At 68.1% G+C, this 56,984-nt stretch carries 56 protein-coding genes (2 of these 56 cut by a window edge); 34 read left to right on the plus strand and 22 right to left on the minus strand.

The window, feature by feature from the left end; all coding sequences use genetic code 11:
• From BLTE_RS14600 to BLTE_RS14620, 5 genes are all read right to left on the minus strand, one after another.
• A protein-coding gene (locus BLTE_RS14600) for a bifunctional diguanylate cyclase/phosphodiesterase (protein WP_126401383.1) crosses the window boundary here: on the minus strand, positions 1-1,190 show its start. 1,489 nt of this gene lie to the left of the window's left edge; the window shows 1,190 of its 2,679 coding nt (coding positions 1-1,190); its start codon is at positions 1,188-1,190; the stop codon falls past the left edge of the window.
• Between the two features lie 340 nt (positions 1,191-1,530).
• Positions 1,531-2,964 (minus strand): aldehyde dehydrogenase family protein, encoded by a 1,434-nt coding sequence (locus BLTE_RS14605; protein ID WP_126401384.1) that lies wholly within the window; start codon positions 2,962-2,964, stop codon positions 1,531-1,533.
• A 93-nt stretch (positions 2,965-3,057) separates the two neighbouring features.
• On the minus strand, positions 3,058-4,044 hold the full coding sequence (locus tag BLTE_RS14610; RefSeq protein WP_126401385.1) for an Hsp33 family molecular chaperone: 987 nt from the start codon (positions 4,042-4,044) through the stop codon (positions 3,058-3,060).
• On the minus strand, positions 4,041-4,979 hold the full coding sequence (argF, locus tag BLTE_RS14615) for an ornithine carbamoyltransferase (RefSeq protein WP_126401386.1): 939 nt from the start codon (positions 4,977-4,979) through the stop codon (positions 4,041-4,043). Before argF ends, BLTE_RS14610 begins: the two co-directional genes overlap by 4 nt.
• On the minus strand, positions 4,976-6,199 hold the full coding sequence (locus BLTE_RS14620) for an aspartate aminotransferase family protein (protein ID WP_342211496.1): 1,224 nt from the start codon (positions 6,197-6,199) through the stop codon (positions 4,976-4,978). The genes argF and BLTE_RS14620 overlap by 4 nt, the downstream gene beginning before the upstream one ends.
• A gap of 391 nt (positions 6,200-6,590) precedes the next feature.
• On the opposite strand from BLTE_RS14620, the gene BLTE_RS14625 reads away from it, so the two are divergent.
• On the plus strand, positions 6,591-7,109 hold the full coding sequence (locus BLTE_RS14625; protein ID WP_162499901.1) for a GcrA family cell cycle regulator: 519 nt from the start codon (positions 6,591-6,593) through the stop codon (positions 7,107-7,109).
• A 263-nt stretch (positions 7,110-7,372) separates the two neighbouring features.
• Here BLTE_RS14625 and phoB read toward each other — a convergent pair whose 3' ends face one another.
• The 7 genes from phoB to BLTE_RS14660 all read right to left on the minus strand — a co-directional run bounded on the left by phoB (position 7,373) and on the right by BLTE_RS14660 (position 15,574).
• Positions 7,373-8,074, minus strand: coding sequence for a phosphate regulon transcriptional regulator PhoB (gene phoB, locus BLTE_RS14630; RefSeq protein WP_126401389.1), 702 nt, complete (start codon positions 8,072-8,074; stop codon positions 7,373-7,375).
• Between the two features lie 32 nt (positions 8,075-8,106).
• Positions 8,107-8,826: a phosphate signaling complex protein PhoU gene (gene phoU / locus BLTE_RS14635; protein ID WP_126402228.1), complete on the minus strand. Its 720-nt coding sequence runs from the start codon at positions 8,824-8,826 to the stop codon at positions 8,107-8,109.
• A 16-nt stretch (positions 8,827-8,842) separates the two neighbouring features.
• Positions 8,843-9,634 carry a phosphate ABC transporter ATP-binding protein PstB gene (gene pstB, locus BLTE_RS14640; RefSeq protein ID WP_280177369.1) on the minus strand — a complete coding sequence of 264 codons (792 nt, stop codon included), beginning with the start codon at positions 9,632-9,634 and terminating at the stop codon, positions 8,843-8,845.
• Between the two features lie 55 nt (positions 9,635-9,689).
• Positions 9,690-11,522: a phosphate ABC transporter permease PstA gene (pstA, locus tag BLTE_RS18755; RefSeq protein ID WP_126401391.1), complete on the minus strand. Its 1,833-nt coding sequence runs from the start codon at positions 11,520-11,522 to the stop codon at positions 9,690-9,692.
• Positions 11,515-12,882, minus strand: a complete 1,368-nt coding sequence (gene pstC / locus BLTE_RS14650; protein ID WP_126401392.1) for a phosphate ABC transporter permease subunit PstC — start codon at positions 12,880-12,882, stop codon at positions 11,515-11,517. Before pstC ends, pstA begins: the two co-directional genes overlap by 8 nt.
• A 126-nt stretch (positions 12,883-13,008) precedes the next feature.
• Positions 13,009-14,061 carry a PstS family phosphate ABC transporter substrate-binding protein gene (locus BLTE_RS14655; protein WP_126402229.1) on the minus strand — a complete coding sequence of 351 codons (1,053 nt, stop codon included), beginning with the start codon at positions 14,059-14,061 and terminating at the stop codon, positions 13,009-13,011.
• A gap of 139 nt (positions 14,062-14,200) precedes the next feature.
• Entirely contained in the window at positions 14,201-15,574 is a 1,374-nt protein-coding gene (locus BLTE_RS14660; RefSeq protein WP_126401393.1) for an ATP-binding protein, read from the minus strand.
• Positions 15,575-15,947: 373 nt separating this feature from the next.
• Here BLTE_RS14660 and BLTE_RS14665 point away from each other — a divergent pair, with 373 nt between their 5' ends.
• Positions 15,948-16,532: a hypothetical protein gene (locus tag BLTE_RS14665; protein ID WP_126401394.1), complete on the plus strand. Its 585-nt coding sequence runs from the start codon at positions 15,948-15,950 to the stop codon at positions 16,530-16,532.
• Between the two features lie 49 nt (positions 16,533-16,581).
• Here BLTE_RS14665 and BLTE_RS14670 read toward each other — a convergent pair whose 3' ends face one another.
• On the minus strand, positions 16,582-17,688 hold the full coding sequence (locus tag BLTE_RS14670) for a putative bifunctional lysylphosphatidylglycerol flippase/synthetase (RefSeq protein ID WP_126401395.1): 1,107 nt from the start codon (positions 17,686-17,688) through the stop codon (positions 16,582-16,584).
• A gap of 419 nt (positions 17,689-18,107) precedes the next feature.
• Complete coding sequence (locus BLTE_RS14675) at positions 18,108-18,635, minus strand: septal ring lytic transglycosylase RlpA family protein (protein WP_244600006.1); 528 nt, start codon at positions 18,633-18,635, stop codon at positions 18,108-18,110.
• Between the two features lie 619 nt (positions 18,636-19,254).
• Between BLTE_RS14675 and rimP the strand changes: the two genes are divergently transcribed.
• The 12 genes from rimP (at position 19,255) to BLTE_RS14735 (ending at position 31,967) form a co-directional block, all read left to right on the plus strand.
• Positions 19,255-19,911 (plus strand): ribosome maturation factor RimP, encoded by a 657-nt coding sequence (rimP, locus tag BLTE_RS14680; protein ID WP_126401397.1) that lies wholly within the window; start codon positions 19,255-19,257, stop codon positions 19,909-19,911.
• Entirely contained in the window at positions 19,911-21,542 is a 1,632-nt protein-coding gene (gene nusA, locus BLTE_RS14685) for a transcription termination factor NusA (protein ID WP_126401398.1), read from the plus strand. Before rimP ends, nusA begins: the two co-directional genes overlap by 1 nt.
• A 12-nt stretch (positions 21,543-21,554) precedes the next feature.
• Complete coding sequence (locus BLTE_RS14690; RefSeq protein ID WP_244600007.1) at positions 21,555-22,271, plus strand: RNA-binding protein; 717 nt, start codon at positions 21,555-21,557, stop codon at positions 22,269-22,271.
• Positions 22,272-22,283: 12 nt separating this feature from the next.
• Entirely contained in the window at positions 22,284-25,025 is a 2,742-nt protein-coding gene (infB, locus tag BLTE_RS14695) for a translation initiation factor IF-2 (RefSeq protein WP_126401399.1), read from the plus strand.
• A gap of 98 nt (positions 25,026-25,123) precedes the next feature.
• A complete protein-coding gene (gene rbfA / locus BLTE_RS14700; RefSeq protein WP_126402231.1) occupies positions 25,124-25,561 on the plus strand; it encodes a 30S ribosome-binding factor RbfA in 438 nt (145 codons plus the stop codon).
• Positions 25,558-26,502 (plus strand): tRNA pseudouridine(55) synthase TruB, encoded by a 945-nt coding sequence (truB, locus tag BLTE_RS14705; RefSeq protein ID WP_126401400.1) that lies wholly within the window; start codon positions 25,558-25,560, stop codon positions 26,500-26,502. The genes rbfA and truB overlap by 4 nt, the downstream gene beginning before the upstream one ends.
• 210 nt (positions 26,503-26,712) lie before the next feature.
• Positions 26,713-26,982 (plus strand): 30S ribosomal protein S15, encoded by a 270-nt coding sequence (gene rpsO, locus BLTE_RS14710; protein ID WP_126401401.1) that lies wholly within the window; start codon positions 26,713-26,715, stop codon positions 26,980-26,982.
• A gap of 348 nt (positions 26,983-27,330) precedes the next feature.
• A complete protein-coding gene (gene pnp / locus BLTE_RS14715) occupies positions 27,331-29,496 on the plus strand; it encodes a polyribonucleotide nucleotidyltransferase (RefSeq protein WP_126401402.1) in 2,166 nt (721 codons plus the stop codon).
• Between the two features lie 136 nt (positions 29,497-29,632).
• Entirely contained in the window at positions 29,633-29,956 is a 324-nt protein-coding gene (locus BLTE_RS14720) for a hypothetical protein (RefSeq protein ID WP_126401403.1), read from the plus strand.
• A 351-nt stretch (positions 29,957-30,307) separates the two neighbouring features.
• A complete protein-coding gene (gene msrA, locus BLTE_RS14725) occupies positions 30,308-30,964 on the plus strand; it encodes a peptide-methionine (S)-S-oxide reductase MsrA (RefSeq protein WP_126401404.1) in 657 nt (218 codons plus the stop codon).
• Positions 30,965-31,168: 204 nt separating this feature from the next.
• On the plus strand, positions 31,169-31,702 hold the full coding sequence (locus BLTE_RS14730) for a TIGR00645 family protein (protein ID WP_126401405.1): 534 nt from the start codon (positions 31,169-31,171) through the stop codon (positions 31,700-31,702).
• Between the two features lie 25 nt (positions 31,703-31,727).
• Positions 31,728-31,967, plus strand: a complete 240-nt coding sequence (locus tag BLTE_RS14735) for a cysteine rich repeat-containing protein (RefSeq protein WP_244600008.1) — start codon at positions 31,728-31,730, stop codon at positions 31,965-31,967.
• A 51-nt stretch (positions 31,968-32,018) separates the two neighbouring features.
• Here BLTE_RS14735 and BLTE_RS14740 read toward each other — a convergent pair whose 3' ends face one another.
• A complete protein-coding gene (locus BLTE_RS14740) occupies positions 32,019-32,534 on the minus strand; it encodes a MarR family winged helix-turn-helix transcriptional regulator (protein ID WP_126401406.1) in 516 nt (171 codons plus the stop codon).
• Between the two features lie 117 nt (positions 32,535-32,651).
• On the opposite strand from BLTE_RS14740, the gene BLTE_RS14745 reads away from it, so the two are divergent.
• The gene (locus BLTE_RS14745) at positions 32,652-33,179 is read left to right on the plus strand and encodes a hypothetical protein (RefSeq protein ID WP_342211497.1); all 528 of its coding nucleotides are present in this window, start codon (positions 32,652-32,654) and stop codon (positions 33,177-33,179) included.
• A 307-nt stretch (positions 33,180-33,486) separates the two neighbouring features.
• On the opposite strand, the gene yihA is transcribed toward BLTE_RS14745, so the two are convergent.
• The 5 genes from yihA to BLTE_RS14770 all read right to left on the minus strand — a co-directional run bounded on the left by yihA (position 33,487) and on the right by BLTE_RS14770 (position 37,470).
• Positions 33,487-34,143: a ribosome biogenesis GTP-binding protein YihA/YsxC gene (gene yihA / locus BLTE_RS14750; protein WP_126401407.1), complete on the minus strand. Its 657-nt coding sequence runs from the start codon at positions 34,141-34,143 to the stop codon at positions 33,487-33,489.
• A gap of 121 nt (positions 34,144-34,264) precedes the next feature.
• Positions 34,265-36,115: a membrane protein insertase YidC gene (gene yidC, locus BLTE_RS14755; RefSeq protein ID WP_126401408.1), complete on the minus strand. Its 1,851-nt coding sequence runs from the start codon at positions 36,113-36,115 to the stop codon at positions 34,265-34,267.
• The gene (gene rnpA, locus BLTE_RS14760) at positions 36,105-36,491 is read right to left on the minus strand and encodes a ribonuclease P protein component (protein WP_126401409.1); all 387 of its coding nucleotides are present in this window, start codon (positions 36,489-36,491) and stop codon (positions 36,105-36,107) included. The genes yidC and rnpA overlap by 11 nt, the downstream gene beginning before the upstream one ends.
• 91 nt (positions 36,492-36,582) lie before the next feature.
• Positions 36,583-36,717 carry a 50S ribosomal protein L34 gene (gene rpmH / locus BLTE_RS14765; protein ID WP_126401410.1) on the minus strand — a complete coding sequence of 45 codons (135 nt, stop codon included), beginning with the start codon at positions 36,715-36,717 and terminating at the stop codon, positions 36,583-36,585.
• Between the two features lie 345 nt (positions 36,718-37,062).
• Positions 37,063-37,470: a TIGR02300 family protein gene (locus BLTE_RS14770; RefSeq protein WP_126401411.1), complete on the minus strand. Its 408-nt coding sequence runs from the start codon at positions 37,468-37,470 to the stop codon at positions 37,063-37,065.
• A gap of 152 nt (positions 37,471-37,622) precedes the next feature.
• On the opposite strand from BLTE_RS14770, the gene aroA reads away from it, so the two are divergent.
• From aroA to BLTE_RS14860, 18 genes are all read left to right on the plus strand, one after another.
• Positions 37,623-38,978: a 3-phosphoshikimate 1-carboxyvinyltransferase gene (aroA, locus tag BLTE_RS14775; RefSeq protein ID WP_126401412.1), complete on the plus strand. Its 1,356-nt coding sequence runs from the start codon at positions 37,623-37,625 to the stop codon at positions 38,976-38,978.
• Between the two features lie 11 nt (positions 38,979-38,989).
• Positions 38,990-39,607 (plus strand): (d)CMP kinase, encoded by a 618-nt coding sequence (gene cmk / locus BLTE_RS14780; RefSeq protein ID WP_126402234.1) that lies wholly within the window; start codon positions 38,990-38,992, stop codon positions 39,605-39,607.
• A 215-nt stretch (positions 39,608-39,822) separates the two neighbouring features.
• Entirely contained in the window at positions 39,823-41,523 is a 1,701-nt protein-coding gene (rpsA, locus tag BLTE_RS14785; protein WP_126401413.1) for a 30S ribosomal protein S1, read from the plus strand.
• A 207-nt stretch (positions 41,524-41,730) separates the two neighbouring features.
• Complete coding sequence (gene sppA / locus BLTE_RS14790; RefSeq protein ID WP_126401414.1) at positions 41,731-42,702, plus strand: signal peptide peptidase SppA; 972 nt, start codon at positions 41,731-41,733, stop codon at positions 42,700-42,702.
• A gap of 145 nt (positions 42,703-42,847) precedes the next feature.
• Entirely contained in the window at positions 42,848-43,129 is a 282-nt protein-coding gene (locus BLTE_RS14795; RefSeq protein WP_126401415.1) for an integration host factor subunit beta, read from the plus strand.
• Positions 43,130-43,151: 22 nt separating this feature from the next.
• Positions 43,152-43,514, plus strand: coding sequence for a lipopolysaccharide assembly protein LapA domain-containing protein (locus tag BLTE_RS14800; protein ID WP_160140634.1), 363 nt, complete (start codon positions 43,152-43,154; stop codon positions 43,512-43,514).
• 147 nt (positions 43,515-43,661) lie between these two features.
• Entirely contained in the window at positions 43,662-43,955 is a 294-nt protein-coding gene (locus BLTE_RS14805; protein WP_126401417.1) for a hypothetical protein, read from the plus strand.
• Positions 43,952-44,296 (plus strand): HepT-like ribonuclease domain-containing protein, encoded by a 345-nt coding sequence (locus BLTE_RS14810; protein WP_126401418.1) that lies wholly within the window; start codon positions 43,952-43,954, stop codon positions 44,294-44,296. Before BLTE_RS14805 ends, BLTE_RS14810 begins: the two co-directional genes overlap by 4 nt.
• Positions 44,297-44,302: 6 nt before the next feature.
• A complete protein-coding gene (locus BLTE_RS14815; protein ID WP_126401419.1) occupies positions 44,303-44,983 on the plus strand; it encodes a phosphoribosylanthranilate isomerase in 681 nt (226 codons plus the stop codon).
• Positions 44,980-46,197: a tryptophan synthase subunit beta gene (gene trpB, locus BLTE_RS14820; protein ID WP_126401420.1), complete on the plus strand. Its 1,218-nt coding sequence runs from the start codon at positions 44,980-44,982 to the stop codon at positions 46,195-46,197. The genes BLTE_RS14815 and trpB overlap by 4 nt, the downstream gene beginning before the upstream one ends.
• Positions 46,197-47,030, plus strand: coding sequence for a tryptophan synthase subunit alpha (gene trpA, locus BLTE_RS14825; protein WP_126401421.1), 834 nt, complete (start codon positions 46,197-46,199; stop codon positions 47,028-47,030). The genes trpB and trpA overlap by 1 nt, the downstream gene beginning before the upstream one ends.
• 11 nt (positions 47,031-47,041) lie before the next feature.
• Positions 47,042-48,001: an acetyl-CoA carboxylase, carboxyltransferase subunit beta gene (accD, locus tag BLTE_RS14830; RefSeq protein WP_126401422.1), complete on the plus strand. Its 960-nt coding sequence runs from the start codon at positions 47,042-47,044 to the stop codon at positions 47,999-48,001.
• Between the two features lie 92 nt (positions 48,002-48,093).
• Positions 48,094-49,449: an AAA family ATPase gene (locus BLTE_RS14835; protein WP_126401423.1), complete on the plus strand. Its 1,356-nt coding sequence runs from the start codon at positions 48,094-48,096 to the stop codon at positions 49,447-49,449.
• A complete protein-coding gene (locus BLTE_RS14840; protein WP_126401424.1) occupies positions 49,446-49,982 on the plus strand; it encodes a hypothetical protein in 537 nt (178 codons plus the stop codon). Before BLTE_RS14835 ends, BLTE_RS14840 begins: the two co-directional genes overlap by 4 nt.
• On the plus strand, positions 49,982-51,505 hold the full coding sequence (gene radA, locus BLTE_RS14845) for a DNA repair protein RadA (protein ID WP_126401425.1): 1,524 nt from the start codon (positions 49,982-49,984) through the stop codon (positions 51,503-51,505). The genes BLTE_RS14840 and radA overlap by 1 nt, the downstream gene beginning before the upstream one ends.
• Positions 51,506-51,601: 96 nt before the next feature.
• Positions 51,602-52,162 (plus strand): CvpA family protein, encoded by a 561-nt coding sequence (locus BLTE_RS14850; RefSeq protein ID WP_126401426.1) that lies wholly within the window; start codon positions 51,602-51,604, stop codon positions 52,160-52,162.
• 121 nt (positions 52,163-52,283) lie between these two features.
• The gene (gene purF, locus BLTE_RS14855; protein WP_126401427.1) at positions 52,284-53,753 is read left to right on the plus strand and encodes an amidophosphoribosyltransferase; all 1,470 of its coding nucleotides are present in this window, start codon (positions 52,284-52,286) and stop codon (positions 53,751-53,753) included.
• A 223-nt stretch (positions 53,754-53,976) separates the two neighbouring features.
• A complete protein-coding gene (locus BLTE_RS14860; protein ID WP_126401428.1) occupies positions 53,977-54,720 on the plus strand; it encodes an SDR family NAD(P)-dependent oxidoreductase in 744 nt (247 codons plus the stop codon).
• A 46-nt stretch (positions 54,721-54,766) separates the two neighbouring features.
• On the opposite strand, the gene BLTE_RS14865 is transcribed toward BLTE_RS14860, so the two are convergent.
• Positions 54,767-55,459, minus strand: coding sequence for an orotate phosphoribosyltransferase (locus BLTE_RS14865; protein WP_126401429.1), 693 nt, complete (start codon positions 55,457-55,459; stop codon positions 54,767-54,769).
• Positions 55,460-55,578: 119 nt separating this feature from the next.
• Positions 55,579-56,661, minus strand: coding sequence for a dihydroorotase (gene pyrC, locus BLTE_RS14870; protein ID WP_126401430.1), 1,083 nt, complete (start codon positions 56,659-56,661; stop codon positions 55,579-55,581).
• Between the two features lie 176 nt (positions 56,662-56,837).
• Between pyrC and BLTE_RS14875 the strand changes: the two genes are divergently transcribed.
• Positions 56,838-56,984: the start of a hypothetical protein gene (locus tag BLTE_RS14875; protein WP_126401431.1), read on the plus strand. The gene runs 876 nt beyond the window's last position; only the first 147 of its 1,023 coding nucleotides appear in the window; its start codon is at positions 56,838-56,840; its stop codon lies beyond the right edge, outside the window.

Here is a 56,984-nt window from a genome sequence, read left to right on the forward strand (position 1 = left end):
CGGATGCGGCAGTCGAATATCGCGGCGAGCGAAGTACCGGGCGCGGCCTCGTCCGGCGACAGCCCGTAGATTTCGGCGAAGCGGGCGTTCGACACGACGATGCGCTCGTCGGCGTCGAACATGCACAGGCCCTGCGAGATGTTGTTGAGCGCCGAATCGAAGCGGATGTTCGACACGGCGAGCGCCCGGCTCTTGTCGCGCAGCTTGCGCTCGGAGCGGCGAAGCCGCTGGAACTGCCCCATCACCGCCCACAGCAGAACGGTCGCCGCCGACACCAGCAGGGCCGCGCCGATGGCGATGGCGACGGCGCGGCGATACCAGCGGGCCAGCATCTCGCGCTCCGAGATGCCGACATTGAGCACCAGCGGATAATTCTGCAGCGGCCGCACCGCGAACCAGCGCGCCACCCCGTCGAAATAGCCCGGCGAGCGGAACTCGCCGCCGCCCTTGGCCACCAGCCCGTACCAGGGCGAGGAACTCGGCAGGCTGGCGCCGGTGGCGGCGTTCGCCAGATCGGGATAGCGCAGCATCACCGTGCCGTTGCGCCGCACCAGCGTGAGCCGCATGTCGCCGAGCGACTTGATCGGCGCATAGATGGTCTCGAAATAGTCGACGGTGACGGTGATCAGCGCGACGCCGGCGAACTCGCCTGCGGCGTCGGTGATGCGGCGTGCAAACGCAATGTTGCTCACGCCGGTCATGCGGTTGGTCAAAGGCTGCGAGATGAAGAGGCCGCGCGCGGCATCGCTCTTCAGCTCGCGGAAATAGTCGCGGTCGGAAACGTCGATGGCCCACTTGATGTCGGGAAACGTGGTGACGAGGTTCCTGCCGTCGGCGCCATAGACCGAGGCGCCATAGGCCTGCGGCAGTCTCTCGACGCGCTCGCGCAGCAGGTTCTGGAAGCGGTCGCCGGTGACGAGATCGGCGAGGTCGCGCTGGTCCTTCACACCGGCCAGCGCGATGAACTCCATCAGATCGAGCAGCGTGATGTCGATCGCCTCGATCGAGCGTTCGAGCTGGCCGGACAGCACGATGGCGAGATTGCGCACATGGGCGGTGCTGTCCTCGATGTCGTCGGCCCGGAACTGCCAGGTCGCGAGCCCGACGCCGACGAAGCAGGCGACCAGGAACGCCGCGGCGACGCTCAGGATGCTGCGCACCGAGAAGCGGTTCAGAACCGACAGGGTCACGTCGCCCTCGCCCGGTTGCCGGCGGGCAACGTCCTGCCGGCCATCGGCACCCGTGCCGGCTCAGGCCGCCAATCCGACATTGCGCGCATCCGAAATGCCTCCCCGCCGGCCGGTTGAATCGGCTCAGCCGTTGCGTGTACGCATCAGCAGCCTGCACCGTAACGTTTTAATCGGCGCTAACGGTCGCCCGGCCGGGGGAGGACATTGCCGAGAGGGTGAATTTTCTGCAACCGCCGATGGGGGGCGGTTGCTGGTGTCCAAGCTGTACCCGTGGGATGGCCACGGATTGCGTTTCGGACGGCGTACGGTGGCCCCGCGGCACGTTGCGCCGGCAACCGTGTCAGGCCAGCGTGTAGGCCACCTTCACCGCGGTGTAGAATTCGCGCGCATAGGCGCCCTGCTCGCGCGGGCCGTAGGAGGAACCTTTCCGGCCGCCGAACGGCGCGTGATAGTCGATGCCGGCGGTCGGCAGATTGACCAGCACCATGCCCGCCGCCGAGCGCTTCTTGAAATCGGAGGCGTATTTCAGCGAGGTGGTGCAGATGCCCGACGACAGGCCGAACTCGGTGTCGTTGGCGACCGCCACCGCCTCCTCGTAATCGCGGACGCGGATCACCGAGGCCACCGGCCCGAACACCTCCTCGCGATTGATGCGCATGGCGTTGTCGGTGTCGGTGACCAGGGCCGGCGACATGTAATAGCCCGGCGTCTCGCGATTGAGCCGCTCGCCGCCGGTGACCACGCGCCCGCCTTCCTTGCGCGCGATCTCGACATAGGCGAGGTCCTGCTCAAGCTGGCTTTGCGACACCACCGGCCCAAGCTCGCTGCCGGGGGAGAGCGCATCGCCCACCTTCAGCGCCGCAGTCTTCTCGGTCAGCGCCGCAACGAAGCGGTCGTGAATGCCGGCGGTGACGATGAGACGCGACGACGCGGTGCAGCGCTGGCCGCACTGGAAGAAGGCGCCGTTGAGGGCGGCCGCCACCGCCACGTCGAGATCGGCGTCGTCGAGCACGACAAGCGGATTCTTGCCGCCCATCTCGAGCTGCACCTTCTTGCCGCGGCTGACGCATTCGACCGCGATCGCCCGCCCGACCTCGACCGAGCCGGTGAAACTCACCGCCCGCACCTTGGGCGACGTCACGATGGCGTTGCCGACCTCGCGGCCGGAGCCCATCACCAGATTGAACACGCCGGCCGGCACCCCGGCGCGCGAGATGATCTCGGACAGCGCCCAGGCCGAGCCCGGCACCAGATCGGCGGGCTTCAGCACCACCGTGTTGCCGAAGGCGAGCGCGGGTGCAATCTTCCAGGCGGGAATGGCTATCGGGAAATTCCAGGGTGTGATCAGCCCGACCACGCCTTCCGGCTCGCGGGTGATCTCGACATCGACGCCGGCCCTGACCGAGGGAATGCGGTCGCCGCCCGGGCGCAACGCTTCGCCGGCAAAGAACTTGAACACCCGACCGGCGCGCACCACCTCGCCGATGCCGTCGGCGAGCGGCTTGCCCTCCTCGCGCGAAAGCAGGCGGCCGAGCTCATCCTTGCGGGCCAGGATCTCGGTGCCGATGCGGTCGAGGATATCGGCGCGCTGCTCGATGGTGGTGGCCCGCCACACCGGCAGCGCCGCGAACGCGGCGTCGATCGCGGCCTCGGCCTGCGCAGCGCTGGCGCGGGCGTATTCGCCCACCACGTCGTCGAGATTGGACGGGTTGACGTTTCGGTTGAGGTCGGTGCCCTCGACCCAGTCGCCGGCGATGAAGTTCCTGTGCAGCATGCCCGATCCTTCCCGAACTCTTGCCCGAACGCTTGCCCGAAATCCTGCGCGGACGGAGCGAGCCCGCACGCGCGGGACGCGGACGGTGGCGGCTCAGCCCGGCAGACCGATGTCCTCGGGCAGAACGACGTAGCGGGTGGAGCAGAATTCGCACGTCACCGTGATCCTGCCGTCCTCGACCATGTGGGCGCGGTCATCCAGCGGGAAACGGGACAGCATGTCGCGGATGGCCTCCTGCGAGCAGCGGCAGAAATTGGTCACCGGCTGCGGTTCGAACACCCGCACGCCGCGCTCGTTGAACAGCCGCCACAGCAGCCGCTCCGACGACAGGCCGGGATCGACCAGCTCGTGGTCCTCGACGGTGGCGGCCAGCGTGCGCGCCTCCACCCAGGCGTCATCCTCCGCCACCTCGTGCGGGGCGGTGCCCTCGGGCGCATCGCCGGGGTCGAGATCGGCGCGCGCCAGCCGGGCCGGATCCTTGGGCATGAACTGCACCAGCAGGCCGCCGGCCCGCCAGCTTCGCCGCGTGCCCTGCCCGGTCGCCGACATCTCTTCGGCGACCGCCAGACGCACGAAGGTGGGGATCTGCTCCGACTGGGCGAAATACTGGTGGGCGGCAGCTTCCAGCCCCTGCCCCGACAGCTCGACCACGCCCTGATAGCGGGCCATGTCCGACCCCTGGTCGATGGTCATGGCGAGGTGGCCGCGGCCCAGCAGCGCCGCCGGCCGCACGTCCTCGGCCGCCGCCACCGCCGCGGCATCGAAGCGGGCGCAGGCGCGCACCTTGTTCGGGCTCTCGAAATCGACCACCAGCATCCGCACCGGGCCGTCGGTCTGGGTCTGGAGGATGAAGCGGCCCTCGAACTTGAGCGAGGCGCCGAGCAGCGCCCCCAGCGCCACCGCCTCGCCGAGCACGCGCGACACCGGCTCAGGGTAGCCGTGGCCGGCGATCATGGCATCGACCGCCGGACCGAGGGTGACGATGCGGCCGCGGACATCCAGCCCCTCGACCTGGAACGGCGTGATGCGGTCCTGCCCGGCGTTGTCGTCGGGCAGGCGCTCGCGAACGTCCCCGCTCATGCCGCCGTCCCGCTGTCGAGGCACCAGGCGAGGATGCTCTTCTGGGCGTGCAGCCGGTTCTCGGCCTCGTCGAACACCGCCGACTGCGGCCCGTCCATCACCTCGTCGGTGACCTCCTCGCCGCGATGGGCCGGCAGGCAGTGCATAAAGATCGCATCCGGCGCCGCCAGCGCCATCAGCTGCGCATTGACCTGGAAGGATTTCAGCATGTTGTGGCGGCGGGCGCTCTCGCGGTCGCCCATCGACACCCAGGTGTCGGTCAGCACGCAATCGACGCCGCGCACCGCGGCTTCCGGATCATGGCCGAAGCTGACGCGGGCGCCGGTGCGCTGCACGAACTCGGTCATGGCGGGGCGCGGCGCCAGCTCCGGCGGCGTCGCCACCCGCAGCGAGAAATCGAAGCGCTCGGCGGCGTGGATCCACGAGGCCAGCACATTGTTGGCGTCGCCGCTCCAGGCCACCGTGCGGTCGCGGATCGGCCCCTTGCGCTCCTCGAAGGTCATGACGTCGGCCATCACCTGGCAGGGATGCGACAGGCGGGTGAGGCCGTTGATGACCGGGATGGTGGCATAGTGCGCCAGCTCCATCACCGCCTCATGGTCGAGGGTGCGGATCATGATCGCATCGACATAGCGCGACAGCACGCGCGCGGTGTCGGCGATGCTCTCGCCGCGGCCGAGCTGCATCTCGGCGCCGGTGAGCATGATGGTTTCGCCGCCGAGCTGGCGCATCGCCACGTCGAACGACACGCGGGTGCGGGTCGACGGCTTGTCGAAGATCATCGCCAGGATGCGGCCCTCGAACGGCCCCTTGGCGCGGGCACCGGCGGCGCGGGCGCGCTTCATCTCGACGCCGTGGTCGAGAATGCGGCGCAGCTCCGAGGCCGGAAGCTGGTCGAGATCGAGAAAATGCCGGGGGGCGCCGTTGCTGCTCATGCCGCGGCTCCCGCCTGCGGGGCGGCGGCAAGCCGCACGCACGCCCGGTCGATCGCGTCGATGGCGGCGGCAATCTCGGCCTCGCCGATGATCAAAGGCGGCAGGAGCCGCACGACATTGTCGCCGGCCGCCACCGTCAACAGCTTCTCGGCGCGCAATGCCGCCTGCATCTCGGTGTTGGGGACGGTCGGGCGCAGGCCGAGCAGCAGCCCTTCGCCGCGCACCTCGTCGATGATCGCGGGATGGCGGTCCTTCAACTCGGCGAGGCGCTGCTTGAGCCGCAGCGCGGTCTCGCGCACCTGCTCCAGGAAGCCGTCGGCCAGCACGATGTCGAGCACCGCATTGCCCACCGCCATGGCCAGCGGATTGCCCCCGAAGGTCGAGCCATGGGTGCCGGCGGTCATGCCGCGGGCGGCCTCGGACGTGGCGAGGCACGCCCCCATCGGGAAGCCGCCGCCGATGCCCTTGGCGATCGCCATGATGTCGGGGGTGATGCCGGCCCATTCGTGGGCGAACAGCTTGCCGGTGCGGCCGACGCCGGTCTGCACCTCGTCGAGCACCAGGAGCAGGCCGGTCTCGTCGCAGATCTGGCGCAGCGCCCGGAGCGTCTGCGGCGGCAGCGGCCGCACGCCGCCCTCGCCCTGGACCGGCTCGACCAGGATTCCGGCGGTGGCCGGGCCGATCGCCGCGCGCACGGCGTCGAGGTCGCCGAACGGCACCTGATCGAAGCCGTCGACCGGCGGGCCGAACCCATCGAGATATTTCTTCTGGCCGCCGGCGGCGATGGTGGCCAGCGTGCGGCCGTGGAACGCGCCCTCGAAGGTGATCAGCCGGTAGCGCTCCGGCTGGCCGCCGCTGGCGTGATACTTGCGGGCGGTCTTGATGGCGCACTCCAGCGCCTCGGCGCCGGAATTGGTGAAGAACACCAGATCGGCGAAGGTGGCCGCGACGAGGCGCGCAGCCAGCCGCTCACCTTCGGGAATGCGATAGAGATTGGAGACGTGCCACAGCCGCGACGCCTGCTCGGTGAGCGCCGCCACCAGATGCGGATGGGCGTGCCCGAGCGAGACGACGGCGACGCCGCTGCCGAAATCGAGATATCGCTGCCCGTCGAGCGCGGTCAGCCACGCACCCTCGCCGCGGGCGAAGGCGAGGTCTGCGCGGGCATAGGTCGGCAGCAGGGCGGACGGGGCGTTCGACGTCACGGGCTCGGCAGTCACGGGCACCTCTCCGACACGCTCGCGCCGGATGGGGCTTGATGCCGGAGCGCGAGGCGGAACGGGCAGAAAGAGGGCAGTAAACGAAACGTGCCGCCCCGCGGGGCGGCACATTCGCGCTAGATAGTACCCCCGAAGGGCCGTGTGTCAACCGCGCCACACTCATCGGGATTGTTGCGGTCCGGCGGGGCGTTTTTTGGGGAAAATGAGTCGCGAGTCCGGCAGACTCTTGTCGGCGAGTCAACGCATATGTAGCCTCTGCCTTGCCTGATACGACATCTCGTCTGCGGCGGCTGTTCCCCTGAGTGATGTGGCGCGTTTGGCCGAACCCCTATGGGCTCGGCAGGGGGAAGGATTCTGCCACAGGCGAGGTGACGCGACCCCGGACGAGAGGCTGACGACCATGTCGTGGAACGACGAGCGGATCGAACAACTCAAGAAGCTGTGGGCGGATGGCCTTTCGGCCAGCCAGATCGCGGCGGAACTTGGCGGGATCACCCGCAACGCGGTGATCGGAAAGGTCCACCGGCTCGGCCTGTCGGGCCGCGCCAAGACGGCTACGGCGGCCGCGCCGCGCTCGCGCAAGCAGCGCACCCCGGCGCCGGCGCCCCGGCAGAACGGCTTCGTCCGCGGCAATGTGGTGCTGGCGCCGCGGGTCGCCCCCGAGGAGGTTCCCGAGGTCGAGACGGAGCTGGCGACCGAGCCGGTCGAGAACGTCGTGCCCATCGGCCAGCGCTGCTCGATCCTCGAACTGAACGAGGCCACATGCCGCTGGCCGATCGGCGAGCCGGGAAGGCCCGACTTCTCCTATTGCGGCGGACGGGCGATCTCCGGCCTGCCCTATTGTTCCTTCCACGCGCGCATCGCCTACCAGCCGGTGGCCGACCGCCGGCGCGACCGGCGCGTGGGCTGATACGGTTTCCGGCCGATCAAGCCGGAAAACCGAATTCCGATCGCCGAAAAATCCTCATCGGTTCAAGGATTTTTCGGCGAGACCGTTGCCGGTATCCCGAAGGGATCAACCGGAAACCATATGACACCCGACGAAGTCCGGGATCGCCGCCCCCCTCGTTCGACAACGGGATTTTCGGCGATCGGACTTCGGATCGCAGGCGGATGGGATGAAGGCGGATCGGCCGGAAGCCGCATGAAGCCGGCCCCGAACCGGACCGCGCTTCACGAATTGCGGGCGAACAGCTCGTTGAAGGAATAGCCGGCGCCGCGCACCGTGCGGATCGGGTCCGGCTCGCGGCCGCGGTTGATCGCCTTGCGCAGCCGGCCGACATGAACGTCCACCGTGCGCTCGTCGATATAGACGTCGTGACCCCACACGCCGTCGAGCAGCTGCTCGCGGGTGAAGACGCGGCCGGGCGACTGCATCAGGAATTCCAGCAGGCGGAACTCGGTGGGGCCGAGATGAATCTCGCGGCCGGCGCGATGGACGCGGCGGGTTTCGCGATCGAGCTCCAGATCGCCATAGCGCAGGAGCATGGCGATGTGCTCCGGCTTGGCGCGGCGCAGCAATGCGCGGATGCGGGCGATCAGCTCCGGCACCGAGAACGGCTTGGTGATGTAGTCGTCGGCGCCGGTGGCGAGGCCGCGCACCCGCTCGGATTCCTCGCCGCGGGCGGTGAGCATGATCACCGGCAGGCGCTGCGTCTCCGGCCGTGCCCTGAGGCGCCGGCACAGCTCGATGCCGGACAGGCCCGGCAGCATCCAGTCGAGCAGCACGAGGTCGGGCAGCCGCTCGCGCAGCAGTGTCTCGGCCTCGTCGCCGCGGGCGACGGCATCGACCTCGTAGCCTTCAACTTCAAGATTGTAGCGCAGGAGGAGCGTCAGCGGCTCCTCGTCCTCGACGATGAGAATCTTGGTACCCATCGTCCGGGGACCATGCGGGGTGTGTTCGAGGGTCACGTCTCCACCGCCACTTGATTGGGACTGAGCGTGGTCGTGTCGGCCTTGGGCCGTTCGACCGGCAGCAGCTCCCCGGTGATCAGATAGTGGGCGGTCTCGGCGATGTTGGTCGCGTGGTCGCCGATCCGCTCGATGTTCTTGGCGCAGAACAGAAGGTGGGTGCAGAAGGTGATGTTGCGGGGATCCTCCATCATGTAGGTGAGGAGCTCCCGGAACAGCGAGGTGTAGAGGGCGTCGACCTCGTCGTCGCGCTTCCACACCTGCGTCGCCAGTTCGAGGTCGCGCCGCGAATAGGCGTCGAGCACGTCCTTGAGCTGGGCCAGCACCAGCGTAGACAGGTTGACGGCGCCGAACACCACCTTGAGCGGCGGGTATTCGCCATTCATCGCCACCACCCGCTTGGCGATGTTCTTGGCGAGATCGCCGATGCGCTCGATGTCGCTGGCGAGCCGCATCGCCGAGATGATCTCGCGCAGGTCCGAGGCCATCGGCTGGCGCTTGGCGATGGTCAGCACCGCCTTGTCCTCGACCTCGCGCTGCAGCAGGTCGAGCCGGCGGTCGGCGATGATCGCGGTCTGCGCCAGCGTGGTGTCGCGCTTGAGCAGGGACTGCATGGCGTCCGACAGCATCTTCTCGGCGAGGCCGCCCATTTCGGCGATGCGCTGGCGCAGCTCGATGAGTTCGGTGTCGTAGGCGCGCACGGTGTGGTCGGTGATCATGTTCGCTCGTTCCTCAGCCGAACCGGCCGGTGATGTAGTCGAGGGTGCGGCGGTCCTTCGGATTGGTGAAGATGCTGTCCGTGAGCCCGTCCTCGACCACCACGCCGAGATGGAAGAAGGCCGTGCGCTGCGACACGCGCGCCGCCTGCTGCATCGAATGCGTGACGATGATGATGGTGTAGTTCTCGCGCAGCTCGTCGATCAGTTCCTCGACCTTGGCGGTGGCGATCGGGTCGAGCGCCGAGCAGGGCTCGTCCATCAGGATCACTTCGGGCGACACCGCAATGGCGCGGGCAATGCACAGGCGCTGCTGCTGGCCGCCGGACAGGCCGGTGCCGGGGTCGTCGAGCCGGTCCTTGACCTCTTCGAACAGCCCCGCCTTCTGCAGCGAGCCGATGACGATCTCCTCCAGCTCGGCCTTGGTGCGGGCGAGCCCGTGGATGCGCGGACCATAGGCGACGTTCTCGAAGATCGACTTGGGGAACGGATTGGGCTTCTGGAACACCATGCCGACACGGGCGCGCAGGTGAACGACGTCGAGCGCCGGATCGTAGATGTCTTGGGAATCGATCTCGATCCGGCCGGTGACGCGGCAGCCGGCGATCGTGTCATTCATCCGGTTGATGCAGCGCAGAAAGGTCGACTTTCCACACCCCGAGGGTCCGATGAACGAGGTCACCGAGCGGGCCTCGATGTCGAGCGAGACGTCCTTGAGCGCCTGCTTGTCGCCGTAATAGACATTGACGTTCCGGGCAATGACTTTGGCCGGGCGCTCCAACTGAGGCTCGGCCGCACCGGCGGTCATTGTTTCGAGAGTCGGCATTGTAGTCATCATAACACTCCAAATGGATGGCTGCGGCTCACCAGCGCCGCTCAAAACGTCTGCGCATGACGATCGCAGCGCCGTTCATGACGAACAGAAAAGCCAGAAGCACGATGATGGCCGCCGCTGTCTTCGCCTGAAAACCGATCTCGGGAAGATCCGACCAGAGATAGATCTGCACGGGAAGCACCGTCGCCGCATCGGTGATGCCGCCGGGAACCTCCACAATGAATGCGACCATTCCGATCATCAGCAGCGGAGCTGTCTCACCGAGCGCGTGGGCCATGCCAATAATCGTGCCGGTCATGATACCCGGCATGGCCAGAGGAAGAACGTGGTGAAAAACCGCCTGCTGGTGGGAGGCTCCGACACCAAGAGCCGCCTCCTTGATTGAGGGCGGCACTGCCTTGAGTGCGGCGCGCGCCGCGATGATGATCGTCGGCAACACCAGCAGTGCGAGGACGAGGCCGCCGACCAGAGGCGCCGAGCGCGGCAGGCCGAAGAAGTTCAAGAACATCGCAAGGCCCAGCAAGCCGAAGACGATCGAAGGCACGGCTGCGAGATTGTTGATGTTGACTTCCATGATCTCCGTCAACGTATTCTTCGGCGCGAACTCTTCAAGATAGACAGCGGCGGCGACCCCGATCGGCAGGCACAATATGAGCGTCACGAAAAGTGTCAGCGCCGTTCCGGTGAGGGCGCCTCGGATGCCCGCGAGTTCGGGTTCGCGGCTGTCGCCAGAGGTGAAGAACGACCAATTGAAGGCATTTATAACCAGCCCCCGTTCCTTCAAACGCTCCATCCACGCGACCTCGCGGTCGGAAACGCGGCGATTGGACTCCGGTGTCTCGTAGATGATGATTTGCCACGCTCCGGATTCAGCCGCATCGGCTGAGTCCAGCGGCTTCAGCACGTCGCCCCTGACGTCGGAACTGCCCAGTTCCTTGACCTTCACAAGGCCGCCATTGATCGCCACGAGCAAAGACGGGAGCAACGCGCCGATTTGCTCGTTCACCGCCAAGCCGTCGAACCGTCGCTGAAGCTCCGCCGCTTCGGTCTCCAGATCCTGCGCCTTCTGCGACAAGCTTTGGATCTCGGACTCGAGATCTTTGATCTCGGATTCGAGAGCCTTTTTGCTGGAGTCGCCGGGTGCCGCGAGGAGCGCACGGTTCCGCTCGGACTTATGGACCTCGACTTCCTCGACACTCTGACGCAGCCTGTTCGCTTCGCGACGCAGCGCACGGGCTTGGCGCTGCACGTGTTTCTTGATCAGACCGAGGTCTTCAGCGAACGCATTGGCTCCGACAGAAATCGTTATCTCACCCGTCGTCCCACTCGGCGTGGCCACGCCGTTGCCGATGTGACGGGTGATTTCGGTACCGATGCCCTTGAAGTAGAGATCGGCATTGGCGGAAAGTCGGACCGGCACCCGCACCGTCTCGCCGACCAATCCGGGGTTTGCGACGACCCGATCGCGCAGAACGTCGGACGCCCCATTGGACAACAGCCCATCAAGGAGACGCCGACCGGCCCGGTCCGTCACCTCGGGAAACTCGCGCCGCAACGCATCACGGACGAGCTTATGGAAATCGCCCGCCCGGATCGTCTCCGGTCGACCGGTGGCTTGGGGATCGACATCCTCCCGCGCCACGTTCACCTCCAGCATCAATTCATGCTGGGTGAAGGCCGGCAGACCCTTTACAAGAATGTCTCCCAGCACCACGGCCAGAAACAGCGTGGTCATCGCGATCGCCACAATGCCGTAGAGGCGAAAACGGAACTCCCTGCGATGGCGCGCACGGGTCCGCGCTTTCGCCGCCTCTGAGGTGGTATCAAGGCCGGTGGAACGGGGTAACGCGAGGTCAGTCATACTGCTCTCGATATCTCTTGATCAACTGCATGGCGAAGACGTTGAGGGCCAGCGTGAAGAAAAACAGCACGAAGCCGAGGGCAAAGGCCGCCAGCGTCTTGGCGCTGTCGAACTCCTGATCGCCGACCAGGATCGTCTTGATCTGGACGGTGAAGGTGGTCACCGCTTCGAGCGGATTGAAGGTGAGGTTTCCGGCCAACCCGGCGGCCATCACCACGATCATCGTCTCGCCGACCGCACGGCTGATGGCGAGCATGAAGGCCGACACGATGCCGGCGAACGCGGCCGGAAGCACGACCTTCTTGACCGTCTCGGAACGCGTTGCGCCGAGTGCATAGGATCCGTCGCGCAGCGACTGCGGCACGGCGTTGATGACGTCGTCCGAGAGCGAGGAGATGAACGGAATGATCATCATTCCCATCACCATACCAGCGGCGAGCGCGCTCTCCGAAGCGACGTCGAGACCCGCGCCCTCGCCGAGTTCGCGGATCAGCGGCGCCAGCGATAGCGCCGCGAAGAAGCCGAGCACCACCGTCGGAATGCCGGCAAGGATTTCCAGAATCGGCTTTGCGACTGCCCGGAAGCGAGGTGTCGCGTACTCCGCGAGGTATATCGCCGAAAACAGACCTATCGGACCGGCAATGAGAATGGCGATGAACGTGATCAGAAAGGTTCCGGTGACGAGAGGAACGATGCCGAAGGCACCCGAAGAGCCGACCTGATCGGCACGAATCGCCGTTTGCGGGCTCCATTGCAGCCCGAACAGAAAATCGAGCACCGGCACGCGTTGGAAAAATCTGAAAGTCTCAAACAAGACTGAAAAAACGATACCGATCGTGGTCAGTATCGCGATCACCGCACAGAAAAAAAGTATAATTTGGACGAAACGCTCCACCATGTTTCGGGCACGGAAGCTCGCCGATATCTTTTGGAGGGCAACTGAAATTCCCAAGAGACCGAGAACGAATCCGGAGCCCAGAATGAGACTGTTCGCGAGATTGTCGAGCGTTTGGTAAGCATCGGCCGCACGCACGAGTTCGGGAGATGCAACACCCCGGTAATTTCCGGAGACAACAGCGCGAATGTCCCGCAAAGCAGCACCTCGCCTGAGATCGTCGTTCACGATGGATGGATCGAGCGTCTCGATCGCCTGCGTTTCGACAATGTGTCGGGAAACCGGCACGCCGATCACGAACACCGCGATCAGCGGCACAAGGGCTGCGATGGCAACAAACGCACCGTGATAAATCGGACGGGAATGGTTGTCGCGTGTGTCGGCAGATTTCATCGCGCGATTGCGGCCGCGAATGTAGCCGAGCACGATCAGAAGGATGAGGCCAGCGAAATAGATACCGTACATGGCCGCACCACTCCCTTGCGACACATTGAACTTTTCACCCAACCGCGAGCCAAAGCCGAGACGGGCCCAAAGCCGAGACTTGCGGACGGAACCGCGGCCGGCCCTCAGGGCCGGCCGCGGACTTAATCAGTGCAGCGGATCGGCTGTCATCGGAGTCATGTCGGCAGCGCCCTTGCGGACCTGCTCCAACTCGCTCTTGGGCAGCGTCACCAGCCCCTTCTTGCCGAGATAGCCGTCCTCGCCGAGCGCCTTGTTCGACACGTATTCGGCGACGAACGCATCAAGTCCCGGGATCACGCCGACATGCGCCTTCTTGACATAGACGTACATGCGGCGAGCACCGACGTACTTGCCGGCCGTGATGGCATCGAACTCGGGAGCGACGCCATTGAGCGGCACGCCGCGCAGCTTCGCGGAGTTTTCCTCGAGGAAGGAGAAGCCGAACACGCCGAAGGCGTTCTTGTTGGCCTCGAGCTTGGCAACGATCACGTTGTCGTTTTCGCCCGCCTCGACATAGGCGCCGTCTTCACGCAGCGTCTTCCAGACCTTGTCGAACGCCTTGCTGTCGGTCTTCTTGAGCGCCGCGAGTTCCGGGATCTGCTCGGCGCCCTTTTCAAGCAGCAACTCGTGGAACGAATCGCGGGTGCCCGAGGTCGGCGGCGGGCCGAGAATCTCGATCTTGGTGTTGGGCAGCGACTTGTCGATGTCCGACCAGTTCTTGTACGGGTTGGCGATGAGCTTGCCATCCGGGCCAGGCACCTCTTTGGCGACCGCGAGCAGAAGCTGCGGCAAGGTGAGGTTGACCGGCGTGCCCTGCTTCGACTGAGCAACCGTGAGGCCATCGAAGCCGATATTGATCTCGACGATGCCCTCGACGCCGTTCTTCTGGCACTGCTCGAATTCGGACTTCTTCATGCGGCGCGAGGCGTTGGTCGCGTCGGGATGCTCGACGCCAACGCCGGCGCAGAACAGCTTCATGCCACCGCCGGTACCGGTCGATTCGACGACCGGCGTTTTGTTGCCGGAAGTCTTTCCGAACTGTTCCGCCACGGTTGTCGTGAACGGATAGACAGTCGACGAACCAACGATACGGATCTGGTCGCGCGCTTCGGCCGCGCCGGACACGAACGCACCGGCCGCCGCGAGCGCAACCGCGCTGGCGAGAGTCGTGAGCTTCACGAGAAATCTCCTTGGTTGCGAGCCCAGCCCCGAGAACGTCTGCAAAAGCGACAACGGGCACAAGCTCAATCGGGCGCGGACAGTGCTACAGGTCCGCCGGCACGCTTGTATGACTCTTACATGAAGGCTGTATGACGTGTCATGACATTGATCGGTCTATCTTTTCCGACTCCGGCAGAACTTGCGCCAAACCCATCCGGACCGCAAAGATCGTGCCCTTGCCGGCCTCGCTGGCGATCGACAGGCGGCCGCGATGGCGATTGACGATGTGCTTGACGATGGCCAGCCCGAGGCCGGTGCCGCCCTGCTCGCGGCTGCGCGGCACATCCACGCGGTAGAAGCGCTCGGTCAGGCGCGGCAGGTGCTCGGGCGCGATGCCGGGGCCGTAATCGATCACCGACACCACCGCCTCGCGGCTGCCATCCTCGCGCGCCGCCTCGGCACAGACGACATCGACGCCCCGCTCCGAGCCGCCGTATTTCAACGCGTTCTCGACCAGATTCTCGAAGACGCGGATCAGCTCGTCGCGGTCGCCCTGCACCGGCAGGGCGGCGGCCTGCTCGGCCAGCCGCAGCTCGATGCCGCGGTCGAGCGCCAGCGGCGCGAGCGCGTCCATCACCTCGCGCAAGACGTGCACGAGATCGACCCGGGTGTCGGGCCGGATATGCAGATTGAGCTCGATGCGCGACAGCGACAGCAGGTCGTCGATCAGCCGCGACATGCGCTTGGCCTGCTCGGCCATGATGACGAGGAAGCGCTCGCGCGCGGCCGTGTCGTTGCGGGCCGGCCCCTGGATGGTCTCGATGAAGCCGGACAGCGAGGCGAGCGGCGTGCGCAGCTCATGGCTGGCATTGGCGACGAAATCGGCTCGCATCTGCTCCAGCCGGCGCTGCTGGGTAAGATCGCGCAGCAAGACCAGCACCACGTCCGGCAATCCCGGCGCCGCCGCCTCTTCGGCCGAGAAGCGGACTGGGGCGACGTGGGCCTCGTACCAGCGATCGACCGGAATGCGGGCCTGGAACTCGACACGGCGCGCAGCGGCGCCGCCGGCCACCGCGCGCACCGCCTCCAGCACCTCCGGAACGCGCAGCGTCAGGGTCAGCGGCTCGCCGATGCGCGCCGGGCCGATCGCCACCTCGACCCGCGAATTGGCCGCCAGCACCCGGGCGCGCCGGTCGACCAGCATCGCCGGCTCGGGCAGCGCCGCCACCAGATGACCGAGCCGGTCGTCCTGGACGCGCTCGTCCCGGGCGCGCCCATTCTGGAGGCGGCCGTTCGGGGCGGGCGGGCGCAGGATGGCGGCCGGACCCAGCCGGCGGCGGCCGGGCAGCGCGGCAGCAGCCGTCACCAGGGCGAAGCCGGCGACCGCGACCAGCGGATCGAGCCCGCCGAGGGCGACGCCGCCAGCCGCGGCGAGCGCCGCAGCGGCGAGAATCCGGCGCGCCGCCACCAGACGCCCCGGAAGATCCAGGCCGGCGAAGTCGGCGGCGTCGGACTGGTCGCGAAAACTCATGGTGATCCGCCCGATCTGGTGCATAACCCGAGGACCGGCCGGCGCCAACCACGGCCGGCGCGCAACCGCGCATGGTTCGCCCGCCGATCCGGCCGCCCCGCATGGCCTCTCTCCGGTCCGGCGTGCGGCGAATCATGCGGTTTCCGGTCGATCCCCCCGGGATGCCGGAAGCGATTTCGCCGCCCCCCTGTTCGGAAAGGGGTTTTCGGCGAACGGACTGCGAGGCTCCGGCTTGATCGGCCGGATTTCGTATCATGCGCCCTCCGGGTGATCCCTTCGTGACCCCGGAACCGGACGCGCCGGATTTCATATCGGGTGCCAAGACACCCTGGAGGCTTCGACGATGCGGTTCGGCCAGAGGCCGGTTGGCCACATGCTTCTCACCCTGCTTGCGCTCTGGCCGGCGGCGGCCGTCGCCGCCGAACCGCTGCCGCTGCCGAGCGTCGATTTCGCCGCCCAGGGCACCTTCATCGGCGGCGGCACGCTGACCATCCGCCACCATGGCGGCATGCTGCGCACCGACATGGCCATTCCAGGCGCGCCGATGCCGATGACCGGCTATTTCGACCTCGCGACCCGCAAGGCGCTGATGGTGGCCTCGACCCCGGCCGGCCCGATGGCGATGGAGGTCAACCTTGCCGATCAGGCCGGTTATGGCGCGATGATCGGCACCGGCGTGCGCGAGGGACGCGACACGGTGGCCGGCGAGCCCTGCGACATCTGGCGCATCGAGACCAACCGCCCCGAGGAGCCGGTACGCTCCTGCATCACGTCCGACGGCATCGCGCTGCGCACCGACGCGGTGGTCGGCGGCAAGCCCCAGACCGTGTTCGAGATCACCGGCCTGACGCGCGGCGCCCAGAACCCAGACGATCTGCGCATGCCGCGCGACGTGCCGGTGATGCGCCTGCCGATGCCGCAGCCCGGCGCGCCGCGGCCCGCTCTGCCGGCACGCTGACCGCGATCCGGTCTTTGGACGATCGCTTCGGGGTCAACCGGAAACGGCCTCAAGCCCCGGGCGCAGCGCCGTCCCGCTTGCCGGGGCAGCCGGCATTGGTCGCTGCATTGGTCTCGTCGGAGGCACCGGCGCCGGCGCTCCGGAACGACAGCGCGTCGCGCAGGCCGCGGAAGCCGCCCAGCCAGATCTCGCGCGCCGCCAGCAGCACCAAAGCGACGGCGAACGGCATCAGATAGTAGAACACCCGAAACAGCAGGAGCGAAGCCAGGAGCTGCTCCTTGTCGAACACCGGCACGCCCCACTTGCCGCTGGTGAAGGCCACCAGCATGGCGGCATCGAACACGCCGATGCCGCCGGGGGTGTGGCTGGCGAAGCCGAGCAGGGTCGCGGTGATGAACACCACCGCCACGGTGATGAAGTCGGCGTCGGGGTGATCCGGCATCAGCACGAACATCGCCAGCGCGCAGCAGGTGAGATCGACCACGCCGATGACGATCTGCAGCAGCGTCGGGCCGCGCGCCGGCAGCGTGACGTACCAGCTGCCGCGGCCATAGATGCGCGGCTTGCGGCCGATCCAGATCACATAGGCCACCAGCCCGCACAGCGCGGCGACGGCGATGATGCGATTGACCACCGGCGGAAGCTGATCCACCGCCGAGGCGGCCTCGGGATGGATGAAGATGCCGATGCCCAGCACGGTGATGTTGCCGAGCCAGAAGGTGAGGCCGGCGACGAAGGCCAGCCGTGCGACGTCGAGCAGATTCAGGCCCCAGCCCGAATAGAGGCGATAGCGCACGGTGCCGCCGGTGAACACCGTGGCGCCGACATTGTGGCCGATCGAATAGCTGGAGAAGCCGGCCAGCGCCGCCACCCGGTAGGGGATGTGACCCTTGCCGATGGTGTGCAGGCCGAACCAGTCATAGAAGGTGAGCGTGAAATAGCCGAGCACGACGAACAGCCCGGCCAGCAGCAGCGCATGCACCGGCTTGCTGGTGAACGCCTCGCCCACCTCGGCGAAGTTGATGCCGTGCAGCATCTTCCACAGCACGTAGCAGGCAATGCCGAGAATGAGCACCGACAGGAAGAGCCCGAGGCGGTGCCAGCCGATCCGGTTACGCAGCAGATGGCCGACTCGACTCAACAAACTGCCGGCCATGCTCTCTCCCCGCTGCGGTCCACGCGAAACTGCCCGCACCCACGTCCGGACAAGCCGGCCGTCTGGGTAGCAGAGCCGCGCCGGGTCGAGAACATCAATTTTGCAGCACCCGTCGGCCGCCTCGCTCGGCGGACGCCTGCGGGCGCATGACCCAACGTCCGGCGGTCCCGTCGCCATCCCCGGACGGCCATCCCGCCGGAAATCGTCGTTCGGCCAGGAGGCGGCGATCGCAGGATGAAGGCCCGGCCCGCGGGCCGGGCCTTCGCCCGATCGATCGGATCAGTTCACCGTCTTGTCATACGGTTTCCGGTTGATCCCTTCGGGATACCGGAAACGGCCTCGCGGAAAATCCTCTGTTCGATAACGGGATTTTCGGCGACCGAATTACGGTTCTCCGGCCTTGAAGGCCGGAAACCGTATCAGTCGACGACCTGGACGGTGACCGGGGCGAGGCCCGCCGAGATCATGCCGATGCGCTGGGCCGCGGCCCGCGACAAGTCGATCACCCGGCCGCGCACATAGGGTCCGCGATCATTGATGCGGACGCGGACCGAGTTGCCATTGCGGTGATTGGTGACGCGCACCACCGTGCCGAGCGGCAGGGTGCGGTGGGCGGCGGTGAGAGCGTTGGGGTTGAAGCGCTCGCCATTGGCGGTGCGCTGGTCCTGCCAGTAGTAGGAGGCGACGCCGCGCTGGCCGCCCTGCGCCTTGCGGCCGCTGTCGGCGTCTGCGCGTTCGCCCGCGGCCGGCTGAGACTTGGCGACCTGCGTCTTGGTCGTTTGCTGTGTCGTTTGCGGCTTGGCGGGTTGCGTCTTGGCAGATTGCGTCTTGGCGCTCCACCCCTCGACGCTCGCCGCGGCCATGCCGGGGGCGACGACGCTGCCGGACGCAGCCAGGGCCGCAAGAACACCGGAGACCTTCAGCAACGCTCCTGTCCGTCTAAGCAACAGCTTCTCTCCTATACTCGATAGTTCACCATGGTTTTCTTCCAAACCAGCGGATGCCCGGGCAATATCCCTATGAATTTGACCATTATTCGAAGCCTTGGGCATAACCATGGAACAATCATGTCATCTATGAGTTTTCACATATCAGGCATAACATCATTCATTCTAAATCGTTTTTCGTGAAAACCCGGCAGCTATTCCATTGCGAATCTCTCGTTCCGGCTGCAGATCCCAGGATCATCCACAATGGACTTATCCCCATCCGGCCTGTTCGGGACGCGGGACGCCGGAGCCTGCAGGTTCTCATCACTCGACGCCCGGCGCGCAGGGCTTGCGGCCGTATCGTCTTGCCGACCTGGTTTGGGGCGAAACCGTGGGAGGGCCGCCCGGAGCGGGCGGGGGCGCGGCCAGCCCGCCGGTGCGGGGCGAGGCTGCAAGTTGAGGCTGCGGCGCTGGCGGCGACGTACTGGCAACTTGCACCGGCTGGCCGTTTCCGGCATATTGGCGCGGTCCGTTATGGATTCTCATCCGGGCCTGATCGGCCGCAGTTGAGAGTGGGCCCCGCCCCGGGACCCGCTCTTTTTTATTACCTGCGGTATGGCGGCCCGCGGGAGCAGCAATGAGTGTGATCGCCGCGGCCGATGAGCCGCGTTTCGCCACGGAGCAGGGGCTGGCCGCGCGCGTGGCCGCCATCGTCGAGCCGGTGCTGGGCGGCATCGGCCTCCGGCTTGTGCGCGTGCGCATCTCCGGCATGGCCGGCAAGACCGTGCAGATCATGGCCGAACGGCCGGACGGCACGATGACCATCGACGATTGCGAGGCGGCGAGCCAGGCGATCTCGCCGGCGCTCGACGTCGACGACCCGATCGAGGGCGCCTACCATCTGGAGGTATCCTCGCCCGGCATCGACCGGCCGCTGGTGCGCCGCAGCGATTTCGCCCGCTGGGCCGGCCACGTCGCCAAGATCGAGATGCGCCTGCCGCAGGCGCGCGGCCGCAAGCGCTTTCACGGCCTGATCAAGGGGCTGGAGGGCGACGCGGTGCGGCTGGAGCGCAGCGACGCCGGCGCGGAAGAGCCGGCGGAGGCGCTGCTGCCGATCGACGAGATCGGCGAGGCGCGGCTGGTGCTGACCGACGAGCTGATTGCGGACGCCCTGAAACGGGGACGCGCCGACGAGCCGGATGAACCGTCGGCCGACGAGCCCGTTCTTTCCAACGACGCCGACCGGGCGCCGCGCCGCGGCCCCGGGCGATTCAAACGCAAGGAGACCCACTGATGGCGACGGTCAGCGCCAATAGGCTGGAGTTGTTGCAGATCGCCGACGCCGTGGCGCGTGAGAAGGTGATCGACCGCTCCATCGTCATCGCGGCGATGGAGGATGCGATCCAGAAGGCCGCCCGCTCGCGCTACGGCAGCGAGACCGAGGTGCGCGCCGAGATCAATCCCAGGACCGGCGAGCTCCGGCTGTCGCGCCTCCTGCTGGTCGTCGATCAGGTCGACAACGACGCCACCCAGATCGCGGTCGAGGAAGCCCGGCGCAAGAACCCGGCGGCCCAGGTCGGCGACTACATCGCCGAGACGCTGCCGCCGCTCGAATATGGCCGCATCGCCGCCCAGTCGGCCAAGCAGGTGATCGTGCAGAAGGTGCGCGAGGCCGAGCGCGACCGCCAGTACCAGGAATTCAAGGACCGCATCGGCGAGATCGTCAACGGCGTGGTCAAGCGCGTCGAGTACGGCAACGTCATCGTCGATCTCGGCCGCGGCGAGGGCATCATCCGCCGCGACGAACTGCTGCCGCGCGAGGTGTTCCGCAATGGCGACCGGGTGCGCGCCTTCGTCTACGACGTGCGGCGCGAGGCCCGCGGCCCGCAGATCTTCCTGTCCCGCACCCACCCGCAGTTCATGGCCAAGCTGTTCGCCCAGGAGGTGCCGGAAATCTACGACGGCATCGTCGAGGTGAAGGCGGTGGCGCGCGACCCCGGCTCCCGCGCCAAGATCGCGGTGTCCTCGCGCGATTCCTCGGTCGATCCGGTCGGCGCCTGCGTCGGCATGCGCGGCTCGCGCGTGCAGGCGGTGGTCAACGAGCTGCAGGGCGAGAAGGTCGACATCATCCCCTGGAACCCGGACTTCGCCACCTTCATCGTCAATGCGCTGGCGCCGGCCGAGGTGGTCAAGGTGGTGCTCGACGAGGACCGCGAGCGCATCGAGGTGGTGGTGCCCGACCAGCAGCTGTCGCTGGCCATCGGCCGCCGCGGCCAGAACGTCCGCCTCGCCTCCCAGCTCACCGGCTGGGACATCGACATCCTCACCGAGCAGGAGGAGTCCGAGCGGCGCCAGAAGGAGTTCGCCGCCCGCACCCAGGCGTTCATGGAGGCGCTCGACGTCGACGAGATGGTCGGCCAGCTTCTGTCGTCCGAGGGCTTCAACTCGGTCGAGGAACTGGCCTATGTGCCGGTCGAGGAACTGGCCGGCATCGAGGGCTTCGACGAGGAGACCGCGACCGAGCTGCAGACCCGCGCCCGCGACTATCTCGCCCGCGTCGAGGCCGAGCTCGACGCCGAGCGCACGGCGCTGGGGGTCGAGGATGCCGTTCGCGAGGTGCCCGGCGTCACCACCAAGATGCTGGTGGCGCTCGGTAAGGCCGGCATCAAGACGGTCGAGGACCTCGCCGGCTGCGCCACCGACGACCTCCTCGGCTACACCGAGCGCCAGGACGGCGAGAGCGTCCACACGCCGGGCGCGCTCGACGGCTTCGATCTGACGCGCGAGGATGCCGAGACGCTGATCATGCAGGCCCGCTTGAAGGCCGGCTGGATCACCGAGGCCGACCTCGCCAAGCCCGAGCCCGAAGCGGCGGACGAGGCCGAGGCCGAAGCCGAAGCCGCCTCCGGCGCGCCGGAGGCGTGACGGAGAGCGCGCGTGCTGGCAGACCTCGACCCCGCCAATGCCGAGCCTGAGACCGATCGCGGCCCCCGCGACGGCCGGGCCGGACCGGTGCGCACCTGCATCGCCACCCGCCGCCAGGGCGCGCGGGATGCGATGCTGCGCTTCGTGGCCGGGCCGGACGGCACGGTGGTGCCCGACCTCGCCGCGCGCCTGCCGGGCCGCGGCGCCTGGGTCGGCCTCGGCCGCACCGCGGTCGAGACCGCGGTGAAGCGGCGGGCGTTCGCGCGGGCGTTCCGGCGCGAAGTGACGGTCGACCCGGCCCTGGCCGATCAGGTCGACCGGCTGCTGGAGCGGTCGGCGCTGGAGGCGCTGTCGCTGGCCAACAAGGCCGGCGCGGTGGTGGCGGGCTTTGCCAAGGTCGAGGCGGCGATTGCCGCGGGCGACGTGGCGGCGCTGATCCATGCGCGCGAGGCGGCCGATGACGGCGTTTCCCGGCTCGACCGGGCCTTGCGTGCGTCTTTGTCCGGATATGGGCCCGGAAATGCCCCAGATGGCGGAGAACTACCGATCCTCCGCCTGTTCACCGTCGAGCAATTGAGTTTGTCACTCGGGCGATCAAATGTGATACATGCAGCCGTGCTCGCTGGCGCGGCGGGCAGCGGGTTTCTCGCGCGAACAACTCGGCTCGGCCACTACCGCTCGGACGACCCGGCGGAGGCAGGCTTGCAGCAACCTTGCGTGCGATATTAGGACCAGGACCGGATGACCGAGACGAAGACCCCCGGCGACAAGACACTGAGCGTCTCGAAGACGCTGACTCTGAAGCGCCCCTCCGAGCAGGGCTTGGTGCGCCAGAGCTTCAGCCACGGGCGCACCAAGGCCGTGGTGGTGGAGAAGGTGAAGCGGCGATCGAGCCCCGGCGAGACCGGCGGCGGTGCCGCGCCGGCGACCCCGGCGAAGTCCACGTCGACGACGACGCCGCTGTCGACCAAGCCGCGCGTCGGTGGTCCGCCCGCCAGTCCGTCGGCCGGCACCCGCCCCTCCGGCGTGGTGCTGCGCACCCTCACCGAGGACGAGCGCGACGCCCGCACCCAGGCGCTGCAGGAAGCCCGCATCCGCGAGGCCGAGGAACGCCGCGCCGCCGTGGAAGAGGCGCGCCGCCGGGCCGAGCGCGAGGAAAAGGAGCGCGTCGAGCGCGAGGCTGCCGAAGCCCGCAAGCGCGAAGAGGATGCGCGCCGCGTCGCCGAGGAGGAGGCTCGCCGCAAGGCCGAGCAGGAAGCCCGCAAGCGCTTCGGCGAGGAAGAGGCCGCGCGCCGCAGCGCCGCAGCCGCCGCGCCCTCGACCACGTCCTCGCCCCAGCAGACCCCAGGTTCGCAGCGCCCGTCCTACCGGTCGGGCGGCGGCGCGGGTGGACCGCGTCCGGCCGGGACCGGAGGACCGCGCCCCGGCCCCGGTGGTGCGCCCGCGATCGCGCGTCCCGGCGGTGCCCCTGCCGGACGGCCGGGGGGCGAAGAAGAAGAGGAAGCCCGCAAGGTTCGCCGTCCCGGCGGCGGCGGCCCGGCCAAGCCGGCCATCCCGCCCAAAGCGCCCAAGGCCACGCCCGGCGAGGAGAAGCGCCGCGGTCGCCTGACCGTGGTCACCGCCTATCAGGAGGGCGAGCAGCGCGAACGCTCGGTGGCGGCCTTCCGCCGCCGCGTCCAGCGCATGACCGGCCACCGCCAGAGCGAAACCAAGGAGAAGATCTCGCGCGAAGTCGTCATCCCCGAGACCATCACCATCGCCGACCTGGCCAACCGCATGTCCGAACGTGCGGTCGACGTCATCAGGATGCTGATGCGCCAGGGCCAGATGGTGAAGATCAACGACGTCATCGACGCCGACACCGCCCAGCTCATCGCCGAGGAACTCGGCCATACGGTGAAGCGCGTCTCCGAGGCCGACGTCGAGGAGGGTCTGTTCGACGCGCCGGACGATCCGGACGCGCTGGAGTCGCGGCCGCCGGTGGTCACCATCATGGGCCACGTCGACCACGGCAAGACCTCGCTGCTCGACGCCATCCGGCAGGCCAATGTGGTGGCCGGCGAGGCCGGTGGCATCACCCAGCACATCGGCGCCTATCAGGTGACTTCGCCCACCGGCGGCAAGGTCACCTTCATCGACACGCCCGGCCACGCCGCCTTCACGGCGATGCGCGCCCGCGGCGCCAAGGTGACGGACGTGGTGGTGCTGGTGGTGGCGGCCGACGACGGCGTGATGCCGCAGACGGTCGAGGCCATCAATCACGCCAAGGCGGCCAAGGTGCCGCTGATCGTGGCGATCAACAAGATCGACAAGCCCGACGCCAAGCCCGAGCGCGTGCGCACCGAACTGCTGCAGCACTCGATCGTGGTCGAATCGATGGGCGGCGACACGCTCGAGGTCGAGGTGTCGGCCAAGCAGAAGATCAATCTCGACAAGCTGCTCGAGGCGATCTCGCTGCAGGCCGAGGTGCTCGACCTCAAGGCGAACCCCGAGCGCGCCGCCGAGGGCACGGTGATCGAGGCCAAGCTCGACCGCGGCCGCGGCCCGGTGGCGACCGTGCTGGTGCAGCGCGGCACGCTGCGGGTGGGCGACATCGTGGTGGCCGGCGCCGAATGGGGCCGCGTCCGCGCGCTGGTCGCCGACACCGGCACCCAGGTCGACGATGCCGGACCGTCCTTCCCGGTCGAGGTGCTGGGCTTCAACGGCACCCCGGAAGCCGGCGACCGCCTTGCGGTGGTCGAGAACGAGGCGCGCGCCCGCGAGATCGCCGACTATCGCGCCCGTCAGCGCCGCGAGAAGGCGGCGGCCAAGGTCACCGGCCGCGGCTCGCTGGCCGAGATGATGAAGGAGCTGAAGGCCGGCGCCGGCCGCAAGGAGTTCACGCTCCTGGTCAAGGCCGACGTGCAGGGCTCGCTGGAGGCCATCGTCGGCTCGCTCGACAAGCTCGGCACCGACGAGGTGGTGGCCCGCGTCGTCCATTCCGGCGTCGGCGGCATCAGCGAGTCCGACGTCACGCTGGCGGCGGCCTCGGGGGCGGCGATCATCGGCTTCAACGTGCGCGCCCACAAGGAAGCGCGCGAGGCGGCCGAGCGCGCCGGCATCGAGATCCGCTACTACAACATCATCTACGACCTCGTGGATGACGTGAAGCAGGCGATGAGCGGCCTCCTGCCGCCCACCGTGCGCGAGATCATGCTCGGCAATGCGCTGGTGCTGGAGGTGTTCAACATCACCAAGGTCGGCAAGATCGCCGGCTGCCGCGTCACCGACGGCACGGTCGAGCGCGGCGCCCATGTCCGCCTCATCCGCGACAATGTCGTCATCCACGAAGGCAAGCTCAGCCAGCTCAAGCGCTTCAAGGACGACGCCAAGGAAGTCCTCGCCGGCCAGGAATGCGGCATGGCGTTCGAGAACTACCAGGACATGCGCGCCGGCGACGTGATCGAGTGCTACCGCGTCGAGACGGTGAAGCGCTCGCTGTGACGCTGATCTGATCCCCGTTCTGCGCCGCCCGGGCCACTGGCCCGGGCGCCCGAACCGCGACGGCTTGGCCGTGCGCGGCCAAAGGCATCCCCATGGCCATGTCCCGAAACCGCCCTGACAGCTCACAAGCGGGTCCGTCGCAGCGCCAGCTGCGGGTGGCCGAACTGGTGCGGCACGCGATCGCCGAAATCCTGGCGCGCGGCGAGATCGCCGACCCGGTGATCTCAAGCCACATGATCACCGTGCCCGAGGTGCGCATGTCGCCCGACATGCGGCTTGCCACGATCTATGTCGTCGCGCTCGGCGGCAAGGACGAGACGGCCGTGCTCAAGGCCTTGGAAGCCCACCACAAGTTCATCCGCACCGAGATCGCCCACCGGGTCAATCTGCGCTACGCCCCCGACATCCGCTTCCGCCGCGACGACCGGTTCGAGGAGGCCGAGCGCATCGACCGCCTGCTGCGCTCGCCCGAGGTGGCGCGCGATCTCGATGCTTCCGAAACGACCGACGAGTCCGACGAGGAGACCAGGTCTTGAACGCTCCGCGCCGCATCAAACGCGATGTCGATGGCTGGCTCATTCTCGACAAGCCGGTCGGCATGACGTCGACGCACGCCGTGTCGATCGTCAAGCGCGCCTTCCAGGCCAAGAAGGCCGGCCATGCCGGCACGCTCGATCCGCTCGCCTCCGGCGTGCTGCCGATCGCGCTGGGCGAGGCCACCAAGACGGTGCCGATGGTGATGGACGGCCGCAAGGCCTACCGCTTCACCGTGCGCTGGGGCGTTGAGACCGATACCGACGACGCCGAGGGCCGCGCCATCGCCACCTCCGACGTCCGCCCCGACCCGGCGGCGGTCAAGGCGCTGCTGCCGCGCTTCACCGGCGAGATCGCCCAGGTGCCACCGCGCTTCTCGGCGATCAAGATCGACGGCGAACGCGCCTACGACCTCGCCCGCGAGGGCGAGGAGGTGGTGCTGGCGGCGCGCCCGGTGATCATCGACAGCCTGGAGCTGGTGTCGGTGCCCGACCGCGACCATGCCGAGTTCGAGGCGATCTGCGGCAAGGGCACCTATGTGCGCGCGCTCGCCCGCGACATCGGCCGGGCGCTCGGCACCCATGGCCATGTGGTGGCGCTGCGGCGCATGTCGGTCGGCCCGTTCCAGGCCGAGACGGCAGTGCAGGTCGCGCCGCTGGAGGCGTTGTTCGACGCCGAGCCCGAGGCCCGGCTCGCCGCCCAGACGGCGCTGCTGCAGCCGGTCGCCTCGGCCTTGACCCAGCTCGTCTGCATCCCGGTGAGCCACAATGACGCGGCGCGGCTGCACCGCGGCCAGCCGGTGCTGCTGCGCGGGCGCGACGCGCCGGTGATGGAGGGCCTCGTCTACGTCACCGCCGGCGGCAATCTCGTTGCATTGGCCGACGTCGAGCAGGGCGAGCTGGTGCCGAAGCGGGTGTTCAAGCTCGCCGGCGCGCGGACGTGAAACCAACGGCCAGCTTCGCTGCCGTTGGTGTGACGCGGGTTCCCGGTCATTTGCCGCACTGTCGCGAAGATGTTATACGCGCCCCCTCGGGTCTGCCCGAAGGGGCACGACACGGCTGGACGACATCCCGGCCGTTGCCGCCCGGGCGGAGGACGCCACCCGATTGCGTCATCCGCCATTGTTTTCCCTGAAGATAGAAAGGACTGCCCGATGTCGATCACAGCCGAGCGCAAGGCTCAGCTCATCAAGGACTACGCCACCAAGCCGGGCGACACCGGCTCGCCCGAGGTCCAGATCGCGGTGCTCACCGAGCGCATCGTCAACCTGACCGAGCACTTCAAGAGCCACGTCAAGGACAACCATTCCCGTCGCGGGCTTCTGAAGATGGTGTCGCAGCGCCGGTCGCTGCTCGATTACGTCAAGGCCAAGGACGAGCAGCGCTATCGCTCGCTGATCGAGCGGCTCGGCATCCGCCGCTGAGGCGGCGCCGTCCGGCCCTCTGGGCCGGACGCCCGACCGGAGGCCGCGCCAGCCTGCGCGGCCGCCGCAGGCGGAGGGCAATGGGGCCCTCCCGGCGGATGAAGCCCGGCAGGCCGCCATTGCGGGCCGGGTGCGTTTCATCCGCGATTTCAAAAGCAAAGGCAGACAAGCCGGGTGCCGCAAGGCGTGCGTGCCCGGACGGGGATCTGCCAGGATGTTCACCCGTGACGAAAGCCATCGGCAGGATCGCCGGATGCTGTGGTGCGCAGGAGCTCCCGCTCCGCGACACAGCCTCTCGCCGTCTTGCTCGTGGCTTTCGCGCGGCCGAAAGTCATGGAGACAGACCGAATGTTCGAAATCCATCGTGAAGAGCTGATCTGGGCGGGCCGCAAGCTGACGCTCGAGACCGGCAAGATGGCCCGCCAGGCCGACGGCGCCGTCGTCGTCACCTATGGCGAGACCAAGGTGCTCGCCACCGTGGTGTCGATGAAGGAGCCGAAGCCGGGCGTCGACTTCTTCCCGCTCACCGTCAATTACCAGGAGAAGTTCTACGCCGCGGGCCGCATCCCCGGCGGCTTCTTCAAGCGCGAAGGCCGCCCCACCGAGCGCGAGACGCTGATCTCCCGCCTGATCGACCGGCCGATCCGCCCGCTGTTCCCCGATGGCTACCGCAACGACACGCAGGTGGTGGTGACCACCCTGTCGCACGACCTGGAGACCGATCCCGACATCCCGGCGATGATCGGCGCCTCGGCGGCGCTGACGATCTCGGGGATTCCGTTCATGGGCCCGGTCGGCGCGGCGCGCGTCGGCTACATCAACAACGAGTTCGTGCTCAACCCGCAGCTCGACGAGATGAGCGAGTCCAAACTCGAACTCGTGGTCGCCGGCACTGCCGACGCCGTGCTGATGGTGGAATCGGAAGCCAAGGAGCTGCCCGAGGACGTCATGCTCGGCGCGGTGATGTTCGGCCACAAGCACTTCCAGCCGGTGATCGACGCCATCATCCGCCTCGCCGAGAAGGCGGCCAAGGAGCCGCGGGATCTGACGGTGTCGGACTCCACCGACCTTGAGAACGCCATCCTGGCGCTGGTCGAGGGCGACCTGCGCGACGCCTACCGCACCCCGGCCAAGCAGGAGCGCCACGACAAGGTCGACGCCGCCCGCGCCAAGGTGGTCGCGGCGCTGCTGCCGGAAGGCGGCGAGGCGCGCTGGACCGCCTCGCAGGTCAAGGAGGCGTTCAAGACCGTCGAGGCCAAGATCGTCCGCTGGAGCATCCTCGACACCGGCATCCGCATTGACGGCCGCGACGTGAAGACGGTGCGCCCGATCGTCGCCGAGGCCGGCGTGCTGCCGCGCGCCCACGGCTCGGCGCTGTTCACCCGCGGCGAGACCCAGGCGCTGGTGATCGCCACGCTCGGCACCGGCGAGGATGAGCAGTTCATCGATGCGCTGGAGGGGACCTACAAGGAATCCTTCATGCTGCACTACAACTTCCCGCCGTTCTCGGTCGGCGAGACCGGCCGCATGGGCTCGCCCGGGCGGCGTGAGGTCGGCCACGGCAAGCTGGCGTGGCGCGCCATCCACCCGATGCTGCCGCCGCACCACGACTTCCCCTACACCATCCGCGTGGTGTCCGAGATCCTCGAGTCGAACGGCTCGTCGTCGATGGCCACCGTGTGCGGCACGTCGCTGGCGCTGATGGACGCCGGCGTGCCGCTGCGCCGTCCCACCGCCGGCATCGCCATGGGCCTGATCCTGGAGGGCGAGCGCTTCGCGGTGCTCACCGACATCCTGGGCGACGAGGACCATCTCGGCGACATGGACTTCAAGGTGGCCGGCACGTCCGAGGGCGTGACCTCGCTGCAGATGGACATCAAGATCGCCGGCATCACCGAGGAGATCATGCGCGTCGCCCTCGACCAAGCGAAGGGCGGGCGCCTGCACATCCTCGGCGAGATGGCCAAGGCGCTGACCAGCGCCCGCGCCGAGCTCGGCGAGCACGCCCCGCGCATCGAGGTGATGCACATCCCGGTCGACAAGATCCGCGAGGTCATCGGCTCGGGCGGCAAGGTCATCCGCGAGATCGTCGAGAAGACCGGCGCCAAGATCGACATCCAGGACGACGGCACGGTCAAGATCGCCTCGGCCAACGGCGAGTCGATCCGCGCGGCGATGAACTGGATCAAGTCGATCGCCTCTGAGCCGGAAGTCGGCGTGATCTATGACGGCACGGTGGTGAAGACCACCGACTTCGGCGCCTTCGTCAACTTCTTCGGCTCGCGCGACGGCCTCGTGCATATCAGCCAGCTCGCGCCGAAGCGGGTGCAGAAGGTCACCGACGTCGTCAAGGAAGGCGACAAGGTCAAGGTGAAGCTCCTCGGCTTCGACGAGCGCGGCAAGGTGCGCCTGTCGATGAAGGTGGTCGATCAGGAGACCGGCGAGGACATCGAGGCCAAGATCAAGGCCGAGGCCGAAGCCCAGGCGCAGGGCGAGGCCGGCGCGGCCGAGTGAACTGACCTTCCGAAGGTGCGAAGATTGAAGGGCGGCCCTTTGGCCGCCCTTTTTCATTGGTCCGGTGACGATCCACCGGCGCGAGGCTTGTCGGCCGCGCCGCGAAACGCTACCTCCGCAGCAACGAGGTCCGCTCATGATCCGTTTCCTGATCCGTCTTGCCGGATTCCTGCTGCTCGCCGGGGGGTTCGCCTCGCTGGTCATCGACGGCACCCGCTCGATCGCCGTCTCGGCGGTGACCGTCACCCGCGCCGGTGACGCGTGGTATGCGCTGTCGCCCTCGACGCTCAATCTCGTGCAGGCTGCGACCGAACGCTACGCCGCACCCTGGCTGTGGGATCCGCTGCTGGTGAGCGTGCTGTTCGTGCCGGTGTTCCTGCTGCTCGGCGGCCTCGGCTTCCTGCTGCTGGTGATCGGCCGTCAGCCCGCGGCACCGATCGGCTGGTCGTCGCGCGACTGAGCCGGACCGCCAGCCCCTCGCCTCCTCGCGATTTGTTGACCGCTGCGGTGATCGCAGCCCGGCGGATGCGCGCCCATATGCCGGTGGACGCGACACGAACGCCGGGCGGGCAGGCCTGCGTTCGGCGGCGCGCCCGCCGGAAATCTCCCCCGCATGCGGATTTCCGGTGACAGTCGGATCCGGGAGACCGAGGATTGGTCTCCCGGATCCCGTGTTCCCCTTCGTTTCCGGCTGATCCTCTCGGAATCCCGGAAACAATGTCGCCGACTCCCCTGTTCGAGAACGGGTCGTTCGGCGATCGGAATACGGATCGAAGGGCCTGCGGGACGGAAACCCTTTCGGGAGCTGCCGATGTTTCCCTTCAAGATCGCCTCCGCCTTGCCCGGCGCGCACGAGGCCTTGCCCGGCCGCCTCGTCCCGATCGACACGGCCGAGCGCCACGCCGTCTCGGGACGGCCGCTGAAGGGGCCCTACCCGGCGGGGTTCGAGTCCGCGGTGTTCGGGCTCGGCTGCTTCTGGGGCGCCGAACGCAAGTTCTGGCAGATTCCCGGCGTGTGGGTGACCGCGGCCGGCTATGCCGGCGGCCACACCCCCAATCCCACCTATCGCGAGGTCTGCACCGGCCGAACCGGCCATGCCGAGGTGGTGCTGGTGGTGTTCGACCCCGCCCGCGTGTCCTACGACACGCTGCTCAAGACCTTCTTCGAGGCGCACGATCCGACCCAGGGCATGCGCCAGGGCAATGACGTCGGCACCCAGTACCGCTCGATGATCCAGGTCGCCGATGCCGGCCAGCGCGCCCAGGCGGAGGCCGCCCAGCGCGCCTACGCGGCGACGCTGGCGCAGCACCGCTTCGGCCCGATCACCACCGAGATCGCCCCGCGCGGCCCGTTCTATTTCGCCGAGGCCGACCACCAGCAGTATCTCGCCAAGAACCCGGCCGGCTATTGCGGCCTGGGCGGCACCGGCGTGAGCTGCCCGGTGGGCGAGGCGGCCGGCGCCGCCTGACGAAAATCCGCGCGTGTCAGCGGCTCCACGCTCAGCGTTCGGGGCCGTTGCCATGATCCGGTTTCGGCGCGGGCCTTCCGGGTTTCCTGAAACGGCTTCAAGCTTGCCCTGTGCCGGGCCGCCATGGCATCAACCTTACCGGTTGCCGGGGATCGCGGCGCGATCTGCCGGACAACCACATGATGCGACAGGCGGAGGGGCGGGATGCTTGAGAAGCCGATCGAAAAGACGATCTTCTTCAGCCGCTGGCTGATGGTGCCGTTCTATCTCGGCCTGCTGGTCAGCCTCGCGGTGCTGGTCGTCACCTTCGTCAAGGAGCTCGGCCACCTTCTCGCCCACGCCTTCGACGCCACCGAGGCCGACATCATTCTCGGCGTGCTGGCGCTGATCGACCTGTCGCTCGCCGCCAATCTGGTGCTGATCGTGGTGTTCTCCGGCTATGAGAACTTCGTTTCCAAGATCGACGCCACCGGCCATCCCGACTGGCCGGACTGGATGACCAAGGTCGATTTCCCCGGCCTGAAGCAGAAGCTGATGGCCTCGATCGTGGCGATCTCGGCGATCCAGCTTCTCAAGGCGTTCATGCACATCGACACCTCCGCCGCCGGCACCTTCAACAGCGAATCGCTGATGTGGCTGGTGATCGTGCACATGGTGTTCGTGGTCTCCGGCGTCATCCTGGCCTGGACCGACGCCATCGGCTCGAAGGGCCACGGCGACGCCGGCGACGCACACTGACCAGACCGCCGCCGAGGAGGGGCCCATGCTGATGCGAAACCGATCCCTGGCTGCACTTCTGATCCTCGCAGCTTCCGTCTCCGGGGCGGCGGCGGAGACGACCGCGCGCGAGGCGCTGCGCGAGGCCTGCAGCGCCGACTTCAAGACCTTCTGCGCCACCGTGACACCGGGCGGCGGGCGCATCCTGCGCTGCCTTCAGGACAACCGCGAAAAGCTCTCCGACGCCTGCCGCGCCGCACTCGCGGCGGCCAAGCCGGCGCGATAGCGCGTCTCCCGCAAGACGAACCAAGCTTGGCCGCCCATGCCGGATTTCGTGTCATTTCGGCCCCGACGAGGGCGGGCAGCTCAGATTGGCCGCCATCTGCATCAGCACCGCCAGGAACGCCCGCGTCTGCACCTCGCCGAGGCCGCGCGCGGCGAGGCGGTTGACCTCGTGGGCGGCGGCAACGGCAGGCGCCTGCACCGCGCGGCCGCGCTCGGTCAGCCGCACCAGAGCGCGGCGGCGGTCCTCGGGGTCGGCGGCGCGCGCGATCAGGCCGTCGCGTTCCATGCGCGAGAGCGCCTGCGCCATGGTCGGCTGCTCGACCCGCACGATCCGCACCAGCTCGGCCTGCGCCAGCCCGTCGCGCTCCCACAGCGCCAGCAGCACCGGAAACTGGCCGGTGGTGAGGCCGAGCGGCGCGATGCGCTCGGCCAGCGCCCGCTCGAACAGCCGCGCCACCAGATTGACCATGTAGCCGCAGGATTCGTAGCGCCACGGCAGCACCTCGGCCTCTGGGCCGGGGCAGGTTTCGGGGCCGGTCTCGGCGGATTGGGGTTCGGGTTTCGCCATCGAAGGTCTCCGGGCCGCGATTGGATTGACTTAACATAGGATCCTATGCAATAAAAGATAGGATCCTATCAAAAGACCGCCGCTTGCGGCACCGACACATGCGCCAGGGAGATCGCCATGACCACCACCAACCCCAACACCACCGACCCCGCCGGAACCGCGGCCACGCTCGACCGCTCCGACATGCCGCCGCTCTTGCGCCTCATCCACCCCGTCGCCGGGGCGGTGGCGCTCCTCACCATCGCCACCTTCTGGATTTCGACGGTCGCGGTCGAGGCGCTGGGCACCCCCGCCGATGTCGCCCGGCTGAAGAATGCGATCCTGTGGGGCATGCTGGTGCTCGTGCCGGCGATCGCGATTGCCGGTGCCTCCGGCATGCGCCTGGGCCGCACCTCGCTCCACCCGCTGATCGAGGCCAAGCAGAGCCGCATGCCGATCATCGCGCTGAACGGCCTCCTGGTGCTGGTGCCGGCGGCGTTCTTCCTCGCCGACCGCGCCGCGGCGGGCATGCTGGATCAGGTGTTCTACACCGTGCAGGCGATCGAACTGGCCGCTGGTGCGTTCAACTTCTACCTGATCGTGCTGGCGATGCGCGACGGCTTCCAGCTCTCCGGCCGCTTCGGCTTCCTGACCGCCGGGCGCTGAGCGCCGCCGCCACGTCCACCCCGGCCAGCGAAATCCGGCCGGCGGCTTCGGGTTTCCGCGACGTCTCTGAGACCAACGGCCCCAGACGCTGATGCGTGGGGCCGTTGGCCCTCGCGGATTTTCTTTCGGAAAATCAACGATTTCGCGAAAGTCCGCCAGCGGAACCAACGGTCCGCGTCCGCGGCCGTTGGTATGATTTCCGGAACGAAAATCCGAATGGATGCCCTGCTAGTGTCAACGGCCCCACGCCTCGGCGTTCGGGGCCGTTCGTATGATGCGCTCAGAGCGGTGCTTCAGGGGCCCGCCGTTACACCGGCCCGCGCTCGGCGATGAGGCGGGCCAGCGAGGCCCGCAACTCGGGAATGCCGGCGCCGGTGCGGCTGGAGGTCACGAGGATCTCCGGAAACGCTGCCGGGTGCTTGGCCAGCGCCGCCGTCACCTTGGCGACGGTGTCGGCCAGCGCCGACGCCTTGGTGTCGTCGGCCTTGGTCAGCACCACCTGATAGGACACCGCGGCGCGGTCGAGCGTATCCAGCACCGGGGCGTCGGTGTCCTTGAGCCCATGGCGGGCGTCGATCAGCACCAGCACGCGGGCGAGGTTGGCGCGGCCGCGCAGGAAATCGTGGATCAGCCCGGTCCAGGCAGCCACCTTGTCCTTGGCCACCGCGGCATAGCCGTAGCCGGGCATGTCGACCATCGTCAGCGCGCCGCCGGCCGAGAAGAAGATCAGCTCCTGCGTGCGGCCCGGCGTGTGCGAGGTGCGGGCGAGCGCATTCTGCCCGACCAGCGCGTTGATCAGGCTCGACTTGCCGACATTGGAGCGGCCGGCGAAGGCGACCTCAAGCCCGGCCATTGCCGGCAGCGAGGCGAGCGAACTCGCGGCGGTCGCGAACCCCCAGGGGGCGGCGAACATCCGCCGACCGGTCTCGATTTCGTCGGGCGAGAACGGCTTGACGCTGGACATATCGGGCCTTTGGCTCTCGCTTGTCAGTCGGACCCGGCGACACAGGGTCCATTCAACCGAAATCCCGGCGCGGCGTGCGGCGCCGGCCGGGACTTTGGGGAGGGAGAAACGCGGCGCCGCCTCAGCTCGACGCCGGCTTCTTCTTGTCCGATGCCGGCTTCTTGACCGACTTCTTGAGGTTGTCCCACAGCTCGACCTTGACCCCGTGCTTGCGCATGATGACGTACTGCTGGGCCAGCGACAGGAAGTTGTTCCAGGTCCAGTAGATCACCAGCCCCGCCGGGAAGCTCGCCAGCATGAAGGTGAACAGCACCGGCATCCAGGCGAAGATCATCTGCTGCGTCGGGTCGGGCGGCGGCGGGTTCATCTTCATCTGGACCCACATCGTCACGCCCATGATGATCGGCCAGGCACCGAGCATCAGGAAGGCCGGCGGCGCCCACGGGATCAGCCCGAACAGGTTGAAGATGGTGGTCGGATCGGGCGCCGCGAGATCGTGGATCCAGCCGTAGAACGGCGCGTGCCGCATCTCGATGGTGACGAACAGCACCTTGTAGAGCGCGAAGAACACCGGGATCTGGATCAGCACCGGCCAGCAGCCGGCCAGCGGGTTGATCTTCTCCTTGCGGTAAAGCTCCAGCATCGCCTGCTGCAGCTTCATCTTGTCGTCGCCGTAGCGCTCCTTGATCGCCAGCAGCTGCGGCTGGACCGCCTTCATCTTGGCCAGCGAAGCGTAGGACTTGTTCGCCAGCGGGAAGAAGATGATCTTGATGAACACCGTGACGATGAGGATGGCGAGGCCGAAGTTGCCGACCATCTTGTAGAAGAAGTCCAGCGCGTAGAACAGCGGCTTGGTGATGAAGTAGAACCACCCCCAATCGATCAACAGCTCGAAGCGCTTGATGCCGAGATTGACCTCGTAGCCGTCGACGACCTGCACCTCCTTGGCGCCGGCGAACAGCCGGCCGACCACCTCGGCGGTGGCGCCGGGAGCGACGGTGACCGAATCCGACAGGAAGTCGGTCTGATAGGTCTTGAGCGCGCCGAGTTGGCCGGCGGAGAAGCGCGACTGCACCGGGCTCGCCTGATCCGGGATCAGGGTCGCCGCCCAGTACTTGTCGGTGATGCCGAGCCAGCCGCCGGTGGACTTCCAGGTCTTGGGGCTCTCGCCGGCGATGCTGGAATAGGTCACCTCCTGCAGGCCGTCGTCGCCGAACACGCCGATCAGACCCTCGTGCAGGATGTAGAAGCCGGAGGTGGGCGGCGTGCCGTGGCGCGAGATCAGGCCGTAATTGTAGAGGCTGACCGGCTCGCCGCCGCGGTTCTGGACCTGGTCGGTGACCGTGAACATGTAGCGGTCGTCGACCGCGATGGTGCGGCGGAAGACGAGGCCCTTGCCATTGTCCCAGGTGAGCACCAGCGGCTGGGCCTCGGTGAGCGGCCCCGAGGTGACGGGCGTCCAGTCCGTGGTCGGACCGGGCAGCGGGATCGCGCCGTTCGCCGGGCCGACCCAGCCGAACTCGGCATAGAACGGATGCTCGGAGCCCGACGGCGACAGCAGAACGATGTTCGGGCTCTTGGGGTCGACCGTCTCGTGATAGTTCAGCAGCGACAGATCGTCGATGCGGCCGCCGCGCAGATTGACCGAGCCCCGCAGGCGGCCGGTCTCGATGGCGACGCGCGGGCTGGCGGCAAGCGCCGCGGCGCGGTCGACCGCCGGGGTGGTGGTGGCGCCCGGCGGCGTGGCGCCGGAGGCGGGCACGGGCGGCTGGCCCGGCTGGGCGGCCGGCTGCGGCGCGCCCTGGGGTGTTCCCTGAGCGGCCGGCGCAGGCTGGGTCTGGCTGAGCTGGGCCTGCTGGGCGGCCTGACGCTGCTTTTCCGACTGCGGCACGCCGACAAAGTACTGCCAGGCCAGCAGCACGATGAGCGACAGGCCGATGGCCAGGCCCAGATTCTTGTTGTCATCGCTCATCGCGATCATCTCCGGTACGCGCCGGCGCCGCCCGGCCGGATCGACCGCGGCGGTCTGCGGCGTGGACGCGGCTGAGCGTCCGCGAAAACTCTCGGGCAAGCTCCGCGAACGGAGCGTTGATGGCGTCGCGCCGAGCCACGACGACATAATCGAAGCCCGCACGGGCGCCACCGCCCTCCTGGCGCACGATCGCGCGCAGGCGGCGGCGGATGCGGTTCCGCTCGACGGCGGTTCCGACCTTCTTGGTGATGGTCAGGCCGAACCGCGGACCGGCGGCGTCGCCACGGTCGCGGCTCTGTAGCACAAAGGCACCGGCATGGGCACGCGCGCCGCGCTGGGCGGCGAGAAAATCGGCGCGTTTCCGCAGGCGGTCCATCGCTGTCGACATCTGGCCCGTCATTCGCGGCCCGTCACACCTGATCGGCCACGGGCAGGCCGGGGACGCGCCCCGGCGTCCCACCCGGCCGTCAGGCCGACAGGCGCTTGCGGCCCTGCGCGCGGCGCGCGGCGATCACCTTGCGGCCGCCCTTGGTTGCCATGCGCGCGCGAAAGCCGTGGCGGCGCTTGCGCACCAGCTTGCTCGGTTGATAGGTCCGCTTCACGTTCGATCTCCGGAAGTTGCGGCGAGAGCCCTCTGCGATCGCATCGAATCGGGCCCCGGGTCTTCGGTCAGTCGCGCCCCCGTCGGCAGGCCCTGTCGTGGCCGCTGCGGAAGGCGCTGCAAATCCTTGAGTTTGTCGCGTCGCCCGGCGCCCGGCTGGACCCCAGCCATGACCGAAAACGCTTCGCCCCCGGGGACCGCTGCTGGCAGGCCAACCGATACCGGCCCGTCAAGCCGCCCCGGCTGCGAGTTGGCGGGGCTTATACTGGCGCCCCGCCCGCAAAGTCAATTGAAGCCGGCCGGACCCCGGCCGGGCCTTGAGCGGAAGCTGAGCCGCGGCGGGCGCTCAGCGCTCCTCGTCGTCCTCAACGTCGCCGATCACGTCGGAGAGGTCGTCGTCGCCCTCTTCCTCCTCTTCGAGGAAGGTCTCGTCATCGTCGTCGAGGGCCTCGTCCTCGATCTCGATGTCCTCCTCGGAGGTCACGGTCTTGCCCGCATCCTCCTCGGCCTCCTCGAGCGGCACGATTTCGACGTCGCTCGCCTCCTCGATGTCGGGCTCCTCGTCCGAAGACGGCGCGGCGGCGGCACGCGCCGCCACGCCGCGCGCGCTCAGCCGGCCCGCGACGGGATCGAACATGCTGCGCGGATAACTCTCGCCGGTATAGGGCGAAACGATCGGGTCCTTGTTCAAGTCGTAGAACTTGCGCCCCGTGACGGGGCAGACCCGCTTGGTGCCGAGTTCGTCTTTGGCCACCGCGGACGTTCCTTCGAATAATGTCTTCGGAGAAACGATGCGGTTAGCGGCGCGGAACGCCCCCGTCAATCCCCTCCCGCGCCCCGGTTGACGGTCCCGGCCCGCCATGTCACAGCCCGCGGCCGAACGAGGCTGGCCAAGATCCCAACACCATGACACCAGATCCCGGCTCCCACGCCGTCACCCGTCCCGTCACGGCGCGCCGCTCCGGCCCGCTGCGCGGCCAGATCCGCGCCCCCGGCGACAAATCGGTGTCGCACCGGGCGCTGATCTTCGGGCTGCTCGCTTGCGGCACAACCGAGATCGCGGGCCTGCTGGAGGGCGCCGACGTGCTGGCCACGGCGCGGGCCTGCGCCGCGCTCGGCGCCAAGGTCGACCGGCTGGGGGAAGGCCGCTGGCGGGTCGAGGGCGTGGGCGTCGGCGCCCTGCTCGCGCCGACCGACACCCTCGATTTCGGCAATTCCGGCACCGGCGCAAGGCTGATGATGGGCGTGGTCGCCGGCCACCCGGTCACCGCCCGGTTCGATGGCGATGCCTCCTTGCGCAAGCGGCCGATGAAGCGGGTGCTCGACCCGCTGGCGCTGGTCGGCGCCCGTGTTCTCGAATCCGCCGAGGGCGGCCGCCTGCCGCTGGTGCTTCAGGGCGCCCGCGAGCCGCTGCCCGTCACCTATGAGACGCCGGTGCCCTCGGCGCAGGTGAAATCCGCCGTGCTGCTCGCCGGCCTCGCTGCACCCGGCGAGACCACGGTGATCGAGCGCGAGGCGACGCGCGACCATACCGAATCCATGCTGGCCTATTTCGGCGCCGACGTGCGCGTCGTGCCCGAGGGCGCGCATGGCCGGCGCATCACGCTCATCGGCCGTCCCGAGTTGCGCCCCGCCCCGGTGCGGGTGCCCGCCGACCCGTCGTCGGCCGCCTTCCCGCTGGTGGCGGCGCTGCTTCTCAAGGGCTCCAAGCTGGCGATCGAGGGGGTGATGGCCAATCCGCTGCGCAACGGCCTCGTCGTAACGCTCCGCGAGATGGGCGCCCGCATCGAGGTGCTGGACGAGCGCCGCGAGGGTGGCGAATTGGTCGAGGATCTGGTGGTGCAGTTCTCTGAGCTGGCCGGCGTCGAGGTGCCCGCCGAGCGGGCGCCGTCGATGATCGACGAATACCCCATCCTCGCCGTCGCCGCCGCCAATGCCCGCGGCGTCACCCGCATGCGCGGGCTCTCCGAACTCAAGGTCAAGGAAAGCGACCGGCTGGCCGCGGTGGCCGACATGCTGCGTGCGGCCGGCGTCGAAGCCCAGATCGAGGGCGACGACCTCATCGTCGAGGGCAAGGGGCCGGGCGGCGTGCCGGGCGGCGGCACCGTCGTCACCCACATGGACCACCGCATCGCCATGAGCGGGCTGGTGCTGGGCCTCGCCACTGATGCCGGCATGGCGGTGGACGACGTCGCCTTCATCGCCACCTCCTTCCCCGACTTTCTGCCCCTGATGGCGGGGCTCGGCGCGGAGATCGGCTGATGTCGGACAATCTGGTCATCGCGCTCGACGGCCCGGCCGCCTCCGGCAAGGGAACGCTGGCGAAGAAAATCGCCGGCCATTTCGGCCTGCCGCATCTCGACACCGGCCTGCTCTACCGCGCGGTCGGCCGCGGCGTGCTGGACCAGGGCAAGGACCCCGGCGACACGGCGGCCGCGGCGGCGGTGGCGGCAGCCCTCGACGTCTCAGCCCTCGACGAGGACCGGCTGCGCGGCGCCGAGATGGGTGAGGCCGCAAGCCGGGTCGCCGCCATTCCGGCGGTGCGCGCGGCGCTGTTCGAGCTGCAGCGCGCCTTCGCCGCCCGCCCCGGCGGCGCGGTGCTCGACGGGCGCGACATCGGCACGGTGATCTGCCCGGACGCCACGGTGAAGATCTTCGTCACCGCCACGCCCGAGGTGCGGGCCGAGCGGCGCTTCAAGGAGCTGAAGGGCCGCGGCGAGAGCATCGCGTTCGACGACGTGCTGGCCGACATCCGCCGGCGCGACGAGCGCGATTCCAGCCGCAGCGCCGCGCCGCTGGTGGCGGCGGCCGATGCGCACTTGCTCGATACCACCACTTTGGATATAGACGCGGCGTTCCAGACGGCTCTCGGCATCATCGGTCGCAGGTAGCGCGGACGGCGCGGTTCAATCCCACCGTCGGCCCGGCTTCCTCCGCTCCTGCCACGGCCTTCCAGGACCGAACCCTGTCCCGATCGACGTGGTTCACGCGCCGGCCCGCCGGATCTTCCGGCGGCTCGCCCGATCAGGCATCGGGCGCGCGTCGAACGGGACGTCACGCAACACGTGACGCCGGCGCCGCCAACCCAACCATTTCAGGACACTGCATGACCGCTGTCGCCGCTCCGACCAAGGAGGACTTCGCCGCACTTCTCGAGGAGAGCCTTGCCCAGACCGAACTCAATGAGGGAACGGTGGTCAGGGGCACCGTCGTCGGGATCGAGAAGGATCTCGCCATCATCGACGTCGGGCTCAAGACCGAAGGCCGCGTGCCGCTGCGCGAGTTCGCCGGCCCCGGCCGCGAGGCGACGCTCAAGATCGGCGACACCGTCGAGGTCTATCTCGACCGGGTCGAGAATGCGCTCGGCGAAGCGGTGATCTCGCGCGACAAGGCGCGCCGCGAGGAAAGCTGGGGCAAGCTGGAGAAGGCGTTCCAGAACAACCAGCACGTCTCGGGCGTCATCTTCTCGACGGTCAAGGGCGGCTACACGGTCGATCTCGACGGCGCGGTGGCGTTCCTGCCCCGCAGCCAGGTCGACATCCGCCCGGTGCGCGACGTCGGCCCGCTGATGCATCAGCCGCAGCCCTTCCAGATCCTCAAGATGGACCGCCGCCGCGGCAACATCGTGGTGTCGCGCCGCACGGTTCTCGAAGAGACCCGCGCCGGCCAGCGCCAGGAGCTGGTGGCCTCGCTGGAAGAGGGCCAGGTGATCGACGGCGTGGTCAAGAACATCACCGATTACGGTGCGTTCGTCGACCTCGGCGGCATCGACGGCCTGCTGCACGTCACCGACATTGCGTGGCGCCGCGTCAACCACCCGTCCGAGGTGCTGAACATCGGCCAGCAGGTCAAGGTCAAGATCATCAAGATCAACCACGAGACCCACCGCATCTCGCTCGGCATGAAGCAGCTGCTCGCCGACCCGTGGGAGGGCATCGAGCGCCGCTATCCGGAAGCCACCCGCTTCAAGGGCCGCGTGACCAACATCACCGACTACGGCGCGTTCGTGGAGCTGGAGCCGGGCATCGAGGGCCTGATCCACGTCTCCGAGATGAGCTGGACCAAGAAGAACGTCCACCCCGGCAAGATCGTCTCCACCTCCCAGGAGGTCGAGGTGGCGATCCTCGAGGTGGATCCGGTCAAGCGCCGCATCTCGCTCGGCCTCAAGCAGACCCTGCGCAACCCGTGGGAAGTGTTCGCCGAGAAGCACCCGCCCGGCACCATGGTCGAGGGCGAGGTCAAGAACAAGACCGAGTTCGGCCTGTTCCTCGGCCTCGACGGCGAAGTCGACGGCATGGTCCACCTGTCGGATCTCGACTGGAACCGTCCCGGCGAGCAGGTGATCGAGGAGTTCAAGAAGGGCGACATGGTGCAGGCGGTCGTTCTCGACGTCGATGTCGAGAAGGAGCGCATCTCGCTCGGCATCAAGCAGCTCCAGGGCGACCCCTTCGCCACCTCGGGCGAGGTCAAGAAGGGCTCGGTCGTCACCTGCGAGGTGATCGAGGTGAAGGAAGCCGGCCTCGAGGTGAAGATCGCCGGCTCCGACCTCACCGCCTTCATCAAGCGCGCCGAGCTGGCCCGTGACCGTGCCGACCAGCGCCCCGAACGCTTCGCGGTGGGCGAGAAGTTCGACGCCCGCGTCACCCTGATCGACCGTCGCGCCCGCAAGGTCACCGTCTCCATCAAGGCGCTGGAAATCGCCGAGGAGAAAGAGGCCGTGGCGCAGTACGGCTCGCAGGACGCCGGCGCCTCGCTCGGCGACATCCTGGGCGCCGCCCTCAAGGAGCGCGAGAAGCAGCGCCGCTGAGGCGTCTCCCTCGCGACCGGAAATCGACCCCGGCGGGCCTCCCGCCGGGGTTTTTTCTTGCGCCGAGCCCTGCCATGGCCGGACCCGGACGTTTCGCGCGGCAAGGGGTGAACGTTCCCGGCCAAACGTATTATATGTGCTCCAACCCGTGTCCCCGGCCGCCCCGGCGGCCGGGAGCGCCCCTCTCCGCCGCTTCGGGAACGCCGCATGTCGCTTGATGCCGATCTGATTGTCGAACGCCGCCGCCTGCGCCGCTCCCTGACCACGTGGCGCGTCGCCGCCGTGCTGGCCGCCGCCGCCGCCCTCGGCGCGCTCGCCATCGGGCTCGACGGGCCCGAATTCGTCGAGCGGCGTCAGGCCCACATCGCCCGCATCCCGATCACCGGCCTCATCCGCGCCGACCGCGAACGCCTCAAGATGATCGAGGAGGTCGCCAAGTCGGGCGCCAAGGCGGTGATCGTGGCGATCGACAGCCCCGGCGGCACCGTGACCGGCTCCGACAGCCTGCAGACCGCTATCCGCCGGCTGGCCGAGAAGCGGCCGGTAGTGGCGCTGGTCGAGGGCATGGCGGCCTCCGGCGCCTATGCTGCGGCGCTGGGCGCCGACGAGATCATCGCCGGCCGCAACAGCATCGTCGGCTCGATCGGCGTGATCGTGCAGTTCCCCAATGTCAGCGGGCTGCTCGACTCGGTCGGCGTCAAGGTCGAGGAGGTGAAGTCGACCCCGCTCAAGGCGGCGCCGTCCGGCTTCGTGCCGACCTCGCCCGAGGCGCGTCAGGCGCTGCAGGCGGTGGTCGACGACAGCTATGCCTGGTTCAAGGATCTGGTGAAGACCCGGCGCAGCCTGGATGATTCGCTGGCCCAGACGGTGGCGAGCGGCCGGGTGTGGACCGGCGCCCAGGCGCTGGAGCTGAAGCTGGTCGACCGGCTGGGCGACCAGGACACGGCGGTGGCGTGGCTCGCCGAGACCCACGGCATCGACAAGACCCTGCCGGTGCGCGACTGGCGGGCGGGCCGGGCGGCGACCGACGAGATCCGGCTGTCGACCCGCATCCTCGCTTGGCTGGCGGAGGCCGCCGGTTTGACGCAGCTGGCGCAAAACCTGCGGACGGAAACACCTGCGCTTTCCACCGCGCTTGACGGTGTTCTGGCGGTTTGGCACCCTCCCGCGGGTCAGTGAGGGTTGAGTTCGTCACGCTGTTTCGGACGCTGGAACGTCCGACGATCCGATTGAACCGGGCGGCGCTCCAAGTTATTGAGTTGTCGCATTCTCTTTCGCAAAGCCAGTTCCCGCTTCTGCGGAGAATGCTCCAGCGACGGGCCTCATGATCAAATCCGAACTCGTTCAGAAGATTGCCGAAGCCAATCCCCATCTCTACCAGCGCGATGTCGAGACCATCGTGAACGCGATTCTCGACGAGGTGACGGCTGCGCTCGCGCGTGGCGACCGGGTGGAGCTGCGCGGGTTCGGCGCATTCTCGGTGAAATCCCGTCCGGCGCGGGTCGGACGCAATCCGCGGACCGGCGAACACGTGCCGGTCAATGAGAAGTACGTGCCGTTCTTCAAGACCGGCAAAGAGATGCGCGACCGGCTGAACGCCGACTGACCGACGCCGAAGGAGGATCGCGGTGCTCAGGAAGCTGCTGTTTCTGGTTCTCGGGCTGCCGCTCGGGATCGTGCTGGTGGTGTTGTCGGTGGAGAACCGCGCGCCGGTGACGCTAATTCTCGACCCCTTCACCAGTGATGCGGCGACGGCCGCCTACACCGTCTCGGTGCCGCTCTATCTGCTGCTCCTCGGCACGCTGACCCTCGGCGTCATCATCGGCGGCGTCACGAGCTGGCTCACCACCGGGCGCTGGCGCGGCACCGCCAAGCGGGCGCGGGCCCACATCCACCAGCTCCAGGCCGAGATCGAGCGGCTGCGCGGCACCTCCGCCGCCCCGACCGAGGCCGTGCCCACCCTGCCGCGTCCGCGCCGCAACGCTGCCTGACCGCACGGCTGCGGGTCGATACGGGGGTGCCCGCGACGGGAACGCAGGTGACTGTGCCGGCTTGAGGTGGAATGGCGCACCGCGCGGCTTGGTGCCGACGCGGATGACGGGGGCTGGCGGGCGGTGGGCTGGCGGGCGGAGGGTGGCATGAACGTTCCGATCCTCGACCGCTCGACGCTGCTCAAGCATATCCGCGCCGTCGAGCAGGACCATCCGCTGAAGATCGTCGCGCTTCTGCCGCGGGGTGCCGCCCCGCATGTCGAGGGCGACGATGCCGTCGATTTCCTGGCGGAGAAGCGGGAAGGTCTGTCGCTGCTCGGCCTGACCAGCGCCGAGCTCGACCTTGCCGCCCGTCTCGGGCGCCCGGTCGGCATCGTGCTGGCGAGCGAACTCAGCGGCACCGAGAAGGCGCGGGTCGAAAGGTCCGCGAGACCCTTATGAGCGGCCGCACGACCGTCGACTTTCTGACCGACGCGCGAGACCACTGCCTCATGCTGGCCGACCGGGCGCGCGACGTGGCACCGGCCGCCTTTGCCGTCGACGAGGTGCGCCTGCAGTCGGCGATCTATTGCGTGCTGGTGATCGGCGAAGCGATGAACCGTGTCCCGAAGGAAGTCCGCACGCTGGTGCCCGAGGTCGCCTGGGAGCCGGCGATCGCCATGCGCAACCGCCTTGTCCACGCCTATTGGCTGGCCGATCCGGAGATCGTGTTCCGCGTCGCCGCCGACGATGCGCCGAAACTGGCCGGACAACTCGACCGTCTGATCCTTCGCCTGAGCTGAGCGCCGATGACCCTGCTCGTCAAGATTTGCGGGCTCACCACCCCGCCCACGCTCGAGGCGGCGCTGGAGGCCGGCGCCGACATGGTCGGGCTGGTGTTCTTCGCCAGGAGCCCGCGCCACGTCTCGCTCGACGCCGCGGCGGGGCTTGCGGCGCAGGCCCGCGGCCGGGCGCGAATCGTGGCGCTGACGGTCGATGCCGACGACGCGACGATCGAGGCGATCGCCAAACTGGTCGAGCCCGACCTCTTCCAGCTCCATGGCCGCGAAATCCCGGCGCGCGTGGCGGACGTCCGCGCCCGCTGCGGCCGGCCGGTGATCAAGGCGCTGCCGATCGCCGTGCGCGACGACCTCGCGCCGGTCGAATCCTTCGCCGAGGTCGCCGACATGCTGCTGTTCGATGCCAAGCCCGCCCCCGGCGCGGCGCTGCCGGGCGGCAACGGCCTCGCCTTCGACCATACGCTGGTGGCCGGCCTTGACCCCGGCGTGCCGGTCATGCTGTCTGGCGGCCTTGATCCCGCAACGGTGGCGCAGGCGATCGGCCTTGTCCGGCCCGCCGCGGTCGACGTCTCCTCGGGGGTCGAACGGGCGCCGGGCGACAAGGACCCGGCGAAAATCCGCGCCTTTGTCGCGGCGGCGCGGGCCGCGGATGCGGCAGCGCGCGAGATTCGAGAGGAGCCACCGCTGTGACGGTGCATCAACCCAATTCGTTCCGGTCCGGACCCGACGAGCGCGGCCGGTTCGGCAAGTTCGGCGGCCGGTTCGTCGCCGAGACCCTGATGCCGCTGATCCTGGAGCTGGAGGAGGCCTACGCCGCGGCCAAGGCGGACCCCGCCTTCCAGCAGGAGATGGACGGCTACCTCGCCCATTATGTCGGCCGCCCCAGCGCGCTCTATTTCGCCGAGCGCCTGACCGACCATTTCGGCGGCGCCAAGATCTACCTCAAGCGCGAGGAGCTGAACCACACCGGCTCCCACAAGGTGAACAACGTGCTGGGCCAGATCATGCTGGCGCGGCGCATGGGCAAGAAGCGCATCATCGCCGAGACCGGCGCCGGCCAGCACGGCGTCGCCACCGCCACGCTGTGCGCCCGCTTCGGCCTCGACTGCGTGGTCTATATGGGCGCGGTCGACGTCGCGCGGCAGGCGCCCAACGTGTTCCGCATGAAGCTGCTCGGCGCCGAGGTGGTGCCGGTGCAGTCGGGCACCAAGACGCTGAAGGACGCCATGAACGAGGCGCTGCGCGACTGGGTGACCAATGTCGAGTCGACGTTCTACTGCATCGGCACGGTCGCCGGCCCGCACCCCTACCCGATGATGGTGCGCGACTTCCAGTCGATCATCGGCCGCGAGACGCGCGAGCAGATGCTGGCCATCGAGGGGCGGCTGCCCGATTCGCTCGTCGCCTGCATCGGCGGCGGCTCGAACGCCATGGGGCTGTTCCACCCCTTCCTGGATGATCCGACCGTCGAGATCTACGGCGTCGAGGCCGCTGGCCATGGCATCGCAACCGGCCTCCATGCCGCCTCGCTGTCGGGCGGCAAGCCCGGCGTGCTGCACGGCAACCGCACCTACCTGCTGATGACCGAGGACGGCCAGATCAAGGATGCCCACTCGATCTCGGCCGGGCTCGACTATCCCGGCATCGGGCCGGAGCACTCCTACCTGCACGAGACCGGCCGGGTGACGTATCTGTCCGCCACCGATTCGGAAGCGCTCGAGGCGTTCCAGTTGCTGTCCAGGCTCGAAGGCATCATCCCGGCGCTGGAGCCGGCACACGCGCTGGCCAAGGTTGCCGAACTGGCGCCGAACAAGCCGAAGGACCACCTGATGGTGGTCAACCTCTCCGGCCGCGGCGACAAGGACGTGCCGCAGGTCTCCGAGATGCTGGGGAGCAAGGTGTGATGACCGCCCGCCTCGACGCCAAATTCGCCGCGTTGGCCCAGGAAGGCCGTGCCGGCCTCGTGACCTTCCTCACCGCCGGCGATCCCGACCCGGCCACCACGCTGGCGCTCCTGAAGGGCCTGCCGGCGGCCGGCGCCGACGTGATCGAGCTCGGCATGCCGTTCTCCGACCCGATGGCCGACGGTCCGGCGATCCAGTGGGCCTCGATGCGGGCGCTGAAGGCCGGCCAGACGCTGGCGAAGACGCTCGACCTCGTGCGCGCCTTCCGCGCAAGCGATGCCACCACGCCGCTGGTGCTGATGGGCTACTACAATCCGATCTATGTCTATGGCGTCGAGCGCTTCCTGGATGAGGCGAAGGCGGCCGGCGTCGACGGGCTGATCGTGGTCGACCTGCCGCCGGAGGAGGACGACGAACTCTGCCTGCCGGCGCTGAAGGCGGGGCTCGCCTTCATCCGGCTCGCCACCCCCACCACCGACGATCACCGCCTGCCCAAGGTGCTCGCGAATACCGCCGGATTCGTCTATTACGTCTCGATCACCGGCGTCACCGGCACCGTGACGCCCGATTTCGACAAGGTCGGCTCGGCCGTCGCCCGCCTGAAGCGCCACACCGCGCTGCCGGTTGCGGTCGGCTTCGGCGTCAAGACCGCCGCCCACGCCGCCGCGGTGGCGAAGGGCGCCGATGCGGTGGTGGTCGGCTCGGCGCTGGTCGAGGCGCTGCGCACCTCGCTCGATGCCGAGGGCCGCGCCACCGAGAAGACCGTGCCGGCCGTGCTCGGCCTCGCCGAGGATCTCGCCGCTGGCGTGCGCGCCGCCGCCAAGGCGGCTTGAAAGGACCGGCCATGAACTGGATTTCGACGACGCTGCGACCCAAGATTCGCACGCTGTTCAAGACCGAGACGCCGGAAAATCTCTGGATCAAGTGCCCGGAAACCGGGCAGATGGTGTTCCACCGCGACCTCGAAGCCAACCAGTACGTGGTGCCCGGCTCGAACTACCACATGCGGATGGGCGCCACCCAGCGGCTGAAGTCGATCTTCGACAACGCCACCTGGTTCGACGTGCCGCTGCCGGAGGCGCCGGTCGATCCGCTGAAGTTCCGCGACGAGAAGCGCTACATCGACCGCCTCAAGGACGCCCGCGCCAAGACCGGCATGCAGGATGCCGTGAAGCTCGGCTTCGGCAAGCTGGAAGGCCTGCCGGTGGTGATCGGCGTGCAGGACTTCAGCTTCATGGGCGGCTCGCTCGGCATGGCGGCCGGCGAGGCGATCATCAAGGGGCTCGACACCGCGCTGGAGAAGGGCACGCCCTTCATCCTGTTCGCCGCGTCCGGTGGCGCCCGCATGCAGGAGGGCATCCTGTCGCTGATGCAGATGCCGCGCACCACCGTGGCGGTGCAGCGCCTGCGCGACGCCAAGAAGCCCTACATCGTGGTGCTGACCAACCCGACCACCGGCGGCGTCACCGCCTCCTACGCCATGCTGGGCGACGTCCAAATCGCCGAGCCCGGAGCGCTGATCGGCTTCGCCGGCCCGCGCGTCATCGAGCAGACCATCCGCGAGAAGCTGCCGGAGGGCTTCCAGCGCGCCGAATATCTGCGCGCCCACGGCATGATCGACATGGTGGTGCACCGCCACGACATGCGCGCCACTCTGGCCCGGCTGTGCCACCTGCTCACCAAGACGCCGCGGCCGGAACCGCCGGCGCCGCCGGCCCCCGCGCCGGTGCAGGACGCGGCACCGCCGGAGCCCGAGGCACCGCCCGCCGCCGAGCCGGCCCCGGCCGAAACCCCGGCGGGGTGAGACGGGGCGACCGGCAGTTGCAGCTTGACGGGAAGCATCCACCGAGAGCGGGCGATTGCGGCTCTCGGAAGGGGTGTGGCATGATTTGATCTATGTTGGCTCGCCTGCGATTTACCAACTTCAAGACTTGGGCCGAGGCGGATTTGCCGCTTGGCAACGTCACGGGGCTGTTCGGCACCAATTCCTCGGGCAAGACCAGCATTCTGCAGTTCCTGCTGATGCTGAAGCAGACCAAGCAGGCCACCGACCGCGCAATTTCGCTGGAGCTGAACGGCCCGCTCGTTCAGCTCGGAACCATCAAGGACGCCATTCACCAGCACGACGAAGACAAGGCGGTCGAATTCTCGATTGGATTCGAATTGAAATCCGAACTGGCGCTTCAGGATGTGCGCGGAAGTCGAAGCACCGACCTCGTCAAATCCAAGTCACTTGAAATCCGAAGCGAGGTCATCGTTCAACAGATGGCCCCGCTGGCCAAGCGTTTGACCTATTGCCTTGGGACTGCAGAATTCTCGCTGCTGCCGCGACCAGGAAGCGACGGTAAGTTTGAGCTTGCAGCCGCAGGTGTTCCCGATTTCGAGTTTGTCCGAACCCTTGGTCGCCCGTGGGCACTGCCCGGGCCCGTCAAGACCTATGCGTTCCCGGACCAGGCCCGAACCTACTTTCAAAACGCCAGTTTTCTGTCGGAACTTGAAGCGGCCTACGAGGCTGAGATGGACCGGATTTTCTATCTCGGTCCTTTAAGAAATTACCCCCAGCGTGATTATCTTTGGGCACGCTCACGTCCCAGCGATGTCGGCCTACGTGGGGAGAAGGCGATTGATGCCATTCTCGCCGCAACGGAAGCCAACGAGACCCGAAACCTCAAGCCGAAAGCTCATCTGAAATCATTCCAAGAGATGATTGCTTATTGGCTTCGCGAGATGGGCCTCATCCACGCCTTCAAGGTCGAGGAAATCGCTCCGGGATCGAACCGCTGGCAGGCTCGGGTGACGACAAGACCCGGAGGCACCCAGGTTCTGCTCACCGACGTCGGCTTCGGTGTATCGCAGGTGCTGCCGGTCATCACCCTGCTCTACTACGTGCCCGAGGGTTCGACTGTCATTCTGGAGCAGCCGGAAATCCATCTGCATCCGCTGGCCCAGGCTGAACTGGCCGACGTCATCCTCAATGTTGCCACTCACCGCCGAGTGCAGGTCATTGTCGAAAGCCATTCGGAGCACCTGCTGCTGCGACTGCAGCGGCGGATTGCGGAGGAAAAGGCGTCGGCCAAAGACGTGAAACTCTATTTCTGCCGCGCTGAGAAGGAGCGCTCCATTGCCGAGCCGCTCAACCTCGACATGCTCGGCAACATCCTGAACTGGCCAGACAAGTTCATGGGCGACGCGTTCACCGAGACTGCCCAGGCCGAGCTTGCACGGCTGAAACGGATGAAAGCCGCGGAATGACCCGTTGCGTCGTCGACACCAATGTTCCGATCGTCGCCAATGGACGAGCGGATGAAGGTAGCTCCCTGCCATCGATCGACTGCCGACAGGCGGCCGTTGAATTCCTCATCAAGCTTCGTGCAACCGGGCGAGTTGTTCTCGACCTTGCCGGGGAAATCCAATCTGAATATCGCCACAAGCTCTTGCCCAGTGGCCAGCCCGGCGTTGGGGATCGGTTTTACCAGATCGTTCTCAGCAGCGACCCACGCTTGGTGGAATTCATTCCTTTGCCAAAGACGCCCAATGGCAATTATGCTGATTTTCCGGCGGACCCAAGACTTGAAAGATTCGATCCGTCCGACCGCAAGTTCGCGGCCTTGAGTCGCCGGGAGCAGATTCCCGTCATCAACGCCACCGATTCCGACTGGCTGGAGCACCGGGAAGCTTTGACTGCCAATGGCATCGAGATCCGCTTTCTGTGCGGATGCGAGCCATCGACATGGTTCGAGCGTCCGGCCAATAGACGCCGGAAGTCATCGAACCGGCGTCGCTGATGGCCAAGCGCACCACGACCTTCGTCTGCCAAGCCTGCGGCGCGGTCTATACCCGCTGGCAGGGCAAGTGCGACGCCTGCGGCGAGTGGAACACCATCGCCGAGGAGGCGAGCCCGCTCGCCAGCGCGCCGGCGGCGCAGCGCCCCGGCCGCAAGGGCCGCCTCGTGGCGCTGGAGACGCTGGCCGGCGGCAGCGCCGATGCGCCGCGCACCCCGAGCGGCATCCATGAGCTCGACCGCGTCACCGGCGGCGGCTTCGTGCGCGGCTCGGTGATCCTGATCGGCGGCGACCCCGGCATCGGCAAGTCGACGCTGCTGATCCAGGCCGCCGCCGCCATGGCCGGCCGCGGCGAGCGGGTGGTCTATGTCTCGGGCGAGGAGGCGACCGGGCAAGTGCGGCTGCGCGCCGAGCGGCTGGGCCTTGCCGGCGCCAAGGTGGCGCTCGCCGCCGAGACCAATGTCGAGGACATTCTGGCGACGCTTTCCGACGATCCGCCGCCGCGGCTGGCGGTGATCGATTCGATCCAGACCATGTGGACCGACGCGGTGGACTCGGCGCCGGGCACGGTGGCCCAGGTGCGCGGCTCGGCCCAGGCGCTGATCCGCTACGCCAAGACCAGCGGCGCGGCGGTGATCCTGGTCGGCCACGTCACCAAGGACGGCCAGATCGCCGGCCCGCGCGTGGTCGAGCACATGGTGGATGCGGTACTCTCGTTCGAGGGCGAGGGCGGCCACCATTTCCGCATTCTGCGCGCGCTCAAGAACCGCTTCGGCCCGACCGACGAGATCGGCGTGTTCGAGATGACCGGCCGCGGCCTCGCCGAGGTGGCCAACCCCTCCGAGCTGTTCCTGTCGGAGCGCGATCTCGGCGCGCCGGGCACCGCGGTGTTTGCCGGCATGGAGGGCACGCGGCCGCTCCTGGTCGAGATCCAGGCGCTGGTGGCGCCGAGCCCGCTCGGCACGCCGCGCCGCGCGGTGGTGGGGTGGGATTCCAACCGGCTGGCCATGGTGATCGCCGTGCTGGAGGCCCATTGCGGCGTGCGGCTTGGCCAGCACGACGTCTATCTCAACGTCGCCGGCGGCCTGCGCATCGGCGAGCCCGCCGCCGATCTCGCCGCCGCCGCGGCGCTGGTGTCCTCGCTCACCGGAGCGGCGCTGCCGGCGGACGCGGTCTATTTCGGCGAGGTGAGCCTGTCGGGGGCGATCCGGCCGGTGGCGCATGCGGCGGCCCGCCTCAAGGAGGCGATGAAGCTCGGCTTCAAGCGCGCGGTGTGCCCGGAGGGCGGACGCGAGCCGGTCGAGCCGGGGCTCGCGCTCGCCGCGACCGGCGCGCTTGCCGGCCTCGTCGCCGACATCGCAGCCGAGGCGCCGCGCCGTGAGCGGAGGGAAGACCCGCGGCGCGAGCGGGAGGAGTCGCCGCGGCGCGAGCGCAAAGATGACCCGCGGCGCGAGCGGAACGAACCACCGCGCCGCGAAAGCCCCGATCGTCCCCCGGCTGTCACAAGCCGGCGACAAGACGGGTGACTTTCGGCGCGCGGCAAGGGTATAGAGGGCTGCGCGCCTTGCCGTTCCATCCTTCCCGTCCCGCCCGAAAGCGCCGACTCTTCCCGGCGATATGCTATGCCGCTGACCCCTCTCGACATCGCATTGCTCGTCATCATGCTGATCTCCGGGCTGCTCGCCATGGTGCGCGGGCTGGTCCGGGAACTGTTCTCGATCGGCTCCTGGATCGCCGCCGGTGCCGCCGCGGCGGTGTTCTATCCGCAGGTGCTGCCGTTCGCCCGCCAGTACATCAGCCATGACACGCTGGCGCTCGCCGCCTCGGCCGCCGGCATCTTCCTCGTCACGCTGCTGGTGGTGTGGATCCTCACCGCCCAGATTTCCGACGCCATCCTGGACAGCCGGATCGGCGCGCTCGACCGCTCGCTCGGCTTCGTGTTCGGGCTCGGGCGCGGCCTGATCGTGATGGTGGTCGCCTTCCTGTTCCTGACCTGGCTCCTGGAGGACAAGCAGCCGGCCTGGATCAAGGAGGCCAAGTCCTACACAGTGCTGCGCTCCACCGGCGACTGGCTGATGTCGCTGCTGCCGGACGATCCCGAGGCGATGCTGCGCAACCTGAAGCCGCCCAAGGATGACGCCGAGCCCGCCGCCCAGCCGCGCCCCCCGGGCACGAAACCGTGATGGGACTTCCGGATCGGCACGGCCGGCGGCACCTGATACAAGGCAGCCCGATGACGGGCCGCGAGCTTGCGCGGTGACGGCTGCGGCGCCGGCCCGATTTCCATTTCCGGCACAGCACAGGATGCACGACATGATCGGGCGCGATGAGGATTTGGACGGCGACACCCTGCGCGAGGAGTGCGGGGTGTTCGGCATTTTCGGCCATCCCGATGCCGCCGCCATCACCGCGCTGGGCCTGCACGCGCTGCAGCACCGCGGCCAGGAGGCCGCCGGCATCGTCACCTTCGACGGCCAGCGCTTCCATTCCGAACGCCGGCTCGGCCTCGTCGGCGACACCTTCTCCGACCCCGCCGTCATCGCCCAGCTTGCCGGCGATTCGGCGATCGGCCACGTGCGCTACTCCACCACCGGCGAGACCATCCTACGCAACGTCCAGCCGCTGTTCGCCGAGATCGACGGCGGCGGCTTCGCCATCGGCCACAATGGCAACCTCACCAACGGCCTGACGCTGCGTCATCAATTGGTCAAGGACGGCGCCATCTGCCAGTCGACCACCGACACCGAGGTGATGCTGCACCTCGTCGCCCGCTCCAAGCGCAACCGCTTCATCGACCGCTTCGTCGAGGGCCTGCGCCAGCTCGAGGGCGCCTACGCCTTCGTCGGCCTGACCAACAAGAAGCTGATCGGCGCCCGCGATCCCAACGGCATCCGGCCGCTGGTGCTGGGCATGCTCGACGGCCACCCGATCCTGACCTCGGAGACCTGCGCGCTCGACATCATCGGCGCGCGCTATGTGCGCGACGTCGAGAATGGCGAAGTGATCGTGGTGTCGGAGGAGGGCGTGGAGAGCGTGAAGCCGTTCCCGCCGATGCCGCCGCGGCCCTGCATCTTCGAATTCATCTATTTCGCCCGGCCCGATTCGGTGGTGGGCGGCAAGTCGGTCTATCAGGTGCGCAAGGCCTTCGGCCGCGAGCTGGCGCGCGAGACGGCGGTGGAGGCCGACGTGGTGGTGCCGGTACCCGATTCCGGCGTGCCGGCGGCGATCGGCTATGCCCAGCATTCCGGCGTGCCCTACGAGCTCGGCATCATCCGCAACCATTATGTCGGGCGCACCTTCATCCAGCCGACCCAGACCATCCGCGAGATGGGGGTGCGGCTGAAGCACTCGGCCAACCGGGCGGTGGTCAACGGCAAGCGCATCGTGCTGGTCGACGATTCGCTGGTGCGCGGCACCACCTCGGTGAAGATCGTGCAGATGATGCGCGATGCCGGCGCCCGCGAGGTGCACTTCCGCATCGCCTCGCCGCCGATCACCCACCCCGACTATTACGGCATCGACACGCCCGAGCGCGACAAGCTGCTCGCCGCCAATCACGACCTCGACGGCATGCGCCACTATATCGGCGCCGACACGCTGGCCTTCCTGTCGGTGGACGGGCTCTACCGCGCCATGGGGGTGGAGCAGCGCGACCCATCGCGGCCGCAATTCACCGACCACTGCTTCACCGGCGAGTACCCGACCGCGCTGACCGACCGCAACGGCGAGGCGCCGCCGCCGCGCCAGCTGTCGCTGCTGGCGGAGGCGAGTTGAGGGCGGAGCAGCCGCGCGCCAAATCCCCATTGAGGCCCTGACGATCTGAGCGTCCGCATTCTTGCCGCAAGAGCAGACACATGCCTTTGCGGAGAATGCTCTGGAGCATCCGCCGATCTGATTGGATCCAGCGGACGCTCTAGGTTCTTGTTTTATCGCATTTTCTTTCGCAAAACCGGAATCCGCTTTTGCGGGAAATGCTCTAGCTTTGGAGTGCACACCCATGGACCGTCCGCTCGCCGGCCGCATCGCTTTGGTCACCGGCGCCTCGCGCGGCATCGGCCGCGCCACCGCCCTCGCGCTCGCCAAGGCCGGCGCCCACGTCATCGCCATTGCCCGTACCGAGGGCGGCCTCACCGAGCTCGACGACGAGATCCGCGCGGCCACCGGCGAGAGCGCGACCCTGGTGCCGCTCGACGTCAAGGATGGCGACGGGCTCGACCGGCTCGCCGCCGCCGTCTGGGAGCGCTGGAAGAAGCTCGACATCCTGGTGGCCAATGCCGCGACGCTGGGGCCGATCTCGCCGCTCGCCCATGTCGAGGTCGATCACTGGGACCATCTGATCGCGGTCAATATCACCGCCACCTGGCGGGTGATCCGCGCCATGGACCCGCTCCTGCGCGCCTCGGACGCCGGCCGGGTGGTGCTGCTGTCGTCCGGCGTCGCCCAGTCGCCGCGCGCCTATTGGGGGCCGTACGCGCTGACCAAGGCCGCGGTCGACTGCATGGGCCGCACCTATGCCGCCGAGGTCGCCACCACGCCGGTGAAGGTCAATCTGTTCAATCCCGGCCCCACCCGCACCAAGATGCGCGCCACCGCCATGCCGGGCGAGGACCCCGAGACGCTGCCGCCGCCCGAGGCCCCGGCCGAGAAGATCGTCGAGATGTGCCTGCCGAGCTTCACCGACTCCGGCCGCATCTACGAATTCAAGACCCGGACGCTGAAGAGCTTCCAGCCGCCGGTGTGACTCGGAATAGGGTTCTCCGGCCCTTCGGCCGGAGAACCTCGCAAGCTCAGGCGGCCTCGACCGGCACCCCGCCATGGGCGAGCGACCATGGCTCGGGCGCGTTGAGGAAGGCCTCGACCTCGCCCAGGGTGTGGGCGTCGAAATAGCCGCCGTCCTTGGCCACCTGCAGCACGTCCCACCAGGTGGCGAGGTAGTGCAGCTTGATGCCGAGCTCGGCGAGCTTGGTCTCCGCCACCGGGAAGATGCCGTAGAAGAACACCACGAAGGCGTGCTCGACCACCGCGCCGCCATTGCGCAGGCCGCTGACGAAATTGATTTTCGAGCCGGCGTCGGTGGCGAGATCCTCGACCAGCAGCACGCGCTGGCCCTCCTTCAGATCACCCTCGATCTGGGCGTTGCGGCCGAAGCCCTTGGGCTTCTTGCGCACATAGAGCATCGGCAGGTCGAGCCTGTCGGCCATCCAGGCGGCATAGGGGATGCCCGCCGTCTCGCCGCCCGCCACCGCGTCGAACGCCTCGTAGCCGACCTCGCGCTCCAGCGTGGTGACCGCGAACTCCATCAGCCGCCGCCGCAGGCGCGGAAACGAGATCAGCTTGCGGCCGTCGATATAGACCGGGCTCATGCGGCCCGAGGTGAAGCGGAACGGCTCGGTCGCATTGAACAGCACCGCCTTGACCTCGAGCAGCATGCGGGCGGTCTCGCGGGCGATCAGGCGCTTGCCGTGGAACGGGTCGGTCATCGAGTCCTCGTGTCATACGGTTTCCGGATGATCCCTTCGGGATCGCAGGAAACGGTCTCGCCGAAAATCCCCTCTCGAAGGGGGATTTTCGGCGAACGGAATACGAAACGCCGGCTTGGTCAGCCGGATTTCGCGTCAGAGCGGGCGGGCACCGGCCGACCATCGACGCGCCAGCCGATGCGGGTTCCCCCCAGGAAGGGGTGCAGCGTGCCGAGCCCCTGCACCGGCACGTCCTCCGGCACATCGGTCTCCTCGGCGGTCAAAGTGATGCGGTCGGCATTGAGCGGCAGGCCGTAGAAGCGGGCGCCGTTCTCGGCGGCGAACGCCTCGAACTTGTCCAGCGCGCCTTCCTCGGCGAACACCTGGGCGTAGGCGGCAAGCGCGGTGGGCGCGCAGAACAGGCCGGCGCAGCCGCAGGCGCTCTCCTTGGCGCTGCGCAGATGCGGGGCGCTGTCGGTGCCGAGGAAGAAGCGGGGATGGCCCGAGGTGACGGCGGCGCGCAGCGCCTGACGGTGGCGCTCGCGCTTGGCGACCGGCAGGCAATAGAAATGCGGCCGCAAGCCCCCCTGGAACATGGCGTTGCGGCTGAAGGTGAGGTGGTGGGGCGTCACCGAGCCGCCGGTGCGCTCGCCGGCCTCTTCGACGAAGGCCACGCCGTCGGCGGTGGTGACGTGCTCCAGCGTGATGCGCAGCGCCGGGAAGCGGCGGCGGATCGGCCCGAGCACCCGCTCGATGAACACCGCCTCGCGGTCGAAGATGTCGACGGCGGGATCGGTGACCTCGCCATGGACCAGCAGCGGCATGCCGGCGAACTCCATCGCCTCCAGCACGCGGTTCAGCCGTTCGAGGTCGGTGACGCCGAACTGCGAATTGGTGGTGGCGTTGGCGGGGTAGAGCTTGGCGGCGAAGAAGGCGCCGGTGCGCTGGCCTTCGATCAGATCGTCGGGATCGGTCTCGTCGGTCAGGTAGCAGGTCATCAGCGGGTGAAAATTCAGCCCGTGCGGCAGCGCCGCCAGGATGCGCGAGCGATAGGCGCAGGCCTCGGCGGCGCGGCGGACCGGCGGCACCAGATTGGGCATGATCACCGCGCGGCTGAACTGGCTGGCGGTGAAGGGCAGCACGGCGGCCAGCATGACACCGTCGCGCAGATGCAGGTGCCAGTCGTCCGGCCGGCGAATGGTGATGGTGGTGGGATTGGCCATGCGCCTTGTCTAGACCATCTGCCGCCGGCCTGCGACAGTGTTCCCCAGGATTGGAATCGGCCGCGCGATGACGCCGTGCGTGCGATTCATTCAGGCTGCGGCAGGGTTTAATTCCTGTGATGACGCCATACCAGCCTCGTCGAAAGAAGTATTTCGTTAGATCGTGGAGCACCGTTGTGGTCTGGAAAATAGTCCGATCAGTTTTTATTTTGCCGCTGATTGCCGTCACATTTCTCATTGTAACAAAAATCGGCATTGAGATAGCCGCGCTGTCAAAGGCAGCCACCATATCAAAATCATCATCTGAGATTTCAACAGACAAA

The organism is Blastochloris tepida (assembly GCF_003966715.1).
GTDB lineage: Bacteria > Pseudomonadota > Alphaproteobacteria > Rhizobiales > Xanthobacteraceae > Blastochloris > Blastochloris tepida.

Bases quoted from the DNA above. Each gene is read 5' to 3' on its own strand.
- rpsO (WP_126401401.1), top strand. From the start codon at position 26,713: ATGTCGATCACAGCCGAGCGCAAGGCTCAGCTCATCAAGGACTACGCC.
- BLTE_RS14660 (WP_126401393.1), bottom strand. From the start codon at position 15,574: ATGAGTTTTCGCGACCAGTCCGACGCCGCCGACTTCGCCGGCCTGGAT.
- rpsA (WP_126401413.1), top strand. From the start codon at position 39,823: ATGACCGCTGTCGCCGCTCCGACCAAGGAGGACTTCGCCGCACTTCTC.
- phoB (WP_126401389.1), bottom strand. From the start codon at position 8,074: ATGGGTACCAAGATTCTCATCGTCGAGGACGAGGAGCCGCTGACGCTC.
- aroA (WP_126401412.1), top strand. From the start codon at position 37,623: ATGACACCAGATCCCGGCTCCCACGCCGTCACCCGTCCCGTCACGGCG.
- BLTE_RS14740 (WP_126401406.1), bottom strand. From the start codon at position 32,534: ATGGCGAAACCCGAACCCCAATCCGCCGAGACCGGCCCCGAAACCTGC.
- BLTE_RS14810 (WP_126401418.1), top strand. From the start codon at position 43,952: ATGAGCGGCCGCACGACCGTCGACTTTCTGACCGACGCGCGAGACCAC.
- radA (WP_126401425.1), top strand. From the start codon at position 49,982: ATGGCCAAGCGCACCACGACCTTCGTCTGCCAAGCCTGCGGCGCGGTC.
- pyrC (WP_126401430.1), bottom strand. From the start codon at position 56,661: ATGGCCAATCCCACCACCATCACCATTCGCCGGCCGGACGACTGGCAC.
- BLTE_RS14805 (WP_126401417.1), top strand. From the start codon at position 43,662: ATGAACGTTCCGATCCTCGACCGCTCGACGCTGCTCAAGCATATCCGC.
- BLTE_RS14610 (WP_126401385.1), bottom strand. From the start codon at position 4,044: ATGAGCGGGGACGTTCGCGAGCGCCTGCCCGACGACAACGCCGGGCAG.
- pnp (WP_126401402.1), top strand. From the start codon at position 27,331: ATGTTCGAAATCCATCGTGAAGAGCTGATCTGGGCGGGCCGCAAGCTG.
- sppA (WP_126401414.1), top strand. From the start codon at position 41,731: ATGTCGCTTGATGCCGATCTGATTGTCGAACGCCGCCGCCTGCGCCGC.
- BLTE_RS14730 (WP_126401405.1), top strand. From the start codon at position 31,169: ATGCTTGAGAAGCCGATCGAAAAGACGATCTTCTTCAGCCGCTGGCTG.
- BLTE_RS14720 (WP_126401403.1), top strand. From the start codon at position 29,633: ATGATCCGTTTCCTGATCCGTCTTGCCGGATTCCTGCTGCTCGCCGGG.
- argF (WP_126401386.1), bottom strand. From the start codon at position 4,979: ATGAGCAGCAACGGCGCCCCCCGGCATTTTCTCGATCTCGACCAGCTT.
- rbfA (WP_126402231.1), top strand. From the start codon at position 25,124: ATGTCCCGAAACCGCCCTGACAGCTCACAAGCGGGTCCGTCGCAGCGC.
- yihA (WP_126401407.1), bottom strand. From the start codon at position 34,143: ATGTCCAGCGTCAAGCCGTTCTCGCCCGACGAAATCGAGACCGGTCGG.
- BLTE_RS14850 (WP_126401426.1), top strand. From the start codon at position 51,602: ATGCCGCTGACCCCTCTCGACATCGCATTGCTCGTCATCATGCTGATC.
- BLTE_RS14860 (WP_126401428.1), top strand. From the start codon at position 53,977: ATGGACCGTCCGCTCGCCGGCCGCATCGCTTTGGTCACCGGCGCCTCG.
- pstB (WP_280177369.1), bottom strand. From the start codon at position 9,634: ATGACCGCCGGTGCGGCCGAGCCTCAGTTGGAGCGCCCGGCCAAAGTC.
- BLTE_RS14605 (WP_126401384.1), bottom strand. From the start codon at position 2,964: ATGCTGCACAGGAACTTCATCGCCGGCGACTGGGTCGAGGGCACCGAC.
- BLTE_RS14795 (WP_126401415.1), top strand. From the start codon at position 42,848: ATGATCAAATCCGAACTCGTTCAGAAGATTGCCGAAGCCAATCCCCAT.
- yidC (WP_126401408.1), bottom strand. From the start codon at position 36,115: ATGAGCGATGACAACAAGAATCTGGGCCTGGCCATCGGCCTGTCGCTC.
- pstA (WP_126401391.1), bottom strand. From the start codon at position 11,522: ATGACTGACCTCGCGTTACCCCGTTCCACCGGCCTTGATACCACCTCA.
- BLTE_RS14670 (WP_126401395.1), bottom strand. From the start codon at position 17,688: ATGGCCGGCAGTTTGTTGAGTCGAGTCGGCCATCTGCTGCGTAACCGG.
- accD (WP_126401422.1), top strand. From the start codon at position 47,042: ATGAACTGGATTTCGACGACGCTGCGACCCAAGATTCGCACGCTGTTC.
- BLTE_RS14745 (WP_342211497.1), top strand. From the start codon at position 32,652: ATGACCACCACCAACCCCAACACCACCGACCCCGCCGGAACCGCGGCC.
- trpA (WP_126401421.1), top strand. From the start codon at position 46,197: ATGACCGCCCGCCTCGACGCCAAATTCGCCGCGTTGGCCCAGGAAGGC.
- rnpA (WP_126401409.1), bottom strand. From the start codon at position 36,491: ATGGACCGCCTGCGGAAACGCGCCGATTTTCTCGCCGCCCAGCGCGGC.
- pstC (WP_126401392.1), bottom strand. From the start codon at position 12,882: ATGTACGGTATCTATTTCGCTGGCCTCATCCTTCTGATCGTGCTCGGC.
- nusA (WP_126401398.1), top strand. From the start codon at position 19,911: ATGGCGACGGTCAGCGCCAATAGGCTGGAGTTGTTGCAGATCGCCGAC.
- BLTE_RS14835 (WP_126401423.1), top strand. From the start codon at position 48,094: ATGTTGGCTCGCCTGCGATTTACCAACTTCAAGACTTGGGCCGAGGCG.
- msrA (WP_126401404.1), top strand. From the start codon at position 30,308: ATGTTTCCCTTCAAGATCGCCTCCGCCTTGCCCGGCGCGCACGAGGCC.
- purF (WP_126401427.1), top strand. From the start codon at position 52,284: ATGCACGACATGATCGGGCGCGATGAGGATTTGGACGGCGACACCCTG.
- BLTE_RS14665 (WP_126401394.1), top strand. From the start codon at position 15,948: ATGCTTCTCACCCTGCTTGCGCTCTGGCCGGCGGCGGCCGTCGCCGCC.
- BLTE_RS14865 (WP_126401429.1), bottom strand. From the start codon at position 55,459: ATGACCGACCCGTTCCACGGCAAGCGCCTGATCGCCCGCGAGACCGCC.
- BLTE_RS14840 (WP_126401424.1), top strand. From the start codon at position 49,446: ATGACCCGTTGCGTCGTCGACACCAATGTTCCGATCGTCGCCAATGGA.
- infB (WP_126401399.1), top strand. From the start codon at position 22,284: ATGACCGAGACGAAGACCCCCGGCGACAAGACACTGAGCGTCTCGAAG.
- BLTE_RS14735 (WP_244600008.1), top strand. From the start codon at position 31,728: ATGCTGATGCGAAACCGATCCCTGGCTGCACTTCTGATCCTCGCAGCT.
- rimP (WP_126401397.1), top strand. From the start codon at position 19,255: ATGAGTGTGATCGCCGCGGCCGATGAGCCGCGTTTCGCCACGGAGCAG.
- BLTE_RS14815 (WP_126401419.1), top strand. From the start codon at position 44,303: ATGACCCTGCTCGTCAAGATTTGCGGGCTCACCACCCCGCCCACGCTC.